This is a genomic window from Paenibacillus sp. MDV22-iso6 (genome assembly GCF_058408365.1).
Genome location: NZ_JBZVDZ010000005.1, coordinates 1 through 56,897, shown reverse-complemented (window position 1 = coordinate 56,897; position 56,897 = coordinate 1). Strand labels below are relative to the sequence as shown.

Sequence of the window (56,897 nt, the reverse complement as noted above, 5' to 3'; positions counted from 1 at the left end):
TACCATCCGGAAACTGCTCTTTTTCCTCCCCATAACATCAGGGGTACGGAGGGAAGACAGCTTTATGGTCGTCTAGCCCAGGTTATGGAAGAACGGGAATCTCAGATTCGATGGATGGATAAAACAAGATACAGCGCATTCTGCGGTACAGATCTGGAGCTGCGCCTGCGTGAACGTGGAATAACAGACATTGCACTGATCGGTGTATGTACGGATATTTGCGTACTGCACACGGCAGTGGATGCTTATAATAAAGGTTTTCACATAACGGTATATGAAGACGCCGTGGCGAGCTTCAATCAAGCGGGACATGATTGGGCGCTTGGACATTTTCGTTCCAGTCTTGGGGCCCAGGTGGTCAAAGCGAGCGATACCGTTCTCGCAGGCTTGAACCTGTAACTGAACCTGTGATCATATCCATCATATTCTGTTGGTTGAACAAGTGTTATGTTGCTGGGGAATATGGTGAATAGGAATAAACCGGAGACTTATGCAATGGTACGTAACCAGAATCATGAATCATGAGCAATGAGTCTCCACATGTTGACCCGTGTCTGCAAGGCTAGACCTGCCGACACAAGCGGAAGTCAGAGAGGATGAGACAAATGCAGACGACTAGCCTGGCTTTACATACGGATAAATATCAAATCAATATGATGTACGCCCACTGGGTGAATGGAACTCACAAACGGAAAGCGGTGTTTGAAGCCTATTTCCGCAAGCTTCCTTTTGGCAACGGATATGCCGTATTTGCCGGATTGGAACGCATTGTGAATTATATCAGCCAGCTTCGGTTTACGATGGAGGACATCAAATATTTATCTAAACAAGAGGAAAATTACGATCCGGTCTTTCTGGAAGAGTTGCTCCAGTTTTCATTTCAGGGGACGATTCATTCCATGAAGGAAGGGGCGCTCGTTTTCCCTGATGAACCGCTCATTCGGGTAGAAGGCTCCATTATGGAGACACAACTGGTGGAGACGGCGATACTTAACTTCATGAATTATCAGACGTTAATTGCAACGAAGGCTTCCCGGATCAAACAGGTGGCAAGTCAGGACACGTTGCTCGAATTCGGAACACGACGTGCCCAGGAAGCGGATGCGGCCATTTGGGGGGCGCGTGCCTCGTATGTGGCAGGATTCCATGCAACGTCTAATATGCTGGCTGGAGAGCGATTTGGAATTCCGACAGCAGGGACACATGCCCATTCCTGGGTGCAGAGTTTTATGAGTGAGCAGGAGGCGTTTGACGTCTATGCCAAAGTGCTGCCAGATCAAGTGACACTGCTGGTCGATACTTTTGATACATTGAACAGTGGTGTACCCCATGCAATCAAGACCGCCAAGAAGCTGGAGAGCCAGGGTAAAAAGATGAACGCCATTCGTCTGGATAGCGGGGACCTTGCGTATCTATCCATTCAAGCTCGGCAGATGCTGGACGACGCCGGACTGGATTACGTGAAGATTGTAGCTTCCAACGATCTGGATGAAAATACAATTTTCAACCTTAAGGCGCAAGGAGCTCGCATCGATACATGGGGAGTGGGCACACAACTAATTACCGCTTCCGACCAACCTTCTTTGGGTGGCGTGTATAAATTGGTGGAGCGTGAAGTGGATGGTGCCATGCTGCCTACGATCAAAATTTCGGCCAATCCCGAAAAAGTCTCCACACCAGGTAAAAAAGAAGTCTTCCGGATCATTGATCCGAAACATGGCAAGGCGATTGCAGATTATATCTGCTATCCAGGAGAAGAGCAGCCGCTACAGGGCGGGCCGCTCAAGCTGTTCAACCCGCTACACCCTTATCTGAAAAAGACGGTAACCCGCTACGAAGCAGTAAATATGCTGGAACCGATCTTTGTGAATGGGCGCAAAGTGTATGAGCTGCCTACCCTGGATGAAATTCGAAGTTATCACCGCGAGCAGATGGATCTCTTCTGGCCGGAATATCTGCGGAAACTCAATCCTGAGATTTACCGCGTAAATATCAGCCCTGCGGCCTGGAATATGAAGCAGAAGCTCATTGCTGAGCACGTGCAATCCACCGAAGAATAAATCAAATAAAGGGGCATAACCGGAAGGACGTAGACCGGGTTATGCCTTTTTGGTTTCTTCTTTCTTGCTGATTGTCCCGCATGACGAATGGATGGTGTGTGAAACATCATGGACAGACAGTCCTTGAACTGCGGTATACTATACCTTCAACGGACGCAGGTTTACAGGGAAATGAAGCCATTATTTCTCGGGAAAGCGCAGGAGACGTCAAATACTGCATCTTTCCGAGCGTGCCTTTCGACAGGATCTGTTTCTATGGCTGTTTCAATTGCGTATCTGCCGGGGATGAATGAAAGAGGAGGTGCAACCATGAAATGGATTTTGGCACTGACCTGGCTGGCTTTCATTGCGTACGCCTGGATTTGGGTACCTGGGCAGCCTCTTGGGAGTGACCCTGTGTTTAAAGAGCTGGTCACACTGCAAAGCAAAGAACCCTGGCTACTAACGGTATTTTCGTGGCTTGGGATTTATCCGGCTATTTTCGCTTGCCTGCTGTTAAGGAGGTCAGGGAAAGCGAAAGGATCTCGTGTACCGGCGTGGCCTTTTGTGTTGCTGTCTTTTGGTTTGGGAGCCTTTGCGCTGCTGCCTTATTTTGCGTGGTCCTCGCAAACACACAGAGGTTCGGGATACGAACGCCTCTCCTTTGGTAGTCAACGTGAATCGGGTATTGGACGTGTGGCAGCTCATAAGCTGACCCATGTGGTTCTGCTGCTGCTTACATTGGGCACAGGCTTCTATGCAGTGACTCAAGGCAATCCTGATGTATACATGGAAGCGTTCAGGGAGTCTTCCTTTGTACATATTATGACAATTGATTTCGTCATCCTAACTTTGCTTTCCGTGATCGCATTGTTCAGGGATGCTTTTGAAAATTGTCGTTCTCGCGGGTGGGCAGTTGCAGGGGTGATCCCATTGATAGGTCCGCTCATTTATTTGATGACCAGCCGGAGAGATTGAGTTCGACGGATGTCGCCCTTATACTTGTTTAAATTGAATGCGAACAATTCATGATATGAATAGAAAAATAAGTAAATTTATAACTGAGGAGAGGATAACGAATGAAGAATACTTTTCCTGCCTATGTCGTGCGTAAAGAAGAACAGGGTGGCGTGAAGGCTGCTATGGAGCAGCTGACGAAAGAGGACTTGCCTAATGGTGACGTAACCCTACAGGTTCAATACTCAAGCGTCAATTTTAAAGATGGTCTCGCCACAACTGAAAAGGGCGGTGTGGTTCGCGAATATCCGATCGTACCGGGGATCGATCTTGCAGGGATTGTAGAGGAATCGGTGAGCGGCCGGTTTGCACCGGGGGATCGGGTGATCAGCACAGGCTTCGAACCGGGCGTTTCTCATTTTGGAGGGTACAGTCAATATGCGCGTCTGCGCAGCGAATGGCTTGTTCCTCTGCCGCATGGACTCAGTGAGAAGGAAGCGATGGCAATTGGAACGGCAGGGTTCACTGCGGCACTTTCGGTAGATGCTTTGTTGCGGGCTGGAGTGACTCCGGAGATGGGCAATATTCTGGTGACCGGAGCAACCGGAGGAGTAGGGAGTATGGCAGTAGCTATTCTGGCGAAGCTGGGATTTGAAGTGACAGCAAGTACAGGCAAAAAAGATCAACAGGAGCAGCTGCTTCGGAATCTGGGTGCCTCACATGTCATTTCACGCGAAGAAGCGGACGCGCCAGCCAAGGGAGCAATGGGCAAACAGCTCTGGGCAGGTGTTATTGATCCTGCAGCAGGTCCTGCACTGGCCGAACGTCTGAAACAGATTCAATACGGAGGCGCTGTCGCCGTATCAGGCTTAACCGGAGGGGCTGCATTCGAGTCCACCGTATTTCCGTTTATTTTGCGGGGGATTCAATTGATTGGGATTGATTCAGTCTATTGCCCGATGGAACGGCGGGAACGGATATGGAAGCTGCTTGGCGGAGAATGGAAGCCGGATCGGGCGCTGGAGCTAGGGATTCAGGAAATCTCATGGGTACAACTGCCTCAGACACTCGAAACGATCCTCAAGGGAGGTGCTGTAGGTCGTACGGTAGTTAATACGATGTCCGATACGCCTGCCGAATAAGATCCTTTTCTCCTAGACATGCTAACTCTACCTGAGAGCGTCACCGTGCATGTGGCGGGAAAGGAAGGATGAGTATGCGTGTTAACAGAAAAGGATTGCACTATAGATCTGGACGTGTGAAGTCTGTCTTGGTCAGTATGGTCGTGGTGCTATGTACAATATCGGTAGTAGCGTGTTCAGCATCGAATGTGGAGCAGGAACGGAAAATATATACCCGACAAGCGACAGATGAAGGAAATGTTCGGGCAAAGAGTCAGGGTCACGGGTTAAATGGTCCATTAATTCAGGAGCTGGATGAAGCTTTTGCTGCAAAAGGCATAAAGTTAATGAATAATATGTCCGCTGATGATGGTGAGGACGGAATCTCTTATATGTACCTGCTGAATGGAAGTGGCAGACATATTGTAAAGGTCCATATTTTCAGTGATGCCCCTACAAGAGTAGCCCGGATGAACGAAATGTACGGTAATGATGGCGATGAGGCTGTGATGGAAAATGTACTTGGCAAAACAACGATTCGCAGCAAAGACTACGTGTCACTGGTCTATACGGCTTCGGGTGGAGAAAAGGACGATTATGAAGAAGACGTTATGCAGGTATTCCAGCATGTGCTTGAGCAACTGAAGTAATTGACTCCACTAAAATAAATCCGAAAAACCCGTCTGATTATTCAGACGGGTTTATATATTTCACGCATGACATGCCTCAGTTCAGGCAAAATGAGTTTTTCCATTGCCAGTTTGACAGCTCCCTTGGAGCCCGGCATGGAGAATACGGCCGTACGCCCAATCGTACCGGCTACGGCCCGGCTAAGAATGGCAGCAGAACCGATATCCTCGGTATAGCTGAGGAAGCGGAAGATTTCTCCAAACCCCGACAGCTCCTTATCGAGTAGTGAAGACACTGCCTCGTATGTTGTATCTCGGGGTGCAATTCCGGTCCCACCGCTGAGCAGCACGGCTTCGATATCGTCACGAACGGCTGCATCCTGCAGGATGCTTCGAATGGTTTCAGTTTCATCCGGTGTAATGATATATTCGACGATCTGGTAGCCTGAATCGGTCAGCAGCTTATGCATAAGTTGTCCGCTTGTATCAGTGTCCTTCGTGCGGGTATCTGATACGGTTACAATCATACAGGATACCGTGTCAGGGGCTTCCTGACGATGTTGTTCCACTGAATTGGTCATAATACATCCTCCTCCAATCAACATGTTCTCATAGCATAGACCATTCAGTAGAATGAGGCAATGGACTTGCAAATAGAAGGCCAGGATTGCGCAAAGATTGCAGGATAGTGTACACTCGCTAGGATAGAGATAGATCAGTTCCATTGGAGAAATAGAGAGGTGAACAACGATGAGTGAATTAAAAACAAATGAATCATCCATACCTGTATATATATTGTCAGGCTTCTTGGGCAGTGGTAAAACGACACTGCTTGTTCAACTGATTGAACATTGGCAGCAACAAGGTCTCCGGCCCGCCGTTGTCATGAATGAATTGGGTGAAGTCAATCTGGATGGTCAGATTGTGGATGCTTCCGTGCCCATGACGGAAATGTTAGGAGGATGCATTTGCTGTACCGTGCGCGGTGACTTGGGGCTGCAACTTGCTGATCTTGTGCAGGAGGAATCGCCTGATGTCATTATCATCGAAGCAACAGGAGCAGCCAACCCGATGGAGATTCTGGATGCAGTAACGGAAACATCCCTCTATATGCGACTTGAACTGAGAAGCCTGATTACTGTAGTAGATGCCGCGCATCTGTCAGGGCTGTACCAGGAGCAGAAGGGACAAACCTTCAAGCTGATGCAGGAGCAGATTCGCTGTGCGTCTGTACTTCTCCTGAATAAAACGGACCGGGTGAATCAGCAGCAGTTGGCAGATCTGCAGGACCTTTTGGCACGCTGGAACGGTTTTGCTCCGGTACTGCCTACGGTGAAGTGTGAAGTCGATATGGATGTGCTGCTTCGTAGCGGAGACAATGTGCATGCCTATCAATCTGTTGAGGAGACGAGTAAACACGCGGAGAAGGAACATCACGTGCATTCCGAGGCTTGCGCAGAGCATGGGTGCAACCACGATGATGGACATGAACATCATGAGCATGTGGATCATGATCACGAAGAACATCAACATTCTCAGGGGAATGACCATGAACCTCCTCATGACCACAACCATAGTCATAATCATGCCCATCCCCATGCTTCGCATGAACATGTCATGGTATATACACACTATTTCACCCAGCCGGTGAACAGTGAGGCTTTTGAGCGCTTGATAGCTGAGTTACCACGCGACGTGTACCGGGCAAAAGGGATTTTATCTTTTAGCGATACGTCCAGCCGGTTCTGGTTCCAATATGCTTACCGGGAATCGGATTATATGAAAATCACACCTCAAGGGGATGTGCCTAACGTAGCTGTGTTTATAGGTGAGCATTTCGATCAGTCGGTCATTCGCAACCAATTGCTGGAATTAGAGGCGGCAAATCAGGTTTAATGATTCAAGGTTCCTCCAGACGGGGTATTAAGAAGCATAGCAAACTTAGTCTGGGAGGTAACTTTAAATGACACAACAACAATATCAACAATGTATCGATGCTTGCCTGGAGTGTATGAATGCTTGCAATGTATGTTACATATCGAGTCTGAAAGAATATGATCTGGCGATGCTGCGTGATTGCATTCGTTTGGATCGGGAATGTGCAGAGATCTGCAATTTTGCTGCTCAATCCATGACACGTGGGAGTGATTTCATCGCCGAAATTTGCGAACTATGTGTGAAAGCATGTGAAGCTTGTGCTGCTGAGTGTGGCAAACATCAACATGATCATTGCCAGGCTTGCGCAGAAGCTTGCCGCAAATGTGCAGAGGCTTGCCGCATGATGGCCGCAGTAGCGTAAATATAACTCGATTGAATTAAATTGGGTTAAAAATAAAAAGCCTGAGCAATGTGCCAGATGCCAGGCTAATCCCCTCACAGAAGACAACGTAATAAGACATCCGATAAGATGTACTTCAACGTTGTCTGCTGGAGGGGATTTTTTATGGATATAGCATAGTAACATTCTTCACCATCGCAGGCGAGAACTTCTATCGCCAGCAGGCTCTCCATTGGCAAATGTATGTAACAGGTTGCCAAAGCAGAGCGTGATCTGTATAATGATGGCAATGAATTGAAACGATGAATATCCGTGATCGGGAGAGTAGCCAGAATCCATGCATAACAGCGAGCCGGGGCAGGTGGAAGCCGGTATGACATGACCTGAGTGAAGCGCACCCGTGAGATGGTTGTCCGAAGGAATGTTTACACTTTTGAGAGGGTGTAGAGCAGGTAGTAGAGGACAATCCGGCAGGCGACCGTTAATCGCAACGAGCGGAGCACGCTGTGAATGTACTAAGATGTACATTTGCTGCAGGCTCACCTAGAGTGGTACCGCGGGAACTGTGAAGATCAGCTCTCGTCTCTGATATAGAGACGAGGGCTTTTTTTGTTTTCTATAGCATGGCTAAATACGATAATGACTAGGAGTGTTCGACATGTTGATGAATCAGGCAGCAGCACAACTTGCTCCGTTAACGGGAATGAAGCAAGACGAGGTGTTGAGATTACTGGAGGTTCCACCACAGGCGGAGATGGGTGACGCCGCGTTTCCCTGCTTTATTCTGGCCAAGTCGTTGAAAAAAGCACCCGCGGTTATCGCCGCTGATATCGCAGCCGAATTACAGACCGTTGGGCTGGATGCTTCGCCAGCAGGACCCTATGTAAACATCCGTTTCAATCGGGAAGATCTGGCGCCGAAGCTGCTGCAAGAACTGGGACATAAAACATTTGGCAAGCTGCAGCTGGGGGCAGGTGCACGCGTCGTGATCGACATGTCGTCGCCTAACATTGCCAAGCCGTTCGGAATCGGTCATCTGCGCTCCACCGTAATTGGGGCAGCATTGTATCGGTTATATAACGAGGCAGGCTATACTTCGGTCAGTGTGAATCATCTGGGGGATTGGGGAACGCAATTCGGCAAGCAGATTGCAGCCTACAAACGTTGGGGTAATAATGAAGCGCTACAGGCTGCGCCAATTCGTACCTCATTGGAGCTGTATGTGCGTTTTCACGATGAGGCGGAGAATGATCCATCTTTGGAAATCGAGGCACGAGATTGGTTCCGCAAGCTGGAGCAAGGGGATGAAGAGGCGCAGCGGTTATGGACCTTTTTTGTAGAAGTGAGCATGAAAGAATTCAATCGGATGTATGAGCGTCTGAATGTACAGTTTGACCATACGCTGGGTGAGAGCTTTTATAACGACAAGATGGGTGCAATAGTTGAAGAACTGAAAGCAAAAGGATTGCTCGAAGAGAGCGAAGGCGCATTGGTGGTACGTTTGGAGGAGGAGAATATGCCACCTTGCCTGATTATCAAAACCGATGGAACAACCATCTATCCAACACGGGATTTGGCAACAGCCGTTTATCGTCATGATGTGATGAAGGCAGATAAAATGCTGTATGTAGTCGGGGGAGAGCAGAAGCTTCATTTCCGTCAGGTCTTTGCGGTATTATCCCGGATGGGGTATGCATGGTCTGAGATTTGTGAACATATTCCGTTTGGCTTGATGCGTTTCGAAGGACGGAAGATGTCTACCCGCCGGGGAAAAGTTGTCTTTTTGCAGGAGGTACTGGACGAGGCGGTTGCTCGGGCATTACAGATTATTCAAGAGAAAAATCCAAATCTGCCGAATTCGCAGGAGGTTGCGGAAGCGGTTGGTGTAGGTGCAATTGTATTCGGAGATCTGCGGAATAACCGGTTGAACGACATCGATTTCTCGCTCGAAGATGCGGTGAGCTTTGAAGGCGAGACAGGACCTTATGTGCAATACACACATGCCCGGATTAACAGTGTGCTTGCGAAGGCAGCAGAGGCGGGGCGTGTGGAAAATGAAAATCAATTAGAGAATGTTCCTAGCAGTTTTAGTAACAATGCTGCGGCCAACACTCAGAATAAGCCGGTCATGGTCGGTGACACTTCATGGGCATTGCTGAAACTGCTGACGGATTATCCGCAGTATCTGGAAAAAGCAATTCATCGCAACGAGCCTTCGGTCATTGCCAAGTATGCGATAGATGTTGCCCAAGCGTTCAACCGCTTTTACCATGCGGAACGAATTGCGGATGCACCGGCTGACGTCAAACCCTTCCGGGTGGCGTTAACAGAGCGTACGGCGGAGCGTCTTGCCTACAGCCTATATTTACTGGGCGTTCAGGCCCCTGAACGGATGTGATTCTATGGGATGGAGGACAAGTAGATTATTCGATAAAGCAGGAAAAGCAACAGCAGACTTAAACGGACGAATCATATCGCTACAGCAGGTGAGCAAACGACTTGGGGATGTGCAGGTATTGAATGATATCAATCTGGAAGTAGGTCAGGGTGAGTGTATCGTCCTGGTGGGCAGGAATGGCTCAGGCAAAAGCACGTTGCTGCGTGTGCTGGCGGGTATGTTACTGCCTGACTCAGGCTCGCTGCGCAAGCCTATGCATGGACGGATTATGTATGCACTGGATGGACTGCCACGCCTGCCCTTCACCCCAAGAGAGTATCTGTGGGAAATGGGACGTATTCGAGGCATGCGCCCTGAAATATTGCGACAACGGATAGGCGAATTGAGTGAGCTGTTATTCGTGGGCACGGCGCTGGATCAGAACCTGCCTCAGTTATCCAAAGGTACTTTGCAGAAGGTGAATTTGATTCAGGCTTTGCTGCCTGGACCTGATGGGTTATTGCTGCTTGATGAACCATTGTCCGGTCTGGACGTTCCGGCACAGGAAGCAATTGTAGCTTTGCTCAGACAGTGGAAAAAGGAAGGAAGCCAGATCGTTACAGCTTGCCATGAGCCATTGCTGATTGAACGTCTCGCAGATCAGGTCATCGTGTTACAGAAGGGAACGGTGCTGCGTCGCTGGAGTCAGGAAGAATTGCAGCAAGCTGGTGAGCCCGCTGTGAGTATCCAAAGTGTGATGGAAGGGCTGGAACAATCCGTTATCAAATCGCTGCTTGTTGATCAACCGGGAATCATTGCATGCCATTGCGGCATGGTTCGTCAGGATTATGGTCGAGAAGTATGGGATTGGAAGGTGTCACGCAGTTCGGTAGATCGGATTATTGGAATGATTCTGGCAGCTGGCGGTTCCATTGTGTCTGTACAGCCGGAAGAGAGCCGATTAAATATGGAAGGATTGATGGAGGGGCGGCACCCGGGTGAGGTTATAAGCAGGGAAGTTGCTGAGAACCTTTCCTCCATATCTACGGCAGGAGGCGACCTCCAATGATCTACTTGACTCGTTATTTGTTAAAACATTACATACGTTCACAGAAATATGTTGCGCCGGTGATCTTTTATATCATTACGATGCTTCTTATCTATTCCTACAAACCTAATCCGGTTGCGGATAGTTATAGCGTTACGGCCATGCTGCTCTTTTTTGGTGCGGCCTGGCTGGGCTTGACGGTATTGAATACGGAACCTGCGGGGCAGTATCAATTGCTTGTTCTGCATGCAGGAAGCAAACGCAAGGTTGTCTTCGCACAACTGATCTGTGCGTTGATCATGCAGTTTGGTCTGACTGCAATTACCGTGTTATACCCGGTTGTTACGGGCATGTTTGGAAGGCTACCGAGTACTGGAGAGTGGATCATGGCTTGGGCCGGACATTTGGCGTTGTCGCTCTTGGGTCTGGGGCTCAGTGTTTTCTTCCAAAAATCATACATTCCCATGCTGAGTCGCAGCATGGCGCCTTTCATTGTGGTGATGTTATTATCGTTTGTCCAAGGTTCATTAAGCGGACGTTTGCCTGAATCCATACAGTGGGTTGTTAAGATTCTGCCACCGGCATTTTATTTAGTGCGTGAGATGATGTTATTTGAAGAATCGAAGTTGGGGGCTGTTGTTCTGACGACAGTGTGGGCTATACTCTATGCCATAGTTCTACTCATCATTCATATATGGTTATCGGGAAGAAGGGATATACGGAGTTAGAGGGCTATTATTCCGTTTAACTTGAATGTTGGTCCATGTTTCGTTACCATAGAGGGACGTTAGAATGGAATGTATTGTACGGAGATAAAGGGGGCTCGCTTATGCAAAAGATAGACATGCAGCATGGTGACATGCTGGACAGCGAACACTCCAGAGAATTGTTTGCATACTACGGATTGGCTGTATATTATGGACAGGCGCTTGAACAGCAACTGGTCAATCTGATTTTATTAATGAAAATGTCCCAGGGCAAAGTTGTTTCCGAAGAAGATCTGGAAGATCTGTACGAACGGAAGATGAGCAGTTCACTCGGGCAACTCATTCATGAGGTGCGTCATCATTTTACTTTTTCGGAGGAAGAGACTCGTCAGTTGAATGAACTATGGAAGCAGCGTAATAGCATTGTACATCACTATTTTAAGGAACGAATTCATGAGACATTCAGTCCTGAAGGACGATCACGTATGATCAAGGAGCTGGAAGATTTCAAAGACCGTGCACAGGAACTGGAGATTAGTCTTCAGCAGTACACAGGTGCCTGGATTGCAGAGCTGGGGCTGGATGCTGAATCCGCGGCAGCGCTGCAGACACTCGAACGTATGCATGCAGAGAGCATGCACGCCCGGGCACTGGAAGAGGATGAATCATTGTGATGAAAGGCAAGGCCCGGATACGTAAAATAAAAAGCAGACACTGGCTTGTAATCTCCATTGCATCGCTAGTACTGATAGGAGTCATATGGACAATAACTACAGCATCGCTCATCTGGGCCTACACCGATGAGGAATCATCCAGACAGAGTGATGCAGCCATTATCCTTGGTGCAGCCGTAGAAGGGGACAACCCATCACCCGTATTTCGCGAACGTATTGAGCATGCCATTTTATTATATCGCCAGGGGACGATCAGCCATCTGCTCTTTACTGGTGGTTCTGGCAGTGCAGGAGAGCGTGCCGAAGCCGAAGTAGGACGAGATTATGCTGTTGCACATGGTGTAGATCCGGCAGATATTCAAATGGAGACGGAGTCGAGAATTACGGAGGAGAATCTGGTGAACTCGCTTAGCGTTGGGAAACAGGCAGGGTTTCGCACCTACACCATTGTAAGTGACCCGCTACATATGAAACGGGCGATGAAGCTCGCTAGCGGACTCGGCATGGATGCCGTCCCGTCCCCAACACGAACGACGGCTTACCAGACCTGGCGCAGCCAATTTCCTTTTCTGGCAAGAGAAACAATATTATATATGGGATATATGGTCAAAGGATGGATAGACAATCCGCAGCAGCACGGAAAGTGACTGGTCTGCGCGATTGTCTTTTTTTGCTCATGTTGATGCGGCGTTTCTATGTTCCGGGATAATTAATCGCTGCACTAACCAGTGCAGCCACCCCAAAACCGATGAACCACCAAGGCCAGCGCCGATGATTGTTTTTACGTATACCGATGAACAAACTGATGATCCCCGCAAGTAATACCACGGTAGCCAAGCTGCTGCCAACAATCCAGCCGATGCTCATATGTTTACCTCCTCTATATGGAATGTTAAGAAGAGCTCCCTATGGTGAGCTTCCCACCTCTGACCTCTGCTTGAAATGGATAAATACCGTTACGATACGTATGTTGATTATGATTGGATTGAAGCGGGAGGTCACTGCTGAATCGGCCCCCAGCCTGCTTGAAGTCTAACTTGAATCCATCGTTATCTGCTGGGATTCGCACTTCAACGTTACAACCTGTGGAGCGGCTATCCAGAGATTGAAGCATCGTTGAGGAGTGAATAGTGAGTTGGCTGCCTGCCACTTTGGATTGAATATGGGTGAACTGACCGGATAACTGAACAGGTGAAGAAGTGGATTGCAGTTGCATATGTTCGGCATGGAGGTCTGTTGCTGTCACCCGACTGCCCACGGATCGTAGACGGATATGCTGGGCATGGCCAGTTAAGATGAGCTTGCCGGATGTACAGTCACAATCCCATTGTTCCGAAGAAACGTTATCTACAAGAAAGTGAGAACCAACTCCGTTGATCGATAGCCTTTTCAAGACCGCAGGCGGCAGTACAATGTGGAGCGATGTGCGGCGAAAGTTAATGCCCAGCGGAAAAGCTTGTTTTCGTCCATCGATCAGATGTAATAAACCGTGGCTGACGTTAGCTTCAAAACATCGAGTTCTTGGAAAACGAGCGGAGCCCCATTGAGTAACACGAATAACCGCTTCTGTACCTTGGCTGATATGCACTTCGCCTTGCATCCATTCCAGAGAAAGGGCGAGAAGGGGTTCTTCGGACAACCATTCCTTGCAAATCATATGTCTATTAGGTTTCAAAATGGTTATCCCTCATTTCTGTCATCCTCTTCATCCAGAATAGGATAAGCGCCCATCGCAGCATGTTGGTCTAGAATACGTTCAATTAGCGATTCACTCACAATATCGGCACCAAGCATGTTCATCAACCGCTGTAAAAAATAAAGACGTTGCTTCGTTTCGGTCGAATTGCGGTCAAACAGTGTTGGATTAATCCATATATTGACCAGCATCATGAATACTTCTGCACAAGCTTCGGGATCTTCGGTATGGATAGATCCATCTGTAATGCCTTCACGCAAAATCGCTGCAATCACCGGTGCATCGATTCGCACGGCTTGTTGAATCCCTCGTACAATGAACACTGGATTTTTGATCTGGGCTCGAAGTACGCGATCCAAGGAATGAGCCTGTTGATCAGAGACGACATGCTCCAAAATCTGAACTAACTTGTCTCGTGCTGGGGTGGTCGTTGTATTTGTAACTAAGTGATCCAGCATTTGAGCCGTATAGTTGAACTGTTGCTCCATGACCGCCTCCAGTATTTCCTCTTTGGATCTAAAGTGATGATACACAGCTCCCTTGGACATGCCTAGGGTAACAATGATGTCCTGGATACTCGTCTTTTCAAATCCTTTATCTGTGAACAACTGCGCAGCGACGTTCAGAATCTGCTGTACCGTCTGCTCAGGGTGCTTGTTTCTGGCCATAATAACCTCCTTATATTTTAGATACCGACCGTTGGTATGTATAATACAGAGAGATGTTTCCATTGTCAATAAGAGGAAATCAGAAGGAGTGAATACACGAAGGAAGTTTATATCGATCAAATCTTGAGTTTATTGAGAAAAGGTAAGATCAAGAAAAGATAAATAAGCGCGGAGAAAAGTAAAGTGGGACCAGAGTAAAGTAGATTGAGCAACCAACCTTGTTTCGGATTTTGCGTCATGGACAAAATAAAACCGATCTGCCGCAGACCAAGAGGTCCGCGGGCATATCGGTTGGTTGTTGAAGTGTATTTACATTTATTCCTGTTTTACTTACACGCTGCCTCCAGCAAAGGAAGAAGTGGTTCGAATGGCCTCGCCCAGTGGGTTGTTTCCATTCGTATCCGGTGCTGCTTGAGCACCTTGCTGTAACTGATACATCTGATAATAGCGACCTTTAAGTTCCATCAATTCATCATGAGCACCTTGTTCAACGATCCGTCCGCGATGCAGAACCAGAATCTGGTCTGCTGAACGAATGGTGGACAGACGGTGGGCAATGATGAAAGTGGTCCGTCCTTTTTTGAGGACTTCGAGTGCATTTTGAATCAATGCTTCCGTTTCCGTATCAATGTTCGCTGTAGCTTCATCGAGAATCAGGATGGCTGGATCGAATGCCAGTGCACGAGCGAAGGAGATCAATTGCCGTTGTCCGGCAGATAATGTGCTTCCTTTTTCGATAACCGGCTCGTCGAATCCTTGCGGTAGATGGGCGAGAATTCGCTCAGCACCTACATCGCGCAGCGCCTGTTCAATCTGTGCACGAGTAATCTGCTCATCCCCGAGACTGACATTGGAAGCAACTGTACCCGTGAATAGGTACGGATCTTGCAGTACAATGCCCATATGTTCGCGAATCCACTGTTTAGGCAGATCCTTCACGTTCTGACCATCAATCGTGATCTTGCCCTTCTGTGGATCATAGAACCGGAACAGCAGGTTGATGATCGAGCTTTTACCGGAACCGGTATGGCCCACTAGGGCGACCGTTTGACCTTGTGATGCTTTGAACGAGATGTTATTCAGCACATAATCTTTTTTATAAGCAAAGGATACATCGTCAAACACGACATTTCCTTTGTATCTCGGCATTGAGCCATCGGTTACCGGTTCACCTTTCTCATCCATCAGTTCAAATACACGTCCGGCCGATACCATAGAGGAGTCCAGGTTCGCGAGTTGGTTCACCATACCTGTAATTGGCTGGAACAAACGTCCGAGAACGTCAACGAATGCATACAGCACACCCAGTGAGATGATACTCGTACCGTCCAGCACACTGGAACCGAAGTACCACAGAACAACTGCAAAAGCGATATTCCGCAGGACGTTAACCAGGTTGTGTGAGGTGAAAGCGTTCAGGTTAAGCATTTTATTCTGGTGTTTCATATAATCATCATTCAGATCCTCGAACTCCTGCTTGGTCTGTTTCTGATGACGGAATACCCGGATAATGGACATCCCTTGAATGGACTCGTTAATAATCGCATTAATCTCGCTCAGACGTGAACGAATAATCGTATTGTAACGAGTGGCGATTTTACGATAAAGCACAATCCACAGAACCAGCATCGGCACAACGAACAGCGAGATCAATCCGAGGCGGAAATCCAGCAGGAAAAGCGCAATGTACACTCCAGTAATCGTAATGATGCCTGAGAAAAAGTTCGAAAGAACCGCAACGAACAGATCCTTGACGGCTTCGGTATCGTTGGTAACCCGAGAGACCACTTTACCTGCGGGCAGGTTATCGAAAAAGTGTACCGGCAATCGCTGGATATGTGCATACACATCGTTACGAAGTCTTTGGATGACTTTGTTGGCAGATGATTGCAGCCAGTATGTTTTACCAAACTCCATAATGACTGAGATAACAAGGAAGATCATGTAATACACAATCAGTTGATAGATGCTTGGCATTTCCGGTTTGTAAAAGGCAAAGAGTTCACCAGCGGATAAAGGCACCGCCGCATATTGACCCGTCACTTCGCCTGCGCGTGTAACTGTCAGTGTTCCGTCCGCGTAGGTTCGATCTCCATCGGGGGCACTTACGGATTCATTCACAAAATAAAAACTTCTACCGGCTTGCAGTACGCGTACCTCGTTACCTTTCGTTTCATCCGATTCAAACCGGCCTTCACGTTTGTAGTTCTTTCCATTGTAGACCGCCGCTTCGCTTGAAGCTGTAGTCTCATAGAAAGGTTGCTCAATAGCGAGCAAATGATTATCGATCATGGACTTGGCGATGAAAGGGCCGGCAAGTTCAGCCGCAACTCCAATCGTAAGCATAATTAAAGCGGCAATAAACGTACCTTTGGCTTTTAGGGCGTATTGAAGCAGCCGTTTGCCTGTATTAGACTTCAAAGCGTTGACCTCCTACGTGGACAAATTAGACTCCACCTGCTGCCGTTCATACTGTTCACGGTACCAGCCGTTCATAGCAAGCAGTTCCTGATGGGTTCCTTCTTCCGTTATTTTCCCTTGCTCCAGTACGATGATTCGGTCAGCGTGTTCAATAGCGGACAGGCGGTGAGTCGAGATCAGCGTTGTTTTGCTCGAGCGTTTATTTCGTATATTTTCAATGATTTTAGCTTCAGTTCGTGCATCGACGGCAGATAGAGCATCGTCCAAAATCAAAATGTCTGGATCGGCGATAAAGGCACGCGCCAGCGATACACGCTGTTTCTGTCCACCGGACAGCGCAATTCCTTTTTCACCAACGAGTGTGTCCAGACCATCGGATAAAGTGCCCAGATCTCCGTCAAAGGCTGCGGTGCGAATCGCTTCCATAATCACATTATCATCAGCACCCGGCTTGCCGAATTGAATGTTCTGACGGACTGATTTGGAGAACAGCACCTGTTCTTGCGGAACATATCCAATCCAGCTGTGCAGGTCATCTTTGGCGATATCCTGAATCGGATGACCGGAGATGCTTAACTTACCAGATCCAGCCGGGTATTCATGAAGCAATTGTTTGAGCAAGGTGGACTTGCCGCTACCTGTACGTCCCACGATCCCTAGTGTCTGCCCACGTCGAAGTGAAAAGCTGACATGACTGAGATTATCGATGGTAGAACTAGGATAACGGAAGGTAACATCCTGCATAGCGATCTCTTCCGGATTAGTAATATGAGCAGGTTGCTCAACATCTTTCACGGCAGGTTCTACAGATAGCGTCTCGTTAACCCGATCGAGTGAGGCACTACCACGCTGCATCAGGTTAATCAATTCGCCAATCGCAAACATTGGCCAGATCATCATCCCCAGGTACATATTGAACGATACGAGATCCCCTAGGGTAATTTCATTATGAAAAACAAGATAAATGCCGTAGGCAAGTGCAATCACATAACTGAGTCCAACACATAACCGGATGGTAGGTTCGAACAGTGCATCCATCTTGGCAACGGCCAGATTTTTGCGGTACACATCTTCAGTGACATCAGCGAACCTTTTCTCATCCAGACGTTCCTGAACATAGGCACGCACGACTCGAATGCCGGCAATAGACTCAAGCACCTGATCGTTCATATCCCCGAATGCATCCTGTGCCAATGTGTATCGTTGATGGACGGCTTTACCATAGATCATCATGGCGATGGCGATAAAAGGCAGAGGCAGAATTGCGGCTAGGGTCAGTTTCCAGCTAACCAGAAAACCCATGGCGAATAATACGGTTGCCAGAAAAGCAGTGGAGTCTGTTAACGTCAGCATGCCGAAGCCTGCTGTGGTAGCAATGGAACGAAGATCATTTGTGGCACGCGCCATCAGATCGCCGGTTCTGTTTTTCTCAAAAAAGGGCGGGGTCATTCGCAGCAAATGGTCCATAAAGCGTGACCGCAGCAAGCGTTCAACCAGATTGGCACCGCCAAACAGTTTGTGCATCCATATGTACGTTGTCAGATAAATAATGATGACCGATCCTAGAATAAGTAAAATGTAACGTGTAAGTGAGGCGCCGGTGATGGAACCGCGTACAATCTCGTCAATGGCATTGCCCAGAAGACGAGGTGGCAGCAGTTCGATGACGCCCACCATAATAAGCAAGGTGACACCAATGAGGTATCGTTTGCGCTCCAGCCGGAAAAACCAGGCTAGATTTTTAAGTACAGAGAACAAGTGGTATCCCTTCCTTTCAAGTTCGTGAAATGCATGTTCCGTTCATGTTTAGCCATCTGAGCCCACAAAAAAAGACATACCGCACGCAGGCGGTATGTCTTGGGTATCATTCATACGGCAGCATGGCTCCGAGAGCAGAGCCACCACCGTAGATAAAGTTCGATTGTGAGAGTACAAAACAGCAAACCTGATTAGAGGCTTCTGTGATGCGGTCTTATGAACGGAATAACGATTTCATGGGTGCTCCGGTATTTAGTTGTATGCTGAATTGATGTAGATCGTCATTGTTAAACACCGTAACCACCCTTTCTTTTTTGGTAATAAATTGCATGTAGATCTCGTATGTTTGCATCTTAACACCGACTTTTACAATCTGTCAAACGTTTTTCCAAAACAGAAGATGCTGCGCATTATGATGGAATTATGACAAGTGAATGAACTTTTTTTGCGTATTTGGGGTGGATGAGGTTTGTAATCAGGCCATTGTAGCGATATGATGGAACATATATATAGAGAAGGAGCTGACACCAAATGAGTACCATACATGTATCTGACCGCGCTGCTCGCTGGTATAAGGAAGAACTGAATTTGAACGAAGGAGACAGCATTCGCTTCTTCGCCCGTTATAGCTCCGGCGGAGGTCTTCATCCAGGCTTCTCCCTCGGAATCGCCGTGGAGGAACCGAGACATCCTGCTGATCAAACGAAGGTATCGGGTATCCAATTTTTTATGGAAGATCATGATTACTGGTATCTGAAGGGTCATCAACTACATGTAGATGTCGTTGAAGAAGGACAGGATATCGAATATCGCTACACCGAGATTTAACGTAATATCTCTGCGTATAAAGAATGGCTCATCACCGGTCGCACCGATTTTCGAACAGGAGGAGATACGACATGAATCCGCCAGCCCGAGATTTGGCCCAGTATATCGCGAATCGCTCTCATATTGTTGTTAAGGCGGCGGTTCGGGCCGAGAATGAACAAGGTGAATTATTGCTGATCCAGCATGCTGAACACGGACATTGGCGTATTCCTGCGGGACAGATGCGCCCGGGAGAAGCCATTGAGGACACCGCGCACAGGGAACTGTGGGAAGAGACGGGGTGGACCACCAATCATATGACACTTGAAGGTTTGCATTCCGGTCCGAATCTGAGACATTTGCATGCCAGTGGGGATGAAGAATATTTTGTCATTGCCATGTTCAGGGCACAAATTGTTCAGGATTCGCTCGTAGAATCCCGAGTAAATAGCGAAGCAGGGCTGAAGTTTTTTGATCTCAAATCATTGCCCAGGCTGAATGATCTTAGCCGCTTACTGCTCAGGTTTTCCGAAATAGAATAAACACAACAAAGAAGACGCCTTTCCTGCCGGGAAGGCGTCTTCTTTGTTGTGGCAGTCAGTAATATATGGCCTAATATCCATGATTCGATGATCATTCTTGTGAAACAGCAGGCCACGGTCCTAACTAGACTTGATCAAGCGGTTCTTCATCATCCATCGCAAAATCAAAGTCGTCAATATCGAAGACCTGCACAGGAGATGCCGATTCAATAATACGTGCGATCAATTCGACCTGATCAGTAAGTATGGGGGTATCCAGGCGCTGTGAAGTGAGAAGCAGTTCAGTCTCAATGGGATCAAAATATTCACCATATTGTGCGGTATCAACCGCATTAATGATGGCGATGGAGACCTGATCACCAAACAGAATGGACGGACTCTTAGCCCAGGGAACAGCCAGGGCGCGCTCTATTTTTTTCTTATTCAACGGTTCTTCAAAATAAGAAATCATTTCGTTAATCTTGGATTTCACATGCTGGTCATCCGCCGGATTATCCATCAAAGGGTCAGGGCTGGTCTGAAATTCATATAACTCAAGGATGGTGGTGTAAGGAACAATATATTCAACAGGCGCCGGCGGCGCGAGTAATTGACCGTAAATAGCCACCATCACGGCTTCTGTTACAAACTGACGTGACATGGTTCCTGAATCCTCCTGCGGCCATTAATAGTTGCGAGGTGAATCAATTTTCTTTTTGTATGAAGGATCATCAAATTGATTTCTCTGCTATGGACTTGAGTGCTTGAATTGCATGAATAGAAGTATATCATACAACGATGGGAAAAACAGCCAGTCAGCAGAAGGATGTCAAGTCCCAACTTTGATCATGATTTTCCGAGCAGTAAGGATAAAATTCCTGCTGCAATCAGGGGACCGACCGGTACACCCTTGAACAAGCCAACCCCAAGCACCGTACCAATAAGCAGCCCGGCAACGACGGTAGGCTGTGTACTCATTAGCGTAGCTCCTCGTCCGCCCAGATGAGCGACAATTAATCCTACACCGATGGCGAGCAGCGACTTCCAGTGCAGAAAAGACTCTCCAATCGTCTGCAAACTGATCTTGCCGCTGGCGAGAGGTGCCATAACACCAATGGTCAGGATGATGATACCGATCGTAAGTCCATACTTTTCCAGCCACGGAAAAGCCTGATTAAGGTTCAGCACCCGCAGCAACAACAGAAATACCATGGCTACGGTTACGGGTGTATTACTGCTGATAATACCTAGCGCGGCAAACACGAGCAACAGCAGTGAGGTCATATCCATCGATTTCATTCCCCTTCGGTCTGCCCGCGATGACGACCTACAATATGTTCTGCAATATATCTTCCATGCCAGCGTCCGGATTCAATAAACACTTCATTGGCATTGCGGCCTGATGCAATTACTCCACCAACGTATATGCCTGGTACGCTGCTCTCCATTGTCTGTGGGTCATATACGGGTTTATCCATATCCTCAGACATCTCCACACCTACGGAAGAAAGCAACTTGCGGTCAGGGCGGAATCCGGTCAAGGCCAACACAAAGTCGTTGTCGAGTTCACTTGTGGATCCATCAGAATGCAGCAAACGAATGGAATCGTCCAAAATTTCATTTACACGTGAGCCAAGGTGCAGTGAGATTTTTCCTTTTTGCACCATGCTTTCGAACAATGGACGAACCCAGGGTTTAATATGTTCCGAAACACCGCTCCCACGATAAACCATGTCAATATGTGCACCGACACGAACCAGTTCCATGGCAGCATCGACAGCTGAATTACTGCCTCCAATAATGGCGACACGTGTACGTGTGTAAGGATGAGCTTCACGGAAATAATGAGTGACTTTATCTTTGTCTTCTCCGGGAATGCCAAGATAGTTAGGATGGTCAAAATAACCTGTAGCAACAACGACATTTCGTCCTTCATGAACGATTGTCTGCCCACGCCGATTGACCGTATGTATCTCGAACGTGCCATCGTCTTTGCGTTTGATTTCTTGGGCTTCCTCATAGTTATGAACACGCAGGCCGAAATGTTCGGCTACCTTGCGATAATAGGCGAGTGCCTCGTAACGAAATGGTTTGTCGTTCGGTGTGCTGAACGGAACATTCCCGATCTCAAGCAATTCCGCTGTACTGAAAAACTGCATATGGGTTGGATACAGATAAATAGATTGGACGATATTGTACTTCTCAACAATTACAGCGGACAGTCCCAGCCGCTCGCATTCAATGGCAGCAGATAGACCGCATGGGCCTCCGCCGATAATAATGACATCTTCCATGTTCTTAATCCTCCTTATTTCAAGCACTATAATCCTACCGTAAATATGGGTTTAATGCCAGTTCAAGAAGGATACGGACGTAAAGAATTGATCTTGATCCTGGGGAATTGACTTAGAAGAGGAAAAAGACTAGTATCAAATTAGATGATTATCTAAACGAAAGCGAGTTGAACGAAATGCAACTGGAGAAGATTGTGGCTTACCATAAAGCCCTGGCTGATCCGACCCGACTTCGGATGCTGCTGCTGTTATCCCAGGGAGAACTGCATGGTCAAGCGCTTGCCGAGAAGCTTAACTTGTCTCAGCCAACCGTTACGCATCATGCATCCAAGCTAAGAGAAGCGGCGCTAATCAAGGAACGCAGAGAGAAAAATACGGTGTTTTTCTCACTCAACCCCTATTTTATCCGGGAGCACGCGCAGGCTTCAGTTGATTTTATTTTTAGACAAGAGGAGGTTGCCGATATGAGTGATGTGAATGAGACGCTGAAGGCATCGGTGATGCGGAATTTCTTCTCGAAGGATGGACGATTGCGTCAGATCCCGGCTCAATACAAGAAAAAGCTGATTGTACTGGGTCATTTGGTAGAGCAGCTTGAATTCGGACGGAAATATACGGAGAAAGAGATTAATGCATTCATTCAAAACTATCATGAGGATTTTGCCACTATTCGTCGGGAGTTTATCATGCACCAGTTCATGTACCGGGAAGATGGGATCTATGAACTGAATCCGAAGGAAATGTGGACACGGTGGGATCAAGTAAATTAAGTGAAAAATAATTAGACTTGACAAAAGCGGTTGAAGCTGTGTAACATGATGGATAATTCTACAAGGGAGGCGATGTTAAATGACAAATCTAATGGCAGTATACGTTAATTTGAATATGAACAGCGTCTCCGGAACGGATCAATGCATGTAATTTTACGGCAGTTGGGCAGTATTGTTCGCAATATTGTCCATATGTACGTAACACAGAATAACATGCACAGATGAAGCCACGGGTGACGTACCCGTGGCTTTTTTGTATGCCGAAAATGGGTTGTTTCTGGATAACGAGTATCGGATTGTCGTAATGATGCGTCCGATATGAATGCCATACAAACAATCATCCATTCGGCTAACTTCTTATTGCCGCGGGTGCAGTGCTGCTCGTGGCTTATTTGGTTTTGATGCCGGAACGGAGCGTTCACTGTTGATTGTTGTCAATGTCAATGAAGGATAACACACCATTTATCGGGAGGAATTTTTATTTTGAATAACACGATGGAGAAATACGGCTGGTCTGCAAAGTGGCAGGAGTTGTGGCAGCAGACGGGTATGGAAGAACAATTAAGAAAACCAGCAAGAATTATTGCGGATCATGGGCAATTGCTTCGCCTGATTACGGCTGAGGGAGAATGCTGGGGACGGGTATCCGGTCGGATGCGTCATGATCATGAGGAGACGGGCATTGTACCAGCCGTTGGGGATTGGGTCGCTGTTACAGGGCAAGCTGGAGAAGAAGCCATCATTCACAGCATTGTGCCACGTCAGAGCAGGGTATCCAGACAAGCCGCTGGTCCAGTGACCAAAGAGCAATTGATTGCGGCGAATGTGGATACATTGCTGATTGTTGCCGCTCTTAATCATGATTTTAATCTGAGACGGCTCGAAAGATACATTATGATGGCCTGGAATGGTGGAGTCAGACCAGTCATCATTCTAAGCAAAAGTGATCTGAGCGAGAATGTGGAAGAACAAATTTCGCTGGTGGAAGGCATTGCTCCGGGGATTGAAGTGTTGGCGATATCGGCTGTTCAGGACCAGGGCAAATCTTTACTTGAAAAATTTCTGTCTCCAGGCACAACTGTTGCCTTGACGGGTTCTTCCGGTAGTGGCAAGTCTACTCTGGTCAACTGGATGATGGGCGAGAGTGTACAGCTCACGCAGGCCGTTCGTGAGGACGACAGCCGTGGACGACATACGACCACTCATCGGGAAATATTTGTACTGCCGCAGGGAGCGGTATTGATTGACACGCCGGGAATGCGTGAACTCAATCTGTGGGATGAAGGTCAGGATGGTTTGTCACATGCCTTTGGTGAAATTGAGCAGCTTGCAACGGAATGCAGGTTTCAGGATTGCACGCATACCCGGGAAGCCGGTTGCGCCGTGAAAGAGGCTATTCAGGAAGGTTCATTGGATGAAAAAAGGCTGGGCAACTACTTGAAAATGCAAAAGGAACTGAAGTTTCAGCAGCGCAAGGAAGAGGCCGCATCCAAACGACGGACTGCTTCAAGCAAACCCGTCAGTTCCCGCAAACCGAAACATGTCCGCAGTACAAAAGACTGGGAAGAGGCCTGAGGCCTGGTGGGCATCCCTCTGTATCCTGCATAGGATAGGTAAGGAGGGATGTCATCATGCCAGATTACAGCATCATCGTAGACCTGTCGGATCACATGTTATATCTTTTGGATGGCCCGCAGGTGGTTAAGGGTTATCCTGTCGCTATAGGCAAGATACTCACGCAGACGCCTAATGGCGTGTTTACGATTATTAACAAACAAGAGAACCCAGGGGGACCATTTGGCGTTCTTTGGATGGGGTTGTCGGCGCCGCATTATGGGATTCATGGAACCAATGATCCTTCGTCCATTGGTAAGTCCGTTTCTCATGGATGCATACGCATGTATAACTCGGATGTGTTGGATCTGTCTTCCAAAGTGTCAGTGGGCACACAAGTAACGATCCGGCCCTAGGGCCGGATTTATCCAAAGAAGGGATTCTAAAGTCACGGCGTGGCCGAGAGAAAGGGAGTAATAACATGCGAATCAGACCAGCGCGTGAAGGGGATGCGGAAGCCGTAGCCCATGTACATACAGAGAGTTGGAAGACGACATATCGAGGGATCGTGCCGGATGATTTTTTGGACAATCTGACTACGGAATCAAGGTTGTCCCAATGGGAACGAAATATCCGTTCTGGCGAAAAGGATCAGATTCTGGTGGTAGCTGAACAGGAAGATGGGAACATTGTCGGATTCGCCTGCGGTGGAAAGGAACGTGAAGGCAAATTGCCTTACGATGCTGAGTTGTATGCTATTTATTTACTGAAAGAAGTGCAACAAACGGGTATAGGTCAGCAACTGGCGAGACACGTCGTTCGTTATCTCCATTCCCTGGACATGAGGAACTTGTTGATCTGGGCACTGGAGCAAAATTCAGCCTGTCGTTTCTATGAAAAAATGGGCGGAATCCCTGTCCAAACACAGTATATCCGGATTGGCGGACAAGATCTGTTAGAGGTTGCTTATGGTTGGGAGGACTTGACTCTTTTTGGAGAAAAGACGGTTCCCGGTAGTTGAATAAATGCAAATTTGGCTGAATGTGTTGGGCATTGAGGAGCATTTTCCCGTCAGAGGATGAAAGGATTCAGCTATTTTTCACGTTTGCGCAATCCTTAACAAGGTTAATGAACTACTACACTGCTTTGAGGTGAGACATTCAATCTTGTTTGGGAGGCGTTATTCAGATGACTTTAATGGAGACAGAACATACAACATGGACGAAACAATTTATTAATGGCGAATGGGTAGAAGGCTCCGGCGAGAAAATAGTGGAAAATAAAAATCCGTACACGGGAGAGGTCATCGCAACCTGGCGATCCTCGAACAAGGAAGATATAGATCAGGCATATGAGGCGGCCCGAAAGAGCTCGGTGGAATGGAAGAAATCCCTGCCGGCGGTAAAAGAGGGTGTGCTTCGCAAAGTTTCGGCTTTAATGGTAGAGCGCAAAGAAGAAATTATAAAATTGCTGATTACGGAATCCGGGAGCACACGCATCAAAGCCGAGGCGGAGTTTGCTTCTGCGAAACGGATTGTGGATGAAGCTGCTTCGTTCCCTTACCGGATGAAGGGGGAGATTCTACCTTCAAACACACCAGGGAAAGAGAATCGTGTTGTGCGGGAGCCCAAGGGAGTTATCGGCGTTATCGGTCCTTGGAATTTTCCTTTGCACCTGTGTCTGCGTTCCGTAGCTCCGGCTATTGCTTTGGGTAATGGAGTCGTTATTAAGCCTGCGTCTGATACGCCGATTACAGCTGGTTGGCTTATTGCTGATCTATTCGAGCAGGCTGAATTGCCTGAAGGTGTACTGAATGTGGTTGCTGGGAGCGGGAGTGAGATTGGGGATTATTTTGTAGCACATCCGGTAGCCAAAGTCATTTCCTTTACAGGCTCCACAGAGGTGGGGCAGGGCATCGGCAAACTGGCGGGTGAGCATCTGAAAGAAACTGCGCTTGAACTTGGCGGCAACAATGCGATGGTTGTCCTGGAAGATGCGGATATCGAACGTGCTGCAGAGTCTGCGGTGTTCGGTAAATTCCTGCATCAGGGGCAGATCTGTATGGCACTTAATCGTATTATTGTGCATGCTGATATTTACGATAAGTTTGTGGAGTCCTTTGTTAACAAAACGAAAAAAATTCAGGCTGGTGATCCTGCTGATGCCCAAACGCTGGTAGGTCCGCTCATTCGTGAGAAGGAAGTGGAGCGCCTGCTGGACTTGATTAAGAGAGCCGAGGCAGAAGGTACAAGATTGTTGCTGGGTGGCACTAGCAAAGGCAATGTGCTGGAGCCCACCGTGCTCGCGGATGTGAAACCAGAGCAGCATATTGTGCAACAGGAACTGTTTGGACCTGTCGCGGTATTAATGAAAGCGCAGGATGAGCAGGAGGCCGTGCGTTTGGCGAATGATACGCCTTATGGATTGAGCGGTTCCGTATTCACCGGAAATCTGGAAAGAGGGTATCAAGTTGCCCAGCAGATTGAATCGGGCATGGTGCATGTAAATGATCAATCCGTGAACGATGAGGCTCATGTGATGTTTGGTGGTGAGAAATCATCGGGTATTGGTCGTTTCGGTGGCGATTGGGCTATTGAAAAGTTCACGCGGACACGCTGGATCAGCATTCAGCATCAATATCGGGATTATCCGGGAGTGCAATAGTTCGACAGTGAACATGGATTAGAAAATACTTTATTTTATAATCAGATAGGGTTCGGGAAAGAGTGACAAAGATTGCGCAGAGTCCGCCTCATGCTTGATGGGGCGGCCTTTTGCATGTTTTTACACATTTGAAAAATAGGTGAGGAAATGGTGTGGAAAAGCTGTTTGGTATACCTGTAATCTGGTTATTTATGGATACACGGGCAGAACAGATCCGTAAATCCAATAGGTAAAGGGGCCTGAACTTCATGTCCATTGACCGTTTCATTCTGAGAAAGCTGAATACTTGTCAGGAAGAAAATACACGTGATAATCTGGTTCGGTTGTTTGTCATTCGAATCCAAAAGGCCGAAATGGAAGAAGAACACGAAAATGCTTATGTCGTCAGCCGATTGCATTAGAAATAGATAAAAGAGATTCTGTACACAAAAAAAGGAAGCTTGTCCTTAGCGGCAAGCTTCCTTTTCCTTATGTTCGCGAATGAATGAATTCGCAGTTTCCATGTTGAATTAAACAACTGACTCATCTTAATAAAGCGATAAGGCGAGGGAGTCATTTTCGCTACGGCTGTGAAGAATGGCTTCACCACCGACAATCTCAATACTAATCAATGATTGCAGACATTTCTGTAAAGCACGTTTACCATTGCTAATTTTGTTCTCAAGTGCACTGCTAAGCAATCGTAGTGTCTTTTGTACAGGTTGTTTGTTTTCTTGATTGAAATATACAGGGATTGATTTGTTTTGAAAAGTTATTAGTGTTCTCACTAGAAATCACCTCACGAGAGTTATTTCTTACTGGTTATATTAAATTCCAATGCTTAAAATTACCTTAAAATCAGCTTATGAAAACATAAAGGTGTGCAATGTTTGAAAAGTGTTCACAATTCAATTGTGGGCGAAGCATTAAAAAGTCCCGAAAAATCAATTTACAGATTCCATTTATATGGAAGAAAGACATGTAGTTTCGCATCCTTGCAATAATTAACGTGACTACTGCCTCGAAAGTTCTGAGTCGAATGGACGATATTTTAATATATACGTGGGTCATATGTAACAAAATTACAGGTTGCACATTGCAAACAGGGTGTTTATGTAAGAAAATAGGGATGGAATATCGTTTCATCTGCATTTTTTTGATTTAATTTGACACTAGGACAATTTACATATGAGACCATGGGAGGGATTATTTTGATTCTTACCGTGTATTCCGGCCGGGAGGAAGGCGAGTGGTTCGACATCGAGGTCCCGGATGAATGTACTATTGAACATCTGAAGACATTGCTGGGAGTCCGCATCTTCGGGCAGGCACCGGGAGAGGGCATTCAGTACATCCTTGAAGCCAAATTTCCGGAAGGATTGTGGTTCTCGCCACAGAACGCACAACAGTTAATGGAAACAGGGCTGCGTCAAGGAAGCTGTGTGCGAATCCAGCGGGCGTTCTCTACCACTTCTGAAGAAGCACCTGTGTATGGAAGACGTTCATTGTTTCAACAGGACAGCAACGAATGAACAATCTAGACGTATATATTGATTACGGCAATGAAATATAAGGAGGTCTTCTCTTCGTGAATGTGTTATATCAGCGTTCTCCAAGAATGACACCGGTTCTCAAGGAAGAAAGGCTGGAAATTCTGAGGCCTCCGGCAGAACCAAACAAACCTACGTTTTCAATGATTTCTATTATTGTACCGATCATGATGACGATGGTCAGCATCGGTTTCTACGTATATATCAATATGAGCGGCAAAATGAACAATCCCAATTATATGATGTTTCAGATGATGACGGTTATGATGATGCTTACGTCATACACGATTCCGTTTTTTGTGTATCTGAGCAACAAGAAGACCTATCGCAAAAAGCTGGAAGAGCGTACTACTATGTATCGAGCACAACTGGAGAAGCATCGTGAAGAGCTGAAGGAAGCTCAAGCGGAGCAAGTGAAGAGTCTGTACGAAATTCATGGTGATCCGAATGTATGTCTTCAGTTGGTGAAGAATCGCAACAGTTCGTTATGGGAACGTTCTCCTGAAGATGATGATTTCCTGCAGGTACGAATTGGCACAGGCGAGATTCCGTTTCGGATCAAACTTCAGGTTCCTCGTGTGGACGGTTACGAAAAGGATGAGTTAATTGAAGCGGCTCATGAATTGGCAGCTGAATTCGAGACGGTGCCCGAAGCATCGATTACACTGCCTTTATTTCAATCGAAAGTGATGGGTCTGGTCGGCAATCGTGAGGAAGTTCTTTCTTCACTTCGAGTGATTATCTCACAACTGACCGTTCGTCATTCACCGGATGAATTGAAGATTGCTGCCTTTTATGAAGAAAAGGAATCGAAGGAATGGGATTGGCTACGCTGGCTGCCCCACATTTGGGATGAAGATCAAGGACAACGCTATATGGCCGACAGGCACAGCGGTGCGCATCAATTGGCGGACAGCTTGTTTTCCGTGTTGAACCGTAGGCGCAATAATAAGGAAGATCGCTACAAGAAAACCGTGCAAACTCCATGTTATGTGGTGGTTCTCTCGGATACTCAATTAATAGAAGAAGAGCCGCTGCTTCCTCTGCTGCTGGAATCAGCTCAGGAGATCGATGTATGTACCATCATATTGGCAAACCGTAAGGAATCGCTACCCATGCATTGTCAGTTAATTATGGAGGCTTCCAAAGGCAAAGGGCTTTATATCAAAAAAACCGAGGATGCCGACGTGATCAGGCAAGCGTACACGCCAGATGTGATCTCCAGAGAGTCCGCAGAGGCGCTCTCGCGTTATATGTCACCGATCCGTCTGAAACGATCATCCGCTTCGGATATACCACAGGTGCTTCCGTTGTTCGACATGCTAAGTACATCACGAGTAGAGGATCTGGATGTGGTCGCACGCTGGAGCCAGACACGATACCCGGACACACTTCCCGTACCTATGGGCGTGCGAGCTGGGGGTAAGAAAATTGCGATTAACTTACATGATAAAATTGAACGTCAGGGCCATGGCCCGCATGGCCTGATCGCAGGGACAACAGGTTCAGGCAAAAGTGAAGTTATCCAGTCGATTGTGGCCTCTTTGGCTGCCGAGTTTCATCCGCATGATCTGGCTTTTATGTTAATTGACTATAAGGGCGGCGGGATGTCGAATACATTTGTGGGCTTGCCTCACGTCGTCGGCACGATCACCAATCTGGATGGGAATTTGATTGAACGAGCCAATATCTCACTGCGGGCCGAACTGGTCAGAAGGCAAAAAATATTAAATGATGCAGGAAATCTCCAGCACATTGATGAGTACTACAAAATTCTGCGTTCCAGACATGAACAGCCTCTGCCGCACTTAGTTATCATCATTGACGAGTTTGCGCAATTGAAGCGGGATCAGCCGGAGTTCATGGATGAATTAATCAGCATAGCGGCCATCGGCCGGACACTAGGTGTACATCTTATACTGGCAACTCAGAAGCCTGCAGGTGTGGTCGATGATAAAATCTGGAGCAATTCGCGTTTCCGTATCTGTCTTCGCGTTCAAAGCGAAGGGGATAGTCGGGATATGATCAAAATTCCGAATGCGGCCTGGATCACCAAGCCGGGTCGTGGATACTTCCAGGTAGGCAGTGATGAAGTGTTTGAGGAAATGCAATTCGCCTGGAGCGGTGCGCCATATAATCAGCAGGAAGATACAACGACGGTACTGCCTGTTATGGAAGTTCGTTTGAATGGGAAACGTGAGCCACTATTGACTGGAGAGCGCAGAGCTGTGCTCAAAGGGGAGGATGTGCCCAAGCAGCTTCAGGTATTCATTGATTATGTGGCGGAAGCGGCAGCAGAGGCGGGGATCACCCGATTACCGGGACCCTGGTTGCCACCCTTGCCTGAGACCCTGGAATGGGAAATTCTCAACGACTGGCAGGAAGAAGAGAATCGTGAGGCATTGCTTGACGGGGGTGCCAGTGGCCTGAAACCTGTAGTTGGACTGCTGGATGATCTGCCTAATCAACGACAGCAGCCGCTCGCACTTCCGGTGGATCAGGGACATCTGGTTGTATACGGTATGCCTGGTCTGGGGAAAACGACGTTTGTGCAAACCTTGCTGATGTCACTGGCCCGTTCTAAGCGGACTGAACCTTGGCATGGCTATATTATTGATATGGGCCGGATGATGAAGGATTTTGCTAGTTTGCCTCAGATCGGTGGGGTAATGATGTCTGAAGAGGAAGATCGGATCAAGCGGTTATTCCGGTACATCCTGAAACTGTCGGCACAACGCAAGGACATGATCTCGGAAGCCGGGGTTAAGACAATATCAGCCTACCGTCGCACAGCCCATGCAGCTGTGCCGCAAATTGTAGTTGTTATTGATGGTTATCTTTCTTTCCGAAATGCGTATCCCGAGGAGAATGAACTTCTGGAAACGATCCTTCGTGAAGGCGGCAGTCTGGGAATCACATTTATCCTCACGGCCAACCGTGTTACGGATGTATTTGAGAAATTCAGAAGCAATATTCCCAATGCGGTTTCGTTTGAATTATCTGATCCAAGCGACTATTATTACGCAGTGGGTCGGCCGTCCAAGGCACCTAGCCAGCTTCCACCAGGAAGAGGACTGGTCAAAGGACAGGTTCCTCCATTGATGTTCCAGGCGGCGTTGCCGTCATCCGGAGCAGATGAAGGCAAACGTTCTTCCGCTCTGCGCCGCACGATTGCAGAGATCAGAGAAAGCTGGAACGGAGAAGAAGCGCCGCAGATTGCGCCGCTCCCGGAAGAGGTTAAGCTCAAAGATGTGCTTATCCGTACAGGAACCTTCGGGCAAGTTGGAGACGTATCATCCTTAACAGTACCCGTAGGTTTGCTAACCGATGATCTGGAACCCTTCCAGTTAAATTTGCGTGAAGGGCCACATTTCATGGTTACGAGTCCGATGGAAGGTGGCAAAACGACATTTTTGCTGACCTGGATGTTATCCCTTGCCTATCATGCGTCTCCTGAAGACGTGCAAATATACACGGTAGATATGCGGTATGGTTCCGGAGGACTGGGGGAAATCAGCAGTTTACCCCATGTCCGTGGACATGTATCCCGTGAAGAACAGCTTGCACCTGTGATCCAACAGTTGTACGATGAAGTTCTAAAAAGAGGCGAGTTAACCGGTGGACCGGAGATCGTTCTCGTTATCGACGATGCGGATACGTTATCCAAGCAATTAAATGATTTTAATGTGAAGGATCAATTGGGAGCGATCGTTCGTCAAGGAAGGGATCGAGGCATACATGTGATTCTGTCAGGAGTTCCGGCAGACTTCCCAACCTTTGGTTCTGACTGGGTGAACGATGTGAAGGCTTCCCAGAGCGGATTGTTGTTCGGGACTTTAGACCCTAATGATCTCTCGTTCTTCCGTATACCTTATTCGGAATCCGGAGGGAGTTCAACTGGGCTGAAGGTACTGCCTCCGGGTCAAGGTTATTATGTTAAACGTAAATATTCCAGGGTTAAAGGTGCAATTCCATGTGATGGCACCTGGAAAATGACCGATTGGATTTCTGAAATTCGTGACCGATGGCATGTTGTAGTTTGAGGGGAGGTGGCTCATAATGTTGACGGTTCATGATTCCAAGCAAAAGGTAGTCACTTTGCAAATAAAAGAGCTTTTTTTCCTGGCCGGTATTCTCGGTTCAGACCGATTGCTTGGCGTGGAAGATCCGTTCCGCGGATATATGGCGGAAGACATTGCTTTGGAGTGGGAACGTGTAAAAACATCCCTGCTCGACAAAGGATATCTGATTCAGGATCAGGACAGCAATGAGTTGATCATGACACCGACCGTATTCTCCAGGGTAGCCATTGCGGGACTGTCCGACAGGGCTTGCTGGATTCGCTACACGCACAGCGGCAAGTCGTATGAAAGTTATGTGCACTGCACGGATGAACGGGTCGTTGAAGTATCCCGTGTTGCAGACGAACCGGATTCGTTCCGGCTGAGTGATTTGGGGAATGTTCGTGAAGCGATTGATTTTCTGATTCAAAGGATGAATTGGAGTGGTCATTCTCCGGCGGAAAAGCCGGCTCTGATGTGCTCCAAGAAAAAATTCTATGATGTGATGAATGATCTGAAGAACAAAGAATTACAGGCAGTGGCTGATGAGTTAGTACAAGAGACGAGCGATCCCGAGGGATCACTTGCACTTGCGCGCTGTCTGGTGAACAAGGAATCAGAAGGGGAACTACGGTTGCTTGTATGGAACGGAGAAGGATGGAAATCACAGTCTGCGGCTTTCGCTGCAAGTACGGTATCCAACTGGCTGTTTCGCATGAGTACATCGGCTTCGGATGATTGGCTTGTTGCAGCGCTGACGACGAGAGAACAGTTTCACGAGATGCTGCTGGACTGGCTTAAACAGCCTGCAGGGGAAGAGGAAAGGTGATGGTAAATGCGCATTCGTGTGGAACCGGATGTGCTTCGGGCACTGAGCAGGCAGATTCAGTATGCGGCGGAGCAAATACAGCAAAAGATGACAGTATTGGATCAGGCCATTCATTCGCTGGAGTGGGATCTTGAAGCCCGCGCCGCGATCATGAATGAATGGAATCACAGTAAGCGACTCTGTGAAGCAGCAGTACGTCGTTTTATGGACTTGAGCGTACAGCTGGGACGCAAGGCCTTGTTATTCCAGCAAGTGGACATGGAGTATCGTACAGTGTTGAGTCATGTGAACACAGCCTATGGCAATGCGGTCAATATGTTGAATGTTCTTCAGACGGAGCGTGCAGGAGAGATTATGCCTGCGCATTCGGCAACTGCTGCTGTTGTATCCGATCCATTTTCCGCGGTAGCGGCAGTGTACCGTGTACAGGATGCCGCACCGCCTGATGGCTCACCGGCGACCCTGATTCAGGCCATGCAGCCTGAACCTGTGGCGTGGAGATTCACAGATCCCTCCTTTCGTGGGAGAAGAGGAACCGAACCTGTGGTTTCCTGAGCTCACGGGTACAAGGCTGAATAAGCAAGACAGCAGAAAGTGAATTTTTTTATAAATAGGCTGTTAGGCGAAGTTTCGAATGCCAAAAATGGGGTAAATAGGATTAGGTCCTTCGGCTTTTGTCCGATCGATCCTTGTATAGTACAATTTGAACAAGTGAATTTAATTGCACAAACCAAGGAGGAATTTACAAATGGCAGGACGTATTTTAGTTACCCCAGAACAGCTTGATCAGGTTTCCAACCAATTTAAACAAAGCGGTGAGCAAAGTCAGCAAATCGTTTCTACATTGACTCAATCCATCACAAGTATGGAAGGACAATGGGAAGGTATGACGAAACAACGCTTCTTCCAGGAATTCCAGGAAGCCAGCAAACAAATGCAATCTTTCGTTCAAACGCTAAATAGCATCAGCGCGGAACTGACGGCTATTGCCAACAAATTCCGTACGGCAGACCAAGCTCGCTAATCTGCGATACATAGTTCGGGCAGGTTCCATATCCGAATTCGCCCAGAATCATATGCAGGAAGCAAGCTGAAGATTTACAACTACAGCAAAAACCGGGCGTTTTCACAACACCCGGTTTTTGTTGCACTATGACAGAATGACAGAGAGAGGGATGAGTATGTCTTTTCAACCAAATCCCGGGGATGAAGTGGTGATTAACGACATTGCCTATATCATTGGGCAGCATCCGGCTGCACCTGGTCTGGCTTACGCCCAAGCTGGAAGGCAGGGTATCGTCTATCAGTTGTTACCCCGTAACGGTTCCGTAAGTGGGGCCAAAGCACTAAAAGTATTTTTCCCTAAATTCCGTATTCCGGCTATGGTGTATCAGTCTGAGCATATGGAGTCTTATAGTGAACTGCCAGGTTTGCAGGTATGCAAGCGTGATGTGCTCACTCCGGAAAGAAACGGAGCGCTCATTGGAGAACATCCTGATCTGTTGTACGCGGTATTGATGCCGTGGGTACATGGTCTGACCTGGTTCGATGTAATCAGCGATCAGAAGCAGCTGACAGCAGAGGAGAGTCTGAAGCTGGCGAGAGCTCTGGCCGGGATCGGCTCGGCCATGGAACAGCGTGGGCTGGCTCATTGTGATTTGTCCGCACCCAATGTGATGATTCCGTTTTTTTCCGAAGTGGAGAACCTGAGAGGGGTTTCAGCAGTTGAACTGGTAGATGTTGAGCAGATGTATGGTTCCAGAATGGATCGTCCGGATGCTTTGCTTGCCGGTTCACCGGGGTATGCGGCCCATCGGACAGTGCACAGCGGTTTGTGGAGTGCGTATGCCGATCGTTTTGCCGGAGCAGTTATCATTGCTGAGATGTTAAGTTGGTCTGATGCAGCGATTGTGGAGAAAGCATGGGGAGAAAGTTATTTTGACCAGCACGAAATGCAGACAGTAAATGAACGTTATTATGCCATGAGAGAGTCGCTGCAGAAGCGCTGGGGCTCGAAGGTGTCCGATCTGTTTATTCGTGCCTGGGAGAGTCATGATCTCAGCAGTTGCCCTACGTTTGGCGAATGGTTTGTGGCGCTGGCTGCTGTGGACATCCATCTGGCAAGTGCAGCATCTGTTGTAGAATCTGAAGTCAAGGCTTCAGACCAGACAAATGCAGTCGAGACGAACCAGATCAAAGGAACAGGAGCAGCAAGCGGTATATCGGATAAGCAGGGAAATACGGATCAGAACGTGCCCGCTGTGGAACCTTCTCCTGGTCAGGAAGCGGTAGTGAATCGTCTCTTCCTTCAGGCGAGAGCATTGGAGAATGAAGGCAAACCGGCTGCGGCGCTCGAAGTGTATCGTTCACTACATCATTTCATTCCGGATAACAGTGCGATGCAGATGGAAGTTGAGGCTGCGATTCAAGAGCTGGACGCGAAGCTAAATCCCAAGCATGATGATGCAGCTCAGCCAGCCAAGATTCCTTTTTACCGATCCAAAAAGTTTATGATTTCTTCGGCTGTGCTGATTGTTCTGTTAGCTGGAAGCGTGCCAACGGTTAAAATATTGGCTGATCAGGCCGAGGTTAAACAGAAGGAGCAGGAGGCGGCTGCCAAGCAGGCCGAACTAAAGGCTGCGGAAGAGGCCGAAGCTGCGAGGGTGACTGCTCTGAAGCAGCAGGAAGAAGAAAAGAAACAAAAAGAAGCAGATGCGGCGAAACTTGATGCAGAGGAAAAGAAAAAGCTGGCTGAAGCGGAGAAAAAGCAGGCAGAGGCCAAGAAGAAAGAAGAAGAGCGTAAAGCGCTTCAGGCCAAGTATGATAAGCAAGCGAAATATGAGGCTTATCTTGCCAAGCAGAAACAAGAGAAGCTTGAAGCAGCCAAGAAGGCTGAACAGGAAAAGTACGACAAACAGGTAAAATATGAAGCCTATCTAGTCTGGAAAAAAGAAAATGACGCTAAAATTGCGAAGCAGGAAGCCGAGCGTAAGGCAGCAGCCGAGGCTCAACGCAAACAGGAAGTAGCCCAGAAAGCTGCGCTCAAGAAAAAACGTGCCCAGAATGTCGTCACACTGATTGCCCATTACAATAAAACGTATAATGCGCAAAAAGGCAGAAAAATTGAGAATGCGGAATCATACGCGCGTGATTTCAAAAATCTGTACAACACCGACGCGACCTATTTCAAAGGTGTCGGTAAAGTGGCAGCACGAATGAATGCGATCAATAAATTCCTAAGCAATACGGATTATACATTACCCAACTTGTAAAATAATGTGAACGACGGAGGTGACACATCCCAGATGAACTACACAATTCAAGCATCCCAGCGCACACCTGCACTGATTATCTATTTAATTGATATTAGCGCCTCCATGAATATGGTTCTGGACAACCGTCGGCGGATTGATGTCGTCTATGATGCCTTATCTCTGGCTATTCGCCAAATGGTGTTTCGTTCGACCAAGGGAAACCGATTGACACCCCGTTACAGGATCGCGATTCTGGCATACAGCGATGATGTGTACGATCTGTTGAACGGGATTAAGGGCATTGACGAGATTGCTGCTGTGGGTTCGTTGCCGGACTTAACGCCGAAAAGATTCTCGGATTCAGCGAAGGCTTTCCTGCAAGCCGAGAAGATTCTACAGGCTGAAATTCCCAATATGCAAGATTGTCCTGCGCCGCTTGTATGTCATATGACTGATGGGGTAGCTACAGGTGAAGATCCGGAGCCTATTGCCAAAAGAATTATGGGTATGAGTGTGCCTGATGGCAATGTACTCGTCGAGAATATTTTTATATCCGATCATCTGCTGGAAGGCCCTATTCCGGAGCCCCGAAGATGGAAGGGAATATCCCAGGAGACGGTCCTTCAGGATGAACATGGGGAGAAGCTGCGCAATATGTCCTCGGTTCTGCCGGAAAGTTATCGTGAAATGCTGGTTGAGGCAGATTATTTGCTTTCACCTGGTGCACTGATGATGCTTCCTGGTACTTGTGCAGAACTGGTATCCATCGGGTTTCAGATGTCCGCTGCTACGCCTGTGAGATAGGAGGGGAAATCATGAGAGCGATGCGTTTGGCAACATTGTCTGCTGGAGATAAGGGAAGCCGTGCGGACCATTATCAGGGCAACTTTCGCTATGTGAGTGTCCAGACGGGGGAACAGCCGTTGACCCGTTATCAAGGTACATTCAAGTGCAGGTACGGTTATGGAAGAGCGGCGGAGACCGTTAATCAGGGAGACACCGGACAGGATTTTGCTGCTGTTCGCATGAATGGTAATGTGTGTACTTTCGTATTATGTGATGGGGTAGGCATGAGTTACCTTGGTGATTTTGCTGCACGCTTTCTGGGGAACGCCTTGTTGGAGTGGCTGGAAACGACTCAGCATCCTTCTTTGGATGTTATGGAACGTCTGCTTCATGATTTGACCAGTCCGGCATCCGAACAGCTGGAGAAGTTGCAACCTTTGGAAAATTCGCCTGTACTGCTGCGGGAAGTGCTGATGGAGAAGCGGAGCAAGGGAAGTCAGGCCATGTATGTGTGTGGACGCATCGAGCTCACGGAAGGCAATCGAAAAAGCAAGGTGTGGCTAGCCTGGCAGGGGGACTCCCGCATCCGTCTTTGGCGTAACGGTCAGGAGGAATCGGCAGCATTTCAGGTGAACTGCCTTACGAATGAACGTTGGTCTACACTGGAGGGTCCGGTTGGTGGCAAACCGCATATCTATGAGGCTAAACTGTCTGCCAATGAAGTAGTTCGTCTTCAACTGTACACGGATGGCCTGAATGACCTAGATGCGATTCAGGCTTATATACCGGATGAGCACATCCAGGTACTGCTGGATGCCAGACATACGGGTGGGCTTGAAGATGATGCCGCTTTCATTGAGCTGGAATGGTGAGATCGGGTGAAGCATTACAGGATGATCTAATCATGCTGCTAAAAATGGTGAGCATCACCTACGAAAAAACTTGTCCGTATTGATTTAAAAGACACTCTTTTTGGGTAATCTTGTGAAGAATCTACTTACAGATATTGCATGAACGTACATTCTTACATAATTACTGAGCGAGAAGGAGTGGAATGGATAATGACACAACATAACGGCAAGTCACGGTTCGAAGGCAAAGTCGCCATTATTACTGGTGCTGGTTCGGGAATTGGCAAAGCGGCAGCGCTCAAACTGGCGAGTGAGGGAGCACATGTTGCGCTGCTTGATCTGGTTAATGATCGGATTTCGGAGACGGAAGCCGAAATTAATAAGCTGCGTGCAGGTGCGGCAAGAGCTTTCGATGTAGATATTTCCGATCCTGCACGGGTGGAAAAAGCAGTCCTGGAGACCATCGAATTATTCGGTGGTTTGGATATCGTTTTTGCCAACGCAGGTATTAACGGTGTATCGGCACCAATTGAGGAAATTCAGGTTGAGGATTGGCAGCAGATTATTACGACGAATCTGAACGGGACTTTTTTTACGATCAAATATGCACTGCCTCATATGAAGAAACGTGGTGGCGGCAGTATCATTATCACGAGCTCCATTAACGGTAATCAGCGCTTCTCCAGCTTCGGCATGTCGGCGTACAGTACATCTAAGGCGGGGCAAGTTGCTTTTGCGAAGATGGCTGCGCTGGAATTGGCGAAGTTCAAGATTCGTGTCAATGTCATCTGTCCTGGAGCGATTGCAACGAATATTGACCAAAGTACGGTCAAAACGGATGAGTTGCAGCAAATTGTCATTCCAATGGAATTCCCGGAAGGCCAGCAACCGCTTGCGGACGGACCGGGTCAGCCAGAGCACGTCGCTGATCTGGTAGCGTTCCTGGCTTCTGCGGAGTCCAGACATATCACAGGTGCGGAAATTGTCATTGACGGTGCAGAGTCGCTGCTGAGCTAAATGAGCATTTTGTATTCATCCATAGAGCTACTTTCAATCAGCGTTGTGAGCGAGTTAAATGGAAGGATGTAAAATGTTGAAATGGATGTATGTATGAAGTCGTTCCTCTGGAACGGCTTTTTTTGTTATAATGCTAACATTCGAATAAACACGTGGAACATTAATTAGGAGAGATGAGATGAAGACGGATTTACCGATACAACAGATTATTCCTGAACTAAGGCAGTTATTTCAGGAGAAGGATACAGGTGTGTTAATTGCGGAGCCGGGTGCGGGTAAAACGACCATAGTACCGCTGGCACTGCTGGAGGAGCCATGGGTTGCTGGACGGAAAATCATTATGCTGGAGCCCCGCAGACTCGCCGCTCGCTCGGCAGCTGCACGAATGGCAGCTTCACTAGGTGAAAAAGCTGGACAGACCGTAGGGTATCGGGTGCGGATGGATACGCGTGTAAGTCAGTCCACTCGCATAGAAGTGGTGACGGAGGGTGTATTGACCCGGATGCTTCAACAGGACCAGGGCCTGGAAGACACGGCGATGATTATCTTCGATGAATTTCATGAGCGGCATCTGCATGGTGACCTTGGTCTGGCGCTTGCGCTTGAATCCCGGGCCATGCTGCGTCCTGATCTGAAACTGCTGGTGATGTCGGCCACGCTGGACCCTGTTCCTGTCTGTGCGCTGCTTGGTGAGGGGACGAGATGGATTGCCTGTCCTGGACGAACGTTTCCGGTGGAAACCCGATATGTATCCAAACCGGTATCCGAGCAGATCGAGACTTTTACAGCTCAGGCTGTTGTTAAGGCACTGGAAGAACAGGAAGGGGATGTGCTAGTTTTCCTACCGGGTGCAAAAGAAATCCATCGCACAGAGCGAGAGCTGTCAAACCTCATGCTTCCTGCTTATGTTCAGGTACATACACTATATGGCAGCATGCCTGTAGAACGGCAGGATGAAGCTGTGCGACCCGCAGATGAAGGTAAACGGAAGGTTGTACTGTCCACATCCATTGCTGAATCCAGTCTTACCTTGGCTGGAGTTAAAGTCGTGGTGGATGCGGGACTGAGCCGTGCCTCGGTATTCTCGCCGCGGACCGGCATGAGTCGGCTCGTCACCCTGCTGGTGTCCAAGGCGTCAGCCGATCAGCGGCGGGGGCGCGCAGGGCGAATTGCTCCGGGCGTGTGTTACCGGCTATGGAGCGAAGAGGCCCATGGCGTGCTGCCTGATGCAGCAAAGCCTGAGATAGCCTCCGCGGACCTTGCGCCGCTGGCGCTGGAGCTTGCCGCCTGGGGTGTCCAGTCCCCTGCAGAGCTGCAGTGGCTGGACACCCCACCTGCCGCAGCCTACGGCCAGGCACAGGCGCTGCTGCGCCAGCTGGGCGGCCTGGACGAGGCAGGCCGCATCACGCCCTTCGGGCGGCGGATGAACACGCTTGGCGTGCATCCGCGACTGGCCAGCATGCTGCTCCGCGCGGCGGAGCTTGGGCTGGCCAGCTACGCCAGCATGCTGGCGGCACTGCTGCAGGAGCCTGCCGGCCTCCGCAGCAGTGGCAGTGCAGGCGCGGGCACCGATTTGCGCCCGCGCGTGGAAGCGCTGCTGACTGCGGACAGCAGCGGCATGCCGCAAGCGGCAGCGTCTGTCGCAGACGGTGCTGCCGTGCGCCGCATGCTCCAGGAGAGCCGCCAGCTGCGCTCGGCGCTCGGCCCGGCGGCCGATCCGGTACGGCCGGATGAGGACAGCTGCGGATGGCTGCTGTCCTTCGCTTATCCGGACCGGATCGGGCAACGCCGGGAGGACGGCCGCTATCTGCTGAGCAGCGGCCGTGGGGTACGGCTCGCAGCGACAGAATCGCTGAGCCGTTCAGCCTATCTGGTCGCAGCCGAAGCCGACGACCAGGGCGCGGATGCGCGCATCCTGCTGGCTGCGCCAGTGCAGGAGAAGAGATTGCTGGACTTTGGTCCACATCTGCTGCATGAAGAGGTTCAGGTGGCCTGGGATAGAAACACCCGCAGTGTGCGGGCACATAGAAGGCTGCGAATTGGAGCCATTACGTTGAAAGAGAGCGGCATTGCACAGCCACCCGAAGATCAGGTGCTCGAAGCATTACTCTCGGGAATACGTATCGAAGGGCTGGATTGTTTGCCTTGGACAAAATCATCACGACAGCTGGCGGACAGGATGCGCTTTTTACATCATCATTTGCCAGAATGGCCTGATCTCATCGAAGATCATCTCACCGAAGAACTGGCAGAACATCTCAGCCCTTTTCTGACAGGCATGAGATCTGCTGCGGATCTTAAGAAATTGTCGATGCAGGATGTGCTGCTCGGCGGACTCAGCTGGGAACAGCGACAGCAATTGGATCGTGAAGCTCCTACACATATTCAGGTGCCTAGTGGTTCGCGCATTCCGGTGGACTATAGCCGACCCGAAGATCCTACACTCGCGGTGAGACTGCAGGAGATGTTTGGACAGCAGGAGACCCCGCGTATTGGCGGTGGTCGAGTACCACTGACCATACATTTGCTTTCCCCGGCGCAGCGGCCTGTACAGGTCACACGAGATCTGGCGAACTTTTGGCGGGAAACTTATTTTGAGGTCAAGAAAGACTTGAAAGGTCGTTATCCCAAGCATTATTGGCCGGATGACCCGCTGGAAGCGATTGCTACTAACCGAGCTAAACCACGAGTTTAGCTAGAATGTGTTTGCCAGCCTCGTTCTGGAAGTTGGGTCTGAACGTGCTCTGAATGGGCGAGTATGCGATCGGCGGATCAGGCGTTTTGAGCACTAACGAACCACGTGCAGGTCCTAGCGCGGTGACTCGCTGCATATCAATGGTCGGCCATCCTCCTAGGCCTTCAAGGATAAGATATTGTGGTCGAAGCGTTTGAAAGAAAACAAAGCGGGTAATAACATAGCGAACCACTCAATTAGATGAGGAGGGATTCACTATGCAGAAGAAAATCGTAGGTGTGTTTAATACAGAACGTGAGGCATCATCCGCAATCGAGGGACTGAAAGCGCAAGGATTTACTTCAGATGAAATCTCGGTCGTCACACAGGATCGGGATGAACTGAAGGCCATTCGCGAAGAGACGGGTACAAAAGCACCCGAAGGTGTAGCTGCAGGTGCGGCAACAGGCGGAGTGCTAGGTGGAGTCGCTGGATTGCTCGCTGGCATTGGCGCATTGGCGATTCCGGGCATCGGTCCTATTCTGGCGGCAGGCCCTATTGCCGCAGCCTTTACGGGTGCAGCTGTAGGTGCAGGAGCAGGCGGACTTGTAGGTGGACTCGTGGGTCTCGGCATTCCGGAAGAGGATGCAAGGCAGTATGAGGAATACGTGCAAAGTGGTAAAATCCTGCTACTCGTGGACTCTACGGATCGGGACACGGATGTTTATGACGTGTTCAGCAATAACAGTTATGTGAACCGGGACAGAATCGATGTCAATCGGGATGATGTTACGGTTGAGCGCACGGATCTCGATATGGAAAATCAAAGATTGGAAGCTCGGGATAAGGCCGCTCGACTTGGCAACAATACTTTTCTATAATAAATCGGATCACCAAAGACAGGATTCTTCAACTGGAATGATATATGTGAACCACCAGGTGGTCATCAGCCGGTTTCCTTAGAGGAAGCCGGCTTTTGTTCCTGTGTATGGTGCATAAATGAACGTCTGAGGTTCAGGTGTTAAACCTGCCAAGCAGGGAATAACAATACATACAGTAATACGGCCAGGGCCAGTCCAATCACCAGCAACATCAGTGTCAGGAACCGAATTAATTTCGTGGATGCCTGGAATGTTTGTGAATTAATCTGATTGCGTTTTCGGTGGTAAGCGGCTGCAGAACACAGGATGATCAGAATGCCGCTGACTAAGGAAGTAATACCAATGATGATTGCTGCGATATGGGCCATCCGATCATAGGCCGTTGAACTGAAGCCGAAGCCAGCTGCGAGAAAGCCAATGCCAACCATGGCAATGCCGGTACGAACCCAAGCCAGAAAGGTCCGCTCGTTAGCCAGATGCTGTTGTACATATTTGGAGTCAATGGTAGTTATGTCTTGGTCTGTATCTGAGATGTGAATCACCCCGTTCATCAATATATGGCTTCATTGTACGTCGTTTTCATGGCAAAACCAAGAAAGGAGGCTGTCTGTTATGCCTCGTAAAGAACGAATTACAGAAATCGAGAGTCTGAGGGGAATTGCTTTTGCGGCGGTTGTCCTTCAGCACTCCATAGCACATTATTCCCTGGTCCCAGAAGCGGGACTGGAAGATGGCGTATTGCTCGCCATCCTGCTGATGCTGTCCAAATTTGCAGTACCTCTATTTATTTTTATCACAGGCATGGTGCTTTTCTATAATACAGGAGACAAGTTGAATTATGGACGTTTCATGCAAAAGCGATTAACCGATGTAATCGTCCCCTATATGATTTGGTCACTGATCTACTTCACACTCGCGCCTCGCGGCTGGAACGGATTTGGTTGGCAGGATATTCCTGACCTTGGTTTAAAATTAATCACGGGTAAGACGACCTCGCATTTTTGGTACATTATTATGCTTATTCAGTTTTATCTGTTGTTTCCCCTGTTTTTGCGGGCAATCCGTTATGTCTATAACCGATATGAGGCGAAGGGGCGCACAATAGCTCTTCTGATTTCCGGTGTGGTGTACCTTGTGCTCGCGGATCAATTGCGAAATATTGCCAGGTTCATGGAATGGTTGAATGTCCCGGTGCTGACCGATGCCTTTACAACCTATGCCGATCGAAATTTTCTGTATTTCTTTTTTTATTTTGTGCTTGGTGCGGCAGCCGGGCTATCGGTTCAACGCTGGAATGAGTGGATTCAACGTTTGCGCTGGGGATATTGGACCGTGTTTATAGTCCTTGGTCTTCGGTTTATATATAAGTTAATGCAAGAGTTCCAGAAGCCGGAGGGCATACAGATTACATTCTATACCGTCAGTCTCATCCGGCCGGATATGATCTTATTCCTCATTGCTTCCATCATGGTGATGTACCAGCTGGCTGGCAAGCTCCACAATATCAGAGTAACACGATTGCTGGCGTGGATTGGCGGGGTTTCGTACGGGGGCTACCTGATGCACATGCTGATGTTGCGCTACAGCTACATTCCGGATGAACAGTTTTATGTGGCATTGGGTTTAAACCCCGTAGTGCGCATGATCATCACCTGGCTGCTGGCGCTTACGTTATCCTGCGTACTCACATGGCTCATCTCTCGCGTAAGCTGGGGCAAGTGGATTGTGGGAACTGTACCGAAGTCCAAACCTGATTAACAGGTGAATACATCATTATATGAGAAATTCAGAACAACAGTGAGTTGAAGGCCGATAAAGAGGGCCGATAAAAATGAAGGCAGTAACCTGAAAAAAAAGTGACGCCAATACCACGACGAACACTTTTGAAATAAATTTTAAAATTTCATTACCTGAAAAATTCATAACAGAAAACTTCAAATCCCGCTCTACCTTACGTTTCTGCCTATCCATCATTTCTCCTTCTTGCCTTCCAACGCCCATGGATTAAAGGGAGAAGGACGGATAAAGATGGCAGAAGGGGAACATAAGTTTTATAATACTAGATATATAGAGCTGACAGGAGGGGAATGAACGTGGCTTTTATGATTGCGCAGCGGGCATTTATTAAGCTGTATCTGATTACGATGGTTGAACAGCATAGGGGATACGGCTATGAAATGCTGGAGGCAATGAAGCAGGAATTCAAAGCCTACGGTTATGTACCACCCCAGAGCGAGATATACCGGGCGCTGCATGAATTGGTTCAACAGGGTGTCTTTTATCGGACAAAGAAGCTGAAGGGAAGTGATCCCAAAGTCGATTTTCAGGAAATCGTTTTATATCACTTCACGGATGATGGTGCGGAGAAAGCTGAATTATATAAAAAACAGGTTAAGGCCGATCTCGATCGTTGTCTCGGCATGTTACACAAGGCAGAAGAGGACAATTACGGAGTGAAAGGAAGATAAGCATGGACAGACACTTACAGTGGGGTGTACTTGGTACATCCACAATTGCGAAAAATGCAGTCATTCCGGCGATTCAACAATCCGAACGTGGTGAGGTCTTGGCGATAGCCAGCCGCAGCAAGGAGAAGGCGGAAGTTCTTGCAAACGAACTCGACATTGCCAGAGCGTATGGAAGCTATAATGAACTCATTGCGGACCCGGATATTGAAGCTGTGTATATTCCTCTGCCGAACCACATGCATAAGGAGTGGACGATTAAGGCTGCTCAGGCTGGAAAACATGTATTATGTGAGAAACCGGCTGCTCTGAATTCAGAGGAAGCGGCAGAAATGATTGAGGTATGTCAACAGCACGGCGTACTGTTTGCAGAAGCCATTATGTATCGATACCATCCCAAGCATAGACGCGTGCAAGAGATTATAGCCAGTGGGGAGATTGGTACGGTCAGAGCCCTCCATGGCAATTTCACCTGTAATACCGCTAACGACAAAGACAATGTAAGGTTCAAAAGGGAGATGGGCGGAGGATCATTATTTGATCTTGGCGTATATCCAATCTCCGCAGCCCGCATGTATCTGGGGCAGGAGCCGGAAGCGGTAACGGTACATGCACTATTCTCGGAAGAGCATGATGGCGTCGACATGATGGCTTCAGGACTTGTGGAGTTTCCCAATTCAGTAGCATTAACGTTTGACTGCGGCATGTGGGCCTCGGGACGAGCCGAGATGGAGATTCTCGGTACCGATGGGCGGATTGAACTGCCCAAGGTGTTCGGCTGGGAGAACAGTGATATTCCACCACAGATTATCGTGCACACCGATTCCGTCAGCCGCGAGGAACGTGTATCGGTATCGAACTCCTATGTTTTGCAGGTGGAGACCTTTGCAGCCGCTGTGCTTGAAGGAAAAGCGCTACCGTTCAGTCCGCAAAATACCATTCAGAATATGCGTGTCATTGATGCATGCCTGGAATCGGCGCGAACCCGTCAACGGGTGCAGTTAGTGGATTAAAGCAGGAGCTAACATGCTAGCATGATAGATGATAGGAAATGATCGAAATGGCAGACTCCATCCCCCGGGATGTGAGTCTTTTTTTATATTTAAATGTTATATTTATATATTTTTACAAAAATAGTAGTTGAATTTGATCTTTCCTCCAAAATGATGTGATATAAATAGTAAATAGATGGCTTGTTCACTATAATCTAGCAGAACGTACATCCTGGTAGATTTCACATCTCATATCACTTACATAGTGGCAACGTTCATCCATTTTAAATCATTGGGAGGCTGGATTTATGAAAAAGTTTTTGTCTACAGCTTTGCTCGCGGTAATGTTAACGATTGTCTTTTTCACCGGTTCACAGATCGCTCCAGTTGGACAGCAGAAGGCTTCAGCAGCAACGTGTACTATCATCAATACGTTTACGGGTGTAGCCAACTATCTCAGCGCCAATGGCCAACTGCCATGCAACTACATTACTAAAGCGCAAGCAACGGCACTGGGCTGGGTATCATCCCAAGGCAACCTCGCTACGGTTGCTCCGGGCAAAAGTATCGGCGGAGATGTGTTTAGCAACCGGGAAGGCTTGCTTCCAGCAGCGAGTGGCCGCACTTGGCGTGAAGCGGACATCAACTACACTTCCGGTTTCCGTAATTCTGACCGCATTTTGTACTCTAATGACGGCTTGATATACAAAACGACAGACCACTATGCATCATTTACTCGCTTGAAATAAGGAAGGACAGGACAGACATGAAGAGGGTAGTACTTAACGGTGAGGACTTTTCCAGCACAACAGAGCTGCATGAGCTATTGAAGCAAAAGCTTGAACTGCCAGACTTTTATGGTGCAAATCTGGACGCCTTGTGGGACTGCCTTACAGGCATGATTGAGCTGCCGCTTGAATTAACCTGGACGAACTACCAGATCAGCAAGAAACGGCTGGGTAGTGAAGCAGAGAAGGTGTACCAGTTGATGCTGGAGGCAGAAGAAGAGAGAATCGGATTTCAATTCAAGACTGAGGACTAGTACATGAACTACGAATCATAGCAGCAAATTTTGGTGCAAAGAGAACAGACCCTTCGGTCTGTTTTTTTTTGTGTTTATAGGGATATACACAACGTTAAAAATATTTTCACGAAAGGGTTGATTTTCGCATATCATACGTTAAAATAAAATTAACATTAAAAATATTTTCACGTTGAGAGGCGGAGTAATCATGAGCGAAGGTACAGTCGCACGCAAACAAGGGATCGGGGAATTAATTCGGATTAAACCGTATGTGCAGTTTATGGTGAGCAAGGTAGTATCCAGATTCGGCGATTCGATTGATTCCATTGCCTATAGCTGGATGGTGTACATTTTGACAGGTTCAAAGCTGCTGATGGGAACACTGCTGGCAGTTAACTTTTTGCCAAGTATCTTTCTGGGGCTGTTTGTCGGCGCACTGGTTGATCGCATGTCGCCCAAAAAGGTGATTGTGCTCACGAATACTGGTCGAGGCTTATTTGTTGGCATTACAGCACTATTGTTTGGTCTGGGTGAGCTGCAAGTCTGGCATCTGTTCGTCATCACCATTCTGAATTCCCTTCTGGAATGTTTCGCGTCACCCGCTGAGGTATCCACTGTACCGCGATTACTTCCCAAATCAATGCTGCTGTCTGGTAATGCCATGGCATCATCTGCAACCCGGGTTGCAGAACTCGCAGGACTTGCAGTGGCGGGAACGTTAATTGCAACGGCAGGGATTACATGGACGATATTAATCGATGCGGGCTTGTTTGCTTTAAGTGCACTCCTGATGAGCCGTGTGGGGTACCCGAAAACTCAAACATCATCTAACAATGAAAATAAAACATTTGATTCATCTGATTCTCCTCCAGCAAGAAAAAGTATATTCTCTGAAATGACAGAAGCCTTTCATTTTATGCGTAAACATGTGTTGTTACTGATCGTCTCCATTCTGTTTGCCTTTGTTAACTTTTGTCTGATGCCATTCAATGTTCTTCGCACGCCATATGTCATTGAAACGTTGCACGCCGGAGCGGGAGGATTAAGTCTACTCAGTGGGCTGATTGTGGCAGGCATGGTACTGAGTGGCTTGTGGCTGTCTCATCGAGGATCGAATTACCGTAAAAGTGTGCTGGTCATTGTAGGTATTGTCATGTTGGGGCTCAGTTATGCCATGACCGCACTCCCGGCTTACATGACATCCTACCAGCTGCCTGTTGCTGCTGTCTTTTGTCTGATGATGGGTATGGGGATTCCACTTGCTACAACACCCCTTGCGTCCTATCTCATGGAAGTTACGCCTTCCGAGATGCTTGGCAGAGTGTATGCCCTTCAAACTATGCTCGTCGTGAGTGTTGCTCCATTAGGTAGCTTGGTTTCAGGAGCCCTTGCCGATTGGGTGGCATTGCCGATTCTATTTATCGTGTTTGGTGTTTTGCTTGCCATGTCAGCCGTTTTGGTGCTTCTGAGCAAGACTTTCCGCACCGTTCTATAAAAAGGCTTCCTCAAACGTGTTATCGCGAGCCTGTTTTGACCGTAACCCTGTCCGGACGGTATAATATACACATGATGGGCAACAGGTACCCCGGAAATGAGGATACAGGTATGCAGCGCAAAGTACTTTCAACGATTGAAGAAATCAAGGTCTACTCCGATCCGTATCGGATACAGATCTTGAATATGTTTAATAAACAGGGCAGACCCTCTACGGTTAAAGAGATCGCAGACCAGATGGGCGAAGTGCCAGCCAAGGTACATTATCATGTGAAGAAACTGGAGAAAATCGGTCTGCTTACCATCGTATCCACTCGTGAAATTAATGGAATCATCGCCAAATATTATGAGCCCTTCAAGGGAGAAATCCAGCTCCGTAACGAAGATGAAGAGAACTCACCTTTGAAGGAGGTATTTCGTTCCGAAACCTTCAAATTGTTAAATGAAATGTTTGAGCAGAGCCGTCGGAGATTTATGAATCAGGCGGAAAACGGGGACCGTATGTTTATCTCAGATATGACATTGTATGCTAGCCGGGAAGAAGTAGAGCAGTTGTACAACAACATTACGAAGATGTGTGAACCCTATTTAACGAAAGACAGGCATGATGCGGACCAAGAGGTCTTTCATTTATTCAGTTCCCTATCCAAAGATACGGTGAATAAGCCCGTTTCGGAAACCGCTGGAAAATTGAAAAAGAAGGCTTCACCCGATAAGGGCAAATCTGTTGCGAAAACGTCAAGACCTACTAAAAAGCAGAAGGAATCCTCGTCTGGTGGTCAGGCGGAAGAGTAATCGAAGCATATTCATCGTCATATTGAAGTTCCATCTGTGTAAAGATGATATGCTACCAAGAAAAAAGCCGCCATTGGCGGCTTTTTCATGCGTAATTTGGCATGATGGAAAACATGTACCTATTATTGCGAAAATGACCTTATTCGTTCATAAACTACATGTTTTCATCATAATCTTTCACGTCACGTTTGGCTGCGGTTGCGGGGGAGTTCGATGTGCCATATTCCTCGACGGCTTCCCATGCGTCAGCGTTATCGAACTTGCCAGCATTGCGCTGTCTTACTTCTCCGGCACCGCTCGGCGGCATCGTCATGACTTGCTCCTCAACAGGCCGTTCGTTGCTTAACTCGCGGTTAGGCGTATCATCGATACAGTAGGCTGTGTAAGGGATCGCTTCGAGTCGTTCAAAAGGAATATCCTTACCACACGTCACACAGGAGCCATACGTTCCTTGTCCGATTCGCTCCAACGCTTCATTCACCTGATTAAACTCGTCGGTCAACGTATCATCTATCGCTAAGTCACGGCTTCGCTCAAACGTCTCCGTACCAGCATCTGCCGGGTGATTATCGTATGATGACAGCTCACCAGTTGAATCTTTCAGGGACTCGGCTGGAGCACCGTCTTCCATGCTGGATTCAAAATGACGCTGTAGGTTTTCACGTTGTTCCAAGAGAGCGTTTTTCAGCTCTTGAAGTTGATCTTTGGTTAATGTACTCATAAGGACATGCTCCTTTCCCGCAATGGGGTTGTAGTCAGTCCTTACCCGAATTTCATAAGAAGCAATCAGTTTCGTGTGCAAAGAGGTTCGTTCGATTTTATATCTGACAGATAATGTGTTATAAAAAATATAGAGAGAAAATGCGGCGGTATCAGAAGATCTTCTTGTGCTTACCGCGGCGCGTTTGATAATGGAGGGTTGTCAATATGGATGAGCATATGAAACGAAGATTGGACAAACAAAGACAATTGTTCAAGCAATTGGGCGTGCAGCTCGACGCTTTATCGATTCATGAAAAACAATTCAACTATAAACTTCGTGGTTATGATCCGGATGAGGTAGATGCCTATCTTGATTTGGTTATTAAAGATTACGAACGTTTCTACGCCAATATAGCTGATCTGATGGACAAGTGGCAAGAGCAGCAGTTAACGATTCGGGATCTGAAGTCGTCGGCGAAGCCAGTGGAAGATCCAACGAAGATTGATCGCAAACAACTGGATGATATTGTGAAACAATTGGAGTACAGCGTTCGGCAATTAAAAATCCGGGCACGCCCTGAACAGGACCTGTTCTCCGAGTAAGTCTACACATCCGGGATGATATAAAATCAGCATTATAATGCTCAAATAAAAGGTGGTTAATCATGAGTACTCATTTTTCGGTCAGTGTGCATTGTTTGTTGTTGTTGTCTTTCAGCGCGCCTGAACGAATCACTTCGGCACTGATTGCAGGTAGTGTGAATACCAACCCTGTCGTGGTCAGACGTATTCTGGGCGGGTTGAAAAAGGCAGGACTTGTGGACTCCTCACCAGGAACAAGAGGATTTTACCTCGCCAAACCCTCAAGCGAAATCACATTAGCCATGATCTATCAGGCTGCCAAGGATGAAGGGCCATTGTTTCCGATTCATGGTAACTGTAATCCGAATTGTGATGTTGGCCTTCGTATTGACAGCCTTCTGACCAATCTGTATCAGGTTGCCGAAGCAAAGGTGGAACAGTTCTTCGCATCCATTACTCTTGAAGATATGGAGCGTTCCTGTTCCCAGCTTGAAGCTCCATCACATGCCGAATAAAGCGTAATGTAAGGGAAAGGGAAGGTGTGCTGTACTATGAAAATTATTGTCATCTCGGACACTCATTTACCTCGAAAAGCACGTAAGTTACCCGATCCCTTGGTTGAGGCGCTATCAGATGCTGATCTGATTCTCCATGCCGGGGATTGGTCGGACTGGAGTGTACACAAGCTGCTCAGCGCTTACGCCCCCATTGAAGGTGTTGCAGGCAATACGGACCCGCCTGAAATAGGTCAAAAACTCGGGTTCTCCCGCATCGTTGAAGCGGACGGTTTGCGTCTTGGTCTTGTACATGGTCATCTGGGATCGAAGTCTACAGAGCAGAATGCGATTCACACTTTTGCAGGACAGCAGGTGGATGCTGTGATTTTTGGACATTCGCACATTCCAGTGATGCATACGGTCAATGATGTGCTGATATTTAATCCGGGCTCTCCTACGGATCGGCGCTTTCAGCCCCAATATTCTTTTGGTGTCATGACTACACATTTAGGGAAATTGCAGGCGGAACATGTTTTTTATGATGTAAAATAGAAGTTGCAAACCAGGCATCTCGAATCAGAAGGATCTTCTGTTATTCGGGGTGCTTTTTGTTATGTATGCATTCAAAAGGGAACTTGCAAGTTATCTCTGAATGGGGAATATGGTCCGCTGTTTATCTGTCATTCATCTCTTCTCGTTGCCCCCTATGGTGGCCTTCGTATGAATGATACAATGCGTTTACAACAATGAATTGAATACGTTTACATAAGGAGATGAATGTTGATGAAATTGTCTGTATTCACTGTTGCCACACCGGACTTGACCGCAGAAGAATTGGCTTCTGCTGCAGCCGCAGCAGGCATTGAAGGGATCGAATGGAGATATCGTGGAATACCGGCGGATGCTTTGTCCGAAGAACCTTCTTATTGGAGACATAATCGTTGCTCGATAGATCCGGATCAATGGGAGGAACAGGTACCGGAATTTCGTGAAGCGGCAAAAAAGCATGGCAGACAGTCGATTGCATTGGTGCCATATCTGAGCTGTGGAGATCTGCTTGCCACGGAGCAAGCATTTCAAACTGCACAAGCCTTAGGAGCATCCATGATGCGTGTTGGGGTTCCCGGTTATGATCGCAAAACCAGCTATCCTGAATTATACAAACAAGCTGTGCATTATCTGAACGAGGTTCAAGAGATGGCCCAACAGTATAAGGTAAAAGCTGTAGTAGAAACCCATCATCAAACGATTGCCCCCACTGCATCACTAGCTTATCGGCTCGTGCAATCGCTGGATTCACAGCATGTAGGGGTGTTGTACGATCCAGGCAACATGGTGCATGAAGGATATGAGAACCATCGTATGGGACTGGAATTACTGGGACCTTATCTGGCACATGTGCATGTGAAGAATGCGGCTTGGTTCAAGGATGAATCAAACAAGAATTCGAATTCCAGTGTGAATGAACAAAATACAGAAATCTTGCTAACATCAAACTGGCATTGTCAGTGGGCCCCCTTGACTGAAGGCGTGGTGAACTGGTTGCAAGTATTCCGTGACCTTAAATCCGTTGGGTATGATGGATATTACGGGATTGAGGATTTTAGCGGGGTCTTGCAATCGAAGGCGATGTTACAGCATTTTGCAGATGTTTTTGCCGAAATTGAACGTCGTGTGGACGAGGAGGTACAGGTATGAGTTTGGTTCGAGTAGCCGTTATTGGAATTGGGAATATGGGTGCAGCCCATGCCAGAACGTTGGTAGCAGGAGAGGTACCTGGTGCAGAACTGGTGGCTGTGTGTGATGTGAGACAAGAAATGGAGAGCTGGGTATCCAGCAATCTTCCGGCTTCAGTCACCTATTGGCAGGATGCGGAGCAGATGATGTCATCAGGGACGATTGATGCGGTAATTATAGCAACCCCGCATTATGACCATCCCGAAAAGGCCATTCAGGCTTTTCAGAATGGTTTGCATGTCATGATTGAGAAACCAGCCGGAGTATACACCAAACAGGTACGCAAGATGAATGAAGCCGCGGCTACCAGCGGCAAAGTGTTTTCCATGATGTATAACCAGCGAACCAACCCTTTATATATCAAACTAAAAGATCTAATTGCCTCGGGAGAACTGGGTGAGGTACGGCGTACCAACTGGATTATTACGAACTGGTATCGCTCTCAGAGCTATTATGATTCAGGCGGCTGGCGGGCAACGTGGGCTGGTGAAGGGGGCGGTGTCCTGATCAACCAAGACCCTCATCAACTGGACCTGTGGCAATGGACCATCGGCATGATGCCGGTGCGTATGCGTGCCTTCTGTTCATTCGGCAAATACCGGAACATTGAAGTGGAAGATGATGTAACGGCATATGTCGAATATGAAAATGGAGCAACAGGTGTATTCGTGACCACAACGGGGGAAGCACCAGGCACCAACCGATTCGAGGTCAATGGGGATCGTGGGAAAATTGTCATTGAAGATGGTCAGTTGACCTTTTGGCGTCTTCGTGAACCCGAGCCTGAATTCAATCAGAGATTTACCGGAGGATTTGGACAGCCGGAATGCTGGAAATGCGAGGTGCCGATTACCGGTGTGGAAACCGGACATCCTGGCCTGATTCGCAACTGGATCGATGCTATCTTGAACGGGACACCGCTCATTGCTCCCGGTGAAGAGGGTATCCATGGTTTAACATTGTCTAATGCTATGCTGCTGTCAACCTGGACGGATAACTGGGTAGATCTGCCGATCGATGAGGATTTGTTCTATGAGCATTTGCAGCAGCGGATTGCCAGTTCAAATACAAAGAAAGACAAGGTAGGCAGCAGCAGTCAACCTGCTGATCTATCAAAGACATTTAAGTAAGTGGAACTTATACACCAGGCTGAACTTAAGGCGTGTACAGGATAACTGAACCGATAAACGGAAAATCCAATTGAATTGGAAAGGTGGAGAAGGTATGGCTAAAGACGGCATGTTTTATGCACCAAAGAGTCTGAAAAAAGAGATCGTATGCGGTCCAGGTGAGTTTACCATTGCTGCTGTAGCGTTGGACCATGGACATATCTACGGTATGGTTGGCGGGCTGGTGGAGGCTGGGGCAACGCTCAAATGGGTATATGATCCTGACCCAGCTAAAGTCGAGGCTTTTCGGAAACAGTTCCCGCAGGCACAGATCGCGGCATCTGAAGCGGAGGTACTTGCTGATGATGAAGTGCAGCTCGTAGCCGGAGCAGCCATTACATCGGAGCGTGCGCCACTCGGCATGAGAGTCATGGCCGCAGGCAAAGATTATTTTACGGACAAAGCTCCTTTTACTACACTGGATCAACTGGCCCTTGCGCGTGAAGAGGTTAAACGCACTGGGAAGAAGTATATGGTCTATTACAGTGAGCGTCTGCACGTGGAAAGTGCGATCTATGCCGGACAACTGATCGAACAGGGAGCGATCGGCAAGGTTATACAGGTTATGGGGACAGGACCGCATCGATTGAATGCGGGTGGTCGGCCTGAATGGTTCTTCCAGCATGAAAAGTATGGCGGCATCCTCTGTGATATTGGAAGTCATCAGATCGAGCAGTTTCTGACCTTTGCTTCATGTACCGATGCAGAAGTGGCCTTCAGTCGGGTGAACAATTTCAATCATCCACAATTCCCAGAACTAGAGGACTTTGGCGAAGCATCACTTATCGGCAACAACGGGGCTTCCGGTTACTTCCGCGTAGACTGGTTTACACCGGATGGTCTGGGTACATGGGGCGATGGGCGAACGGTTATTTTGGGAACGGACGGATACATTGAGCTGCGTAAGTATATCGACGTGGCCAGAGAGCCTGAGGGTGATCAGGTGTACCTGGTTAACCATGAAGGGGAATACCATTATAGCGTCAAAGGAAAGGTTGGTTATCCATTCTTCGGTGAACTGATCCGGGATTGCCTGGATCGAACAGAGAATGCGATGACACAGGAGCATGCGTTTAAAGCGGCAGAACTCTGCTTAATTGCACAGCATAAGGCAATGAGTCAGAGAGTGGTAAGGAGCAGTGGTGGGAAGTAAAGGGTTTTATTTAAGATAGTAATAGAATATGTAATTGGAGAGCGGCCTGATGTAAAGGCTGCTCTTTTGTTTGTTGTAGTACCTTCGCAAATGGAACAATATGGTTTATTATGTATGTAGTTCAGAAATTGACTTGAATGTGTGGTGTTTACGAAGTACATAAATTAGATGTTATGAGAAAGACTGACAAGATCTAATAAAGGAGTGTAATGTAATTATGAAAGCACCAAAATTAGTAGCAGGTGATGAAATACGTATAATATCACCTTCCAGAAGTCTGTCAATGATAGCCATTGAACAGAGAATTCTAGCAGAAAAGAGGCTTGAAGAATTAGGATTTAAGCTCTCTTTTTCTAAAAACTCCCTAGAATCTGATGAATTTGTCTCTTCATCAATCAAATCAAGATTAGATGACCTGCATGATGCTTTTTTAGATCCTAATGTCAAAGGGATATTAACTACAATTGGCGGTTATAACTGTAACCAATTACTAAGACATATTGACTATTCAATAATTAAAGCTAATCCAAAACGTATTTGTGGTTATTCTGATATAACTGCGTTGAGTAATGCAATATATGCAAAGACTGGATTAATCACCTACTCTGGACCGCACTTCTCTACCTTCGCTATGCTTCATGGGAATGAGTATACAATAGAGTATTTTAAGAAAATGATGATGTGGGATGAAACGATTAATATTACCCACTCCGAAAAATGGAGTGATGATTTATGGTTTTTGGATCAAGAAAACCGTTCTTTCATTAATAATGAAGGACCGTATGTGATTAATGATGGAGAAGCACAGGGCATTATTATAGGTGGTAATCAGTGTACATTCAATCTATTACATGGCACTGAATATATGCCGAGTTTAGTAAATTCTATACTATTTTTAGAAGATGATTATGAGGCACATCCTCAAACTTTTGATAGAGATCTACAATCTCTTATTCATCAACCTTTATTTAGCGAGGTTAAGGGAATAGTTTTAGGAAGATTTCAAAAATCTGCAAATATGAATAAGGAACTACTTAGAAAAATAATAAAATCAAAAAGAGAATTAGATAAAATCCCAGTAATTGCAGATGTAGATTTTGGCCATACATCCCCATTAATTACTTTTCCTATTGGTGGTCAAGCATCAATAAAAGCATACAATAAAACAATAGAGATAGGTATAGCTGAGTAGGTATATCAAAGAAGGTCAGTCCATTTCATAACAACGTATTCACGCTGCGGGGCTGACGCCCCTTGGTCTGCCAGAGGGATTTCGAGGAAGAGGATTCAGGCAGACAACTCCTGCGAGGCTAAGTCTCCGACCCAGTCGCTCTGCTCCTTTAAGCCTCTCGGGTTCGTGAATACAAGAACGTTATAAGAAATTGGCATAAAGAGAGGGGATTCAATGGAAACCTATGCTCA

60 protein-coding genes (1 of these 60 running past the window's edge) are annotated in these 56,897 nt (G+C 47.7%); 45 read left to right on the top strand and 15 right to left on the bottom strand.

Features of this window, described 5'->3' with window-relative positions:
* From AC4PM4_RS15270 to AC4PM4_RS15250, 5 genes are all read left to right on the top strand, one after another.
* Window positions 1-399: the 3' portion of a cysteine hydrolase family protein gene (locus tag AC4PM4_RS15270; RefSeq protein WP_090805439.1), read on the top strand. Its footprint begins 171 nt before the window's first position; 399 of the gene's 570 nt are visible here — the last part of the coding sequence; its start codon lies beyond the left edge, outside the window; the stop codon is at window positions 397-399.
* Window positions 400-605: 206 nt separating this feature from the next.
* Window positions 606-2,060 (top strand): nicotinate phosphoribosyltransferase, encoded by a 1,455-nt coding sequence (locus tag AC4PM4_RS15265; protein ID WP_063566350.1) that lies wholly within the window; start codon window positions 606-608, stop codon window positions 2,058-2,060.
* Between the two features lie 309 nt (window positions 2,061-2,369).
* Window positions 2,370-3,017, top strand: coding sequence for a hypothetical protein (locus AC4PM4_RS15260; RefSeq protein ID WP_491613987.1), 648 nt, complete (start codon window positions 2,370-2,372; stop codon window positions 3,015-3,017).
* 101 nt (window positions 3,018-3,118) lie between these two features.
* Window positions 3,119-4,138, top strand: coding sequence for an acrylyl-CoA reductase family protein (locus AC4PM4_RS15255; RefSeq protein ID WP_063566348.1), 1,020 nt, complete (start codon window positions 3,119-3,121; stop codon window positions 4,136-4,138).
* A 95-nt stretch (window positions 4,139-4,233) separates the two neighbouring features.
* On the top strand, window positions 4,234-4,767 hold the full coding sequence (locus AC4PM4_RS15250) for a hypothetical protein (RefSeq protein ID WP_491613984.1): 534 nt from the start codon (window positions 4,234-4,236) through the stop codon (window positions 4,765-4,767).
* 41 nt (window positions 4,768-4,808) lie between these two features.
* On the opposite strand, the gene AC4PM4_RS15245 is transcribed toward AC4PM4_RS15250, so the two are convergent.
* Window positions 4,809-5,330, bottom strand: coding sequence for a MogA/MoaB family molybdenum cofactor biosynthesis protein (locus AC4PM4_RS15245; protein WP_090807431.1), 522 nt, complete (start codon window positions 5,328-5,330; stop codon window positions 4,809-4,811).
* A gap of 166 nt (window positions 5,331-5,496) precedes the next feature.
* On the opposite strand from AC4PM4_RS15245, the gene AC4PM4_RS15240 reads away from it, so the two are divergent.
* Both AC4PM4_RS15240 and AC4PM4_RS15235 read left to right on the top strand, forming a co-directional pair.
* On the top strand, window positions 5,497-6,642 hold the full coding sequence (locus AC4PM4_RS15240; RefSeq protein ID WP_491613982.1) for a CobW family GTP-binding protein: 1,146 nt from the start codon (window positions 5,497-5,499) through the stop codon (window positions 6,640-6,642).
* A gap of 67 nt (window positions 6,643-6,709) precedes the next feature.
* Window positions 6,710-7,045: a four-helix bundle copper-binding protein gene (locus tag AC4PM4_RS15235; RefSeq protein WP_063566344.1), complete on the top strand. Its 336-nt coding sequence runs from the start codon at window positions 6,710-6,712 to the stop codon at window positions 7,043-7,045.
* Between the two features lie 168 nt (window positions 7,046-7,213).
* Here AC4PM4_RS15235 and AC4PM4_RS15230 read toward each other — a convergent pair whose 3' ends face one another.
* Entirely contained in the window at window positions 7,214-7,567 is a 354-nt protein-coding gene (locus AC4PM4_RS15230; RefSeq protein ID WP_491613980.1) for a hypothetical protein, read from the bottom strand.
* 115 nt (window positions 7,568-7,682) lie between these two features.
* On the opposite strand from AC4PM4_RS15230, the gene argS reads away from it, so the two are divergent.
* From argS to AC4PM4_RS15205, 5 genes are all read left to right on the top strand, one after another.
* Window positions 7,683-9,422: an arginine--tRNA ligase gene (gene argS, locus AC4PM4_RS15225; RefSeq protein WP_491613978.1), complete on the top strand. Its 1,740-nt coding sequence runs from the start codon at window positions 7,683-7,685 to the stop codon at window positions 9,420-9,422.
* Between the two features lie 4 nt (window positions 9,423-9,426).
* A complete protein-coding gene (locus AC4PM4_RS15220) occupies window positions 9,427-10,470 on the top strand; it encodes an ATP-binding cassette domain-containing protein (RefSeq protein ID WP_491613976.1) in 1,044 nt (347 codons plus the stop codon).
* On the top strand, window positions 10,467-11,177 hold the full coding sequence (locus AC4PM4_RS15215; protein WP_491613974.1) for a hypothetical protein: 711 nt from the start codon (window positions 10,467-10,469) through the stop codon (window positions 11,175-11,177). Before AC4PM4_RS15220 ends, AC4PM4_RS15215 begins: the two co-directional genes overlap by 4 nt.
* 101 nt (window positions 11,178-11,278) lie before the next feature.
* Window positions 11,279-11,830 (top strand): hypothetical protein, encoded by a 552-nt coding sequence (locus AC4PM4_RS15210; RefSeq protein WP_090805459.1) that lies wholly within the window; start codon window positions 11,279-11,281, stop codon window positions 11,828-11,830.
* Complete coding sequence (locus AC4PM4_RS15205) at window positions 11,830-12,477, top strand: YdcF family protein (protein ID WP_090805461.1); 648 nt, start codon at window positions 11,830-11,832, stop codon at window positions 12,475-12,477. Before AC4PM4_RS15210 ends, AC4PM4_RS15205 begins: the two co-directional genes overlap by 1 nt.
* Before the next feature lie 46 nt (window positions 12,478-12,523).
* On the opposite strand, the gene AC4PM4_RS15200 is transcribed toward AC4PM4_RS15205, so the two are convergent.
* From AC4PM4_RS15200 to AC4PM4_RS15180, 5 genes are all read right to left on the bottom strand, one after another.
* A complete protein-coding gene (locus AC4PM4_RS15200; protein WP_162842452.1) occupies window positions 12,524-12,697 on the bottom strand; it encodes a hypothetical protein in 174 nt (57 codons plus the stop codon).
* A 25-nt stretch (window positions 12,698-12,722) separates the two neighbouring features.
* Window positions 12,723-13,487 (bottom strand): DUF4097 family beta strand repeat-containing protein, encoded by a 765-nt coding sequence (locus AC4PM4_RS15195; protein ID WP_072732431.1) that lies wholly within the window; start codon window positions 13,485-13,487, stop codon window positions 12,723-12,725.
* A gap of 23 nt (window positions 13,488-13,510) precedes the next feature.
* Complete coding sequence (locus tag AC4PM4_RS15190; RefSeq protein ID WP_063566337.1) at window positions 13,511-14,194, bottom strand: TetR/AcrR family transcriptional regulator; 684 nt, start codon at window positions 14,192-14,194, stop codon at window positions 13,511-13,513.
* Window positions 14,195-14,524: 330 nt separating this feature from the next.
* Window positions 14,525-16,615 carry an ABC transporter ATP-binding protein gene (locus AC4PM4_RS15185; RefSeq protein WP_491613971.1) on the bottom strand — a complete coding sequence of 697 codons (2,091 nt, stop codon included), beginning with the start codon at window positions 16,613-16,615 and terminating at the stop codon, window positions 14,525-14,527.
* A 12-nt stretch (window positions 16,616-16,627) separates the two neighbouring features.
* Window positions 16,628-18,373 (bottom strand): ABC transporter ATP-binding protein, encoded by a 1,746-nt coding sequence (locus tag AC4PM4_RS15180; RefSeq protein ID WP_063566335.1) that lies wholly within the window; start codon window positions 18,371-18,373, stop codon window positions 16,628-16,630.
* A 531-nt stretch (window positions 18,374-18,904) separates the two neighbouring features.
* Here AC4PM4_RS15180 and AC4PM4_RS15175 point away from each other — a divergent pair.
* Both AC4PM4_RS15175 and AC4PM4_RS15170 read left to right on the top strand, forming a co-directional pair.
* Window positions 18,905-19,201 (top strand): HesB/YadR/YfhF family protein, encoded by a 297-nt coding sequence (locus AC4PM4_RS15175; RefSeq protein WP_024630313.1) that lies wholly within the window; start codon window positions 18,905-18,907, stop codon window positions 19,199-19,201.
* A gap of 71 nt (window positions 19,202-19,272) precedes the next feature.
* Window positions 19,273-19,722 (top strand): NUDIX domain-containing protein, encoded by a 450-nt coding sequence (locus AC4PM4_RS15170; RefSeq protein WP_063566334.1) that lies wholly within the window; start codon window positions 19,273-19,275, stop codon window positions 19,720-19,722.
* A gap of 124 nt (window positions 19,723-19,846) precedes the next feature.
* Here the strand turns inward: AC4PM4_RS15170 and AC4PM4_RS15165 are convergent, their stop codons facing one another.
* The 3 genes from AC4PM4_RS15165 to AC4PM4_RS15155 all read right to left on the bottom strand — a co-directional run bounded on the left by AC4PM4_RS15165 (window position 19,847) and on the right by AC4PM4_RS15155 (window position 21,995).
* Window positions 19,847-20,362 carry a hypothetical protein gene (locus tag AC4PM4_RS15165; RefSeq protein ID WP_063566333.1) on the bottom strand — a complete coding sequence of 172 codons (516 nt, stop codon included), beginning with the start codon at window positions 20,360-20,362 and terminating at the stop codon, window positions 19,847-19,849.
* A gap of 185 nt (window positions 20,363-20,547) precedes the next feature.
* Window positions 20,548-20,991 (bottom strand): DUF441 domain-containing protein, encoded by a 444-nt coding sequence (locus tag AC4PM4_RS15160; protein WP_491614085.1) that lies wholly within the window; start codon window positions 20,989-20,991, stop codon window positions 20,548-20,550.
* Window positions 20,992-20,996: 5 nt separating this feature from the next.
* A complete protein-coding gene (locus AC4PM4_RS15155) occupies window positions 20,997-21,995 on the bottom strand; it encodes a YpdA family putative bacillithiol disulfide reductase (RefSeq protein ID WP_090805465.1) in 999 nt (332 codons plus the stop codon).
* A 176-nt stretch (window positions 21,996-22,171) separates the two neighbouring features.
* On the opposite strand from AC4PM4_RS15155, the gene AC4PM4_RS15150 reads away from it, so the two are divergent.
* A complete protein-coding gene (locus tag AC4PM4_RS15150; protein WP_063566331.1) occupies window positions 22,172-22,765 on the top strand; it encodes a DUF2087 domain-containing protein in 594 nt (197 codons plus the stop codon).
* A gap of 153 nt (window positions 22,766-22,918) precedes the next feature.
* Here AC4PM4_RS15150 and AC4PM4_RS15145 read toward each other — a convergent pair whose 3' ends face one another.
* A complete protein-coding gene (locus AC4PM4_RS15145; protein WP_063566330.1) occupies window positions 22,919-23,110 on the bottom strand; it encodes a hypothetical protein in 192 nt (63 codons plus the stop codon).
* Window positions 23,111-23,248: 138 nt separating this feature from the next.
* Between AC4PM4_RS15145 and rsgA the strand changes: the two genes are divergently transcribed.
* From rsgA to AC4PM4_RS15120, 5 genes are all read left to right on the top strand, one after another.
* Window positions 23,249-24,340: a ribosome small subunit-dependent GTPase A gene (gene rsgA, locus AC4PM4_RS15140; RefSeq protein WP_256337825.1), complete on the top strand. Its 1,092-nt coding sequence runs from the start codon at window positions 23,249-23,251 to the stop codon at window positions 24,338-24,340.
* A 56-nt stretch (window positions 24,341-24,396) separates the two neighbouring features.
* Window positions 24,397-24,735, top strand: coding sequence for a L,D-transpeptidase (locus AC4PM4_RS15135; RefSeq protein WP_063566329.1), 339 nt, complete (start codon window positions 24,397-24,399; stop codon window positions 24,733-24,735).
* A 65-nt stretch (window positions 24,736-24,800) separates the two neighbouring features.
* On the top strand, window positions 24,801-25,340 hold the full coding sequence (locus tag AC4PM4_RS15130) for a GNAT family N-acetyltransferase (protein ID WP_090949161.1): 540 nt from the start codon (window positions 24,801-24,803) through the stop codon (window positions 25,338-25,340).
* Window positions 25,341-25,507: 167 nt separating this feature from the next.
* Complete coding sequence (locus tag AC4PM4_RS15125; protein WP_090949163.1) at window positions 25,508-26,983, top strand: aldehyde dehydrogenase family protein; 1,476 nt, start codon at window positions 25,508-25,510, stop codon at window positions 26,981-26,983.
* A 248-nt stretch (window positions 26,984-27,231) separates the two neighbouring features.
* A complete protein-coding gene (locus AC4PM4_RS15120) occupies window positions 27,232-27,384 on the top strand; it encodes a hypothetical protein (protein ID WP_170867771.1) in 153 nt (50 codons plus the stop codon).
* Window positions 27,385-27,510: 126 nt separating this feature from the next.
* Here the strand turns inward: AC4PM4_RS15120 and AC4PM4_RS15115 are convergent, their stop codons facing one another.
* A complete protein-coding gene (locus tag AC4PM4_RS15115) occupies window positions 27,511-27,750 on the bottom strand; it encodes a hypothetical protein (protein WP_063566326.1) in 240 nt (79 codons plus the stop codon).
* A 423-nt stretch (window positions 27,751-28,173) separates the two neighbouring features.
* Here AC4PM4_RS15115 and AC4PM4_RS15110 point away from each other — a divergent pair, with 423 nt between their 5' ends.
* The 10 genes from AC4PM4_RS15110 to hrpB all read left to right on the top strand — a co-directional run bounded on the left by AC4PM4_RS15110 (window position 28,174) and on the right by hrpB (window position 42,005).
* Complete coding sequence (locus tag AC4PM4_RS15110) at window positions 28,174-28,494, top strand: hypothetical protein (protein ID WP_063566325.1); 321 nt, start codon at window positions 28,174-28,176, stop codon at window positions 28,492-28,494.
* A gap of 56 nt (window positions 28,495-28,550) precedes the next feature.
* Window positions 28,551-32,555, top strand: coding sequence for a type VII secretion protein EssC (gene essC / locus AC4PM4_RS15105; protein ID WP_090949165.1), 4,005 nt, complete (start codon window positions 28,551-28,553; stop codon window positions 32,553-32,555).
* 16 nt (window positions 32,556-32,571) lie between these two features.
* The gene (locus AC4PM4_RS15100) at window positions 32,572-33,402 is read left to right on the top strand and encodes a hypothetical protein (RefSeq protein WP_063566323.1); all 831 of its coding nucleotides are present in this window, start codon (window positions 32,572-32,574) and stop codon (window positions 33,400-33,402) included.
* A gap of 6 nt (window positions 33,403-33,408) precedes the next feature.
* Window positions 33,409-33,957: a WXG100 family type VII secretion target gene (locus tag AC4PM4_RS15095; protein ID WP_063566322.1), complete on the top strand. Its 549-nt coding sequence runs from the start codon at window positions 33,409-33,411 to the stop codon at window positions 33,955-33,957.
* Between the two features lie 193 nt (window positions 33,958-34,150).
* Window positions 34,151-34,426 carry a WXG100 family type VII secretion target gene (locus AC4PM4_RS15090; RefSeq protein ID WP_017689071.1) on the top strand — a complete coding sequence of 92 codons (276 nt, stop codon included), beginning with the start codon at window positions 34,151-34,153 and terminating at the stop codon, window positions 34,424-34,426.
* Window positions 34,427-34,583: 157 nt separating this feature from the next.
* Entirely contained in the window at window positions 34,584-36,674 is a 2,091-nt protein-coding gene (locus tag AC4PM4_RS15085) for a serine/threonine-protein kinase (RefSeq protein WP_079694646.1), read from the top strand.
* 33 nt (window positions 36,675-36,707) lie between these two features.
* Entirely contained in the window at window positions 36,708-37,460 is a 753-nt protein-coding gene (locus AC4PM4_RS15080) for a vWA domain-containing protein (protein WP_064639011.1), read from the top strand.
* Window positions 37,461-37,471: 11 nt separating this feature from the next.
* Window positions 37,472-38,314: a hypothetical protein gene (locus AC4PM4_RS15075; protein ID WP_491613966.1), complete on the top strand. Its 843-nt coding sequence runs from the start codon at window positions 37,472-37,474 to the stop codon at window positions 38,312-38,314.
* 189 nt (window positions 38,315-38,503) lie between these two features.
* Complete coding sequence (locus AC4PM4_RS15070) at window positions 38,504-39,310, top strand: SDR family oxidoreductase (protein WP_063566319.1); 807 nt, start codon at window positions 38,504-38,506, stop codon at window positions 39,308-39,310.
* A gap of 178 nt (window positions 39,311-39,488) precedes the next feature.
* The gene (gene hrpB, locus AC4PM4_RS15065) at window positions 39,489-42,005 is read left to right on the top strand and encodes an ATP-dependent helicase HrpB (protein ID WP_491613965.1); all 2,517 of its coding nucleotides are present in this window, start codon (window positions 39,489-39,491) and stop codon (window positions 42,003-42,005) included.
* On the opposite strand, the gene AC4PM4_RS15060 is transcribed toward hrpB, so the two are convergent.
* On the bottom strand, window positions 41,989-42,141 hold the full coding sequence (locus AC4PM4_RS15060; RefSeq protein WP_491613964.1) for a hypothetical protein: 153 nt from the start codon (window positions 42,139-42,141) through the stop codon (window positions 41,989-41,991). The genes hrpB and AC4PM4_RS15060 overlap by 17 nt on opposite strands.
* 121 nt (window positions 42,142-42,262) lie before the next feature.
* Here AC4PM4_RS15060 and AC4PM4_RS15055 point away from each other — a divergent pair, with 121 nt between their 5' ends.
* Window positions 42,263-42,865 (top strand): general stress protein, encoded by a 603-nt coding sequence (locus AC4PM4_RS15055; protein WP_072732444.1) that lies wholly within the window; start codon window positions 42,263-42,265, stop codon window positions 42,863-42,865.
* 140 nt (window positions 42,866-43,005) lie between these two features.
* Here AC4PM4_RS15055 and AC4PM4_RS15050 read toward each other — a convergent pair whose 3' ends face one another.
* Complete coding sequence (locus tag AC4PM4_RS15050; RefSeq protein WP_063563228.1) at window positions 43,006-43,416, bottom strand: YidH family protein; 411 nt, start codon at window positions 43,414-43,416, stop codon at window positions 43,006-43,008.
* A 61-nt stretch (window positions 43,417-43,477) separates the two neighbouring features.
* On the opposite strand from AC4PM4_RS15050, the gene AC4PM4_RS15045 reads away from it, so the two are divergent.
* The 7 genes from AC4PM4_RS15045 (at window position 43,478) to AC4PM4_RS15015 (ending at window position 49,635) form a co-directional block, all read left to right on the top strand.
* On the top strand, window positions 43,478-44,623 hold the full coding sequence (locus AC4PM4_RS15045; RefSeq protein WP_491613962.1) for an acyltransferase: 1,146 nt from the start codon (window positions 43,478-43,480) through the stop codon (window positions 44,621-44,623).
* A gap of 335 nt (window positions 44,624-44,958) precedes the next feature.
* Window positions 44,959-45,333 carry a replication termination protein gene (locus AC4PM4_RS15040; RefSeq protein ID WP_063563231.1) on the top strand — a complete coding sequence of 125 codons (375 nt, stop codon included), beginning with the start codon at window positions 44,959-44,961 and terminating at the stop codon, window positions 45,331-45,333.
* Window positions 45,334-45,335: 2 nt separating this feature from the next.
* Entirely contained in the window at window positions 45,336-46,343 is a 1,008-nt protein-coding gene (locus AC4PM4_RS15035; RefSeq protein ID WP_491613961.1) for a Gfo/Idh/MocA family protein, read from the top strand.
* 287 nt (window positions 46,344-46,630) lie between these two features.
* Entirely contained in the window at window positions 46,631-47,071 is a 441-nt protein-coding gene (locus tag AC4PM4_RS15030) for a ribonuclease (protein WP_090993640.1), read from the top strand.
* A gap of 17 nt (window positions 47,072-47,088) precedes the next feature.
* Window positions 47,089-47,364: a barstar family protein gene (locus AC4PM4_RS15025; RefSeq protein WP_111619115.1), complete on the top strand. Its 276-nt coding sequence runs from the start codon at window positions 47,089-47,091 to the stop codon at window positions 47,362-47,364.
* 190 nt (window positions 47,365-47,554) lie between these two features.
* Window positions 47,555-48,841, top strand: a complete 1,287-nt coding sequence (locus AC4PM4_RS15020; RefSeq protein WP_491613960.1) for an MFS transporter — start codon at window positions 47,555-47,557, stop codon at window positions 48,839-48,841.
* Window positions 48,842-48,951: 110 nt separating this feature from the next.
* Window positions 48,952-49,635, top strand: a complete 684-nt coding sequence (locus AC4PM4_RS15015) for an ArsR/SmtB family transcription factor (protein ID WP_111619114.1) — start codon at window positions 48,952-48,954, stop codon at window positions 49,633-49,635.
* 154 nt (window positions 49,636-49,789) lie between these two features.
* Here the strand turns inward: AC4PM4_RS15015 and AC4PM4_RS15010 are convergent, their stop codons facing one another.
* Window positions 49,790-50,356 carry a TraR/DksA C4-type zinc finger protein gene (locus AC4PM4_RS15010; protein WP_111619113.1) on the bottom strand — a complete coding sequence of 189 codons (567 nt, stop codon included), beginning with the start codon at window positions 50,354-50,356 and terminating at the stop codon, window positions 49,790-49,792.
* A gap of 206 nt (window positions 50,357-50,562) precedes the next feature.
* Here AC4PM4_RS15010 and AC4PM4_RS15005 point away from each other — a divergent pair, with 206 nt between their 5' ends.
* The 7 genes from AC4PM4_RS15005 to AC4PM4_RS14975 all read left to right on the top strand — a co-directional run bounded on the left by AC4PM4_RS15005 (window position 50,563) and on the right by AC4PM4_RS14975 (window position 56,667).
* Window positions 50,563-50,940 (top strand): DivIVA domain-containing protein, encoded by a 378-nt coding sequence (locus AC4PM4_RS15005; RefSeq protein ID WP_024630343.1) that lies wholly within the window; start codon window positions 50,563-50,565, stop codon window positions 50,938-50,940.
* 62 nt (window positions 50,941-51,002) lie between these two features.
* Window positions 51,003-51,434 (top strand): Rrf2 family transcriptional regulator, encoded by a 432-nt coding sequence (locus tag AC4PM4_RS15000; RefSeq protein ID WP_491613958.1) that lies wholly within the window; start codon window positions 51,003-51,005, stop codon window positions 51,432-51,434.
* Between the two features lie 36 nt (window positions 51,435-51,470).
* On the top strand, window positions 51,471-51,968 hold the full coding sequence (locus AC4PM4_RS14995; protein ID WP_491613957.1) for a metallophosphoesterase family protein: 498 nt from the start codon (window positions 51,471-51,473) through the stop codon (window positions 51,966-51,968).
* Window positions 51,969-52,199: 231 nt separating this feature from the next.
* Complete coding sequence (locus AC4PM4_RS14990; protein ID WP_400344137.1) at window positions 52,200-53,114, top strand: sugar phosphate isomerase/epimerase family protein; 915 nt, start codon at window positions 52,200-52,202, stop codon at window positions 53,112-53,114.
* Entirely contained in the window at window positions 53,111-54,283 is a 1,173-nt protein-coding gene (locus AC4PM4_RS14985; RefSeq protein ID WP_413377661.1) for a Gfo/Idh/MocA family protein, read from the top strand. Before AC4PM4_RS14990 ends, AC4PM4_RS14985 begins: the two co-directional genes overlap by 4 nt.
* Before the next feature lie 94 nt (window positions 54,284-54,377).
* On the top strand, window positions 54,378-55,475 hold the full coding sequence (locus tag AC4PM4_RS14980; protein ID WP_491614083.1) for a Gfo/Idh/MocA family protein: 1,098 nt from the start codon (window positions 54,378-54,380) through the stop codon (window positions 55,473-55,475).
* Between the two features lie 217 nt (window positions 55,476-55,692).
* The gene (locus AC4PM4_RS14975; protein WP_491613956.1) at window positions 55,693-56,667 is read left to right on the top strand and encodes a S66 family peptidase; all 975 of its coding nucleotides are present in this window, start codon (window positions 55,693-55,695) and stop codon (window positions 56,665-56,667) included.
* Window positions 56,668-56,897 lie beyond the last annotated feature (230 nt).

Excerpts from the sequence above, each read along its gene's own strand:
- AC4PM4_RS14980 (WP_491614083.1), top strand. The coding sequence starts at position 54,378 with ATGGCTAAAGACGGCATGTTTTATGCACCAAAGAGTCTGAAAAAAGAG.
- AC4PM4_RS15015 (WP_111619114.1), top strand. The coding sequence starts at position 48,952 with ATGCAGCGCAAAGTACTTTCAACGATTGAAGAAATCAAGGTCTACTCC.
- AC4PM4_RS15200 (WP_162842452.1), bottom strand. The coding sequence starts at position 12,697 with ATGAGCATCGGCTGGATTGTTGGCAGCAGCTTGGCTACCGTGGTATTA.
- AC4PM4_RS15070 (WP_063566319.1), top strand. The coding sequence starts at position 38,504 with ATGACACAACATAACGGCAAGTCACGGTTCGAAGGCAAAGTCGCCATT.
- AC4PM4_RS15160 (WP_491614085.1), bottom strand. The coding sequence starts at position 20,991 with ATGGATATGACCTCACTGCTGTTGCTCGTGTTTGCCGCGCTAGGTATT.
- AC4PM4_RS15265 (WP_063566350.1), top strand. The coding sequence starts at position 606 with ATGCAGACGACTAGCCTGGCTTTACATACGGATAAATATCAAATCAAT.
- AC4PM4_RS15260 (WP_491613987.1), top strand. The coding sequence starts at position 2,370 with ATGAAATGGATTTTGGCACTGACCTGGCTGGCTTTCATTGCGTACGCC.
- AC4PM4_RS15240 (WP_491613982.1), top strand. The coding sequence starts at position 5,497 with ATGAGTGAATTAAAAACAAATGAATCATCCATACCTGTATATATATTG.
- AC4PM4_RS14990 (WP_400344137.1), top strand. The coding sequence starts at position 52,200 with ATGAAATTGTCTGTATTCACTGTTGCCACACCGGACTTGACCGCAGAA.
- AC4PM4_RS15255 (WP_063566348.1), top strand. The coding sequence starts at position 3,119 with ATGAAGAATACTTTTCCTGCCTATGTCGTGCGTAAAGAAGAACAGGGT.
- AC4PM4_RS15130 (WP_090949161.1), top strand. The coding sequence starts at position 24,801 with ATGCGAATCAGACCAGCGCGTGAAGGGGATGCGGAAGCCGTAGCCCAT.
- AC4PM4_RS15205 (WP_090805461.1), top strand. The coding sequence starts at position 11,830 with ATGAAAGGCAAGGCCCGGATACGTAAAATAAAAAGCAGACACTGGCTT.
- AC4PM4_RS15060 (WP_491613964.1), bottom strand. The coding sequence starts at position 42,141 with ATGCAGCGAGTCACCGCGCTAGGACCTGCACGTGGTTCGTTAGTGCTC.
- AC4PM4_RS15100 (WP_063566323.1), top strand. The coding sequence starts at position 32,572 with ATGTTGACGGTTCATGATTCCAAGCAAAAGGTAGTCACTTTGCAAATA.
- argS (WP_491613978.1), top strand. The coding sequence starts at position 7,683 with ATGTTGATGAATCAGGCAGCAGCACAACTTGCTCCGTTAACGGGAATG.
- AC4PM4_RS15210 (WP_090805459.1), top strand. The coding sequence starts at position 11,279 with ATGCAAAAGATAGACATGCAGCATGGTGACATGCTGGACAGCGAACAC.
- AC4PM4_RS15010 (WP_111619113.1), bottom strand. The coding sequence starts at position 50,356 with ATGAGTACATTAACCAAAGATCAACTTCAAGAGCTGAAAAACGCTCTC.
- AC4PM4_RS15045 (WP_491613962.1), top strand. The coding sequence starts at position 43,478 with ATGCCTCGTAAAGAACGAATTACAGAAATCGAGAGTCTGAGGGGAATT.
- AC4PM4_RS15175 (WP_024630313.1), top strand. The coding sequence starts at position 18,905 with ATGAGTACCATACATGTATCTGACCGCGCTGCTCGCTGGTATAAGGAA.
- AC4PM4_RS15165 (WP_063566333.1), bottom strand. The coding sequence starts at position 20,362 with ATGTCACGTCAGTTTGTAACAGAAGCCGTGATGGTGGCTATTTACGGT.
- AC4PM4_RS15075 (WP_491613966.1), top strand. The coding sequence starts at position 37,472 with ATGAGAGCGATGCGTTTGGCAACATTGTCTGCTGGAGATAAGGGAAGC.
- hrpB (WP_491613965.1), top strand. The coding sequence starts at position 39,489 with ATGAAGACGGATTTACCGATACAACAGATTATTCCTGAACTAAGGCAG.
- AC4PM4_RS14995 (WP_491613957.1), top strand. The coding sequence starts at position 51,471 with ATGAAAATTATTGTCATCTCGGACACTCATTTACCTCGAAAAGCACGT.
- AC4PM4_RS15030 (WP_090993640.1), top strand. The coding sequence starts at position 46,631 with ATGAAAAAGTTTTTGTCTACAGCTTTGCTCGCGGTAATGTTAACGATT.
- AC4PM4_RS14985 (WP_413377661.1), top strand. The coding sequence starts at position 53,111 with ATGAGTTTGGTTCGAGTAGCCGTTATTGGAATTGGGAATATGGGTGCA.
- AC4PM4_RS15020 (WP_491613960.1), top strand. The coding sequence starts at position 47,555 with ATGAGCGAAGGTACAGTCGCACGCAAACAAGGGATCGGGGAATTAATT.
- AC4PM4_RS15195 (WP_072732431.1), bottom strand. The coding sequence starts at position 13,487 with ATGATTTGCAAGGAATGGTTGTCCGAAGAACCCCTTCTCGCCCTTTCT.
- AC4PM4_RS15125 (WP_090949163.1), top strand. The coding sequence starts at position 25,508 with ATGACTTTAATGGAGACAGAACATACAACATGGACGAAACAATTTATT.
- AC4PM4_RS15235 (WP_063566344.1), top strand. The coding sequence starts at position 6,710 with ATGACACAACAACAATATCAACAATGTATCGATGCTTGCCTGGAGTGT.
- AC4PM4_RS15090 (WP_017689071.1), top strand. The coding sequence starts at position 34,151 with ATGGCAGGACGTATTTTAGTTACCCCAGAACAGCTTGATCAGGTTTCC.
- AC4PM4_RS15085 (WP_079694646.1), top strand. The coding sequence starts at position 34,584 with ATGTCTTTTCAACCAAATCCCGGGGATGAAGTGGTGATTAACGACATT.
- AC4PM4_RS15005 (WP_024630343.1), top strand. The coding sequence starts at position 50,563 with ATGGATGAGCATATGAAACGAAGATTGGACAAACAAAGACAATTGTTC.
- AC4PM4_RS15150 (WP_063566331.1), top strand. The coding sequence starts at position 22,172 with ATGCAACTGGAGAAGATTGTGGCTTACCATAAAGCCCTGGCTGATCCG.
- AC4PM4_RS15055 (WP_072732444.1), top strand. The coding sequence starts at position 42,263 with ATGCAGAAGAAAATCGTAGGTGTGTTTAATACAGAACGTGAGGCATCA.
- AC4PM4_RS15190 (WP_063566337.1), bottom strand. The coding sequence starts at position 14,194 with ATGGCCAGAAACAAGCACCCTGAGCAGACGGTACAGCAGATTCTGAAC.
- AC4PM4_RS15080 (WP_064639011.1), top strand. The coding sequence starts at position 36,708 with ATGAACTACACAATTCAAGCATCCCAGCGCACACCTGCACTGATTATC.
- AC4PM4_RS15155 (WP_090805465.1), bottom strand. The coding sequence starts at position 21,995 with ATGGAAGATGTCATTATTATCGGCGGAGGCCCATGCGGTCTATCTGCT.
- AC4PM4_RS15170 (WP_063566334.1), top strand. The coding sequence starts at position 19,273 with ATGAATCCGCCAGCCCGAGATTTGGCCCAGTATATCGCGAATCGCTCT.
- AC4PM4_RS14975 (WP_491613956.1), top strand. The coding sequence starts at position 55,693 with ATGAAAGCACCAAAATTAGTAGCAGGTGATGAAATACGTATAATATCA.
- AC4PM4_RS15215 (WP_491613974.1), top strand. The coding sequence starts at position 10,467 with ATGATCTACTTGACTCGTTATTTGTTAAAACATTACATACGTTCACAG.
- AC4PM4_RS15145 (WP_063566330.1), bottom strand. The coding sequence starts at position 23,110 with ATGGATGATTGTTTGTATGGCATTCATATCGGACGCATCATTACGACA.
- AC4PM4_RS15135 (WP_063566329.1), top strand. The coding sequence starts at position 24,397 with ATGCCAGATTACAGCATCATCGTAGACCTGTCGGATCACATGTTATAT.
- AC4PM4_RS15025 (WP_111619115.1), top strand. The coding sequence starts at position 47,089 with ATGAAGAGGGTAGTACTTAACGGTGAGGACTTTTCCAGCACAACAGAG.
- AC4PM4_RS15000 (WP_491613958.1), top strand. The coding sequence starts at position 51,003 with ATGAGTACTCATTTTTCGGTCAGTGTGCATTGTTTGTTGTTGTTGTCT.
- AC4PM4_RS15050 (WP_063563228.1), bottom strand. The coding sequence starts at position 43,416 with ATGAACGGGGTGATTCACATCTCAGATACAGACCAAGACATAACTACC.
- AC4PM4_RS15120 (WP_170867771.1), top strand. The coding sequence starts at position 27,232 with ATGTCCATTGACCGTTTCATTCTGAGAAAGCTGAATACTTGTCAGGAA.
- AC4PM4_RS15095 (WP_063566322.1), top strand. The coding sequence starts at position 33,409 with ATGCGCATTCGTGTGGAACCGGATGTGCTTCGGGCACTGAGCAGGCAG.
- AC4PM4_RS15220 (WP_491613976.1), top strand. The coding sequence starts at position 9,427 with ATGGGATGGAGGACAAGTAGATTATTCGATAAAGCAGGAAAAGCAACA.
- AC4PM4_RS15035 (WP_491613961.1), top strand. The coding sequence starts at position 45,336 with ATGGACAGACACTTACAGTGGGGTGTACTTGGTACATCCACAATTGCG.